General features: G+C 47.1%; 42 protein-coding genes. 29 read left to right on the top strand and 13 right to left on the bottom strand.

The window, feature by feature from the left end; translation table 11 throughout:
* The first annotated feature begins 163 nt into the window (after positions 1-163).
* Entirely contained in the window at positions 164-466 is a 303-nt protein-coding gene (locus ACXAFQ_RS09290; protein ID WP_474820535.1) for a helix-turn-helix domain-containing protein, read from the top strand.
* Between the two features lie 54 nt (positions 467-520).
* Here ACXAFQ_RS09290 and ACXAFQ_RS09285 read toward each other — a convergent pair whose 3' ends face one another.
* Positions 521-1,840 carry a mechanosensitive ion channel family protein gene (locus ACXAFQ_RS09285; protein ID WP_474820531.1) on the bottom strand — a complete coding sequence of 440 codons (1,320 nt, stop codon included), beginning with the start codon at positions 1,838-1,840 and terminating at the stop codon, positions 521-523.
* A gap of 245 nt (positions 1,841-2,085) precedes the next feature.
* Between ACXAFQ_RS09285 and ACXAFQ_RS09280 the strand changes: the two genes are divergently transcribed.
* On the top strand, positions 2,086-2,499 hold the full coding sequence (locus tag ACXAFQ_RS09280; protein WP_474820527.1) for a Dabb family protein: 414 nt from the start codon (positions 2,086-2,088) through the stop codon (positions 2,497-2,499).
* Between the two features lie 479 nt (positions 2,500-2,978).
* Here the strand turns inward: ACXAFQ_RS09280 and dld are convergent, their stop codons facing one another.
* The 3 genes from dld to cspE form a co-directional block, all read right to left on the bottom strand.
* Positions 2,979-4,712, bottom strand: coding sequence for a D-lactate dehydrogenase (gene dld, locus ACXAFQ_RS09275; protein WP_474820525.1), 1,734 nt, complete (start codon positions 4,710-4,712; stop codon positions 2,979-2,981).
* A gap of 56 nt (positions 4,713-4,768) precedes the next feature.
* The gene (locus ACXAFQ_RS09270) at positions 4,769-6,079 is read right to left on the bottom strand and encodes a DEAD/DEAH box helicase (protein WP_474820522.1); all 1,311 of its coding nucleotides are present in this window, start codon (positions 6,077-6,079) and stop codon (positions 4,769-4,771) included.
* A 97-nt stretch (positions 6,080-6,176) separates the two neighbouring features.
* Positions 6,177-6,386 (bottom strand): transcription antiterminator/RNA stability regulator CspE, encoded by a 210-nt coding sequence (gene cspE / locus ACXAFQ_RS09265; RefSeq protein WP_474820519.1) that lies wholly within the window; start codon positions 6,384-6,386, stop codon positions 6,177-6,179.
* A 399-nt stretch (positions 6,387-6,785) separates the two neighbouring features.
* On the opposite strand from cspE, the gene ACXAFQ_RS09260 reads away from it, so the two are divergent.
* Positions 6,786-8,867 (top strand): EAL domain-containing protein, encoded by a 2,082-nt coding sequence (locus ACXAFQ_RS09260; RefSeq protein ID WP_474820515.1) that lies wholly within the window; start codon positions 6,786-6,788, stop codon positions 8,865-8,867.
* Between the two features lie 36 nt (positions 8,868-8,903).
* Here ACXAFQ_RS09260 and ACXAFQ_RS09255 read toward each other — a convergent pair whose 3' ends face one another.
* The 3 genes from ACXAFQ_RS09255 to ACXAFQ_RS09245 form a co-directional block, all read right to left on the bottom strand.
* Complete coding sequence (locus ACXAFQ_RS09255) at positions 8,904-9,317, bottom strand: hypothetical protein (RefSeq protein WP_474820511.1); 414 nt, start codon at positions 9,315-9,317, stop codon at positions 8,904-8,906.
* On the bottom strand, positions 9,317-10,543 hold the full coding sequence (locus ACXAFQ_RS09250) for a hypothetical protein (RefSeq protein ID WP_474820507.1): 1,227 nt from the start codon (positions 10,541-10,543) through the stop codon (positions 9,317-9,319). The genes ACXAFQ_RS09255 and ACXAFQ_RS09250 overlap by 1 nt, the downstream gene beginning before the upstream one ends.
* A gap of 65 nt (positions 10,544-10,608) precedes the next feature.
* Entirely contained in the window at positions 10,609-11,649 is a 1,041-nt protein-coding gene (locus tag ACXAFQ_RS09245; RefSeq protein ID WP_474820503.1) for a PLP-dependent cysteine synthase family protein, read from the bottom strand.
* Positions 11,650-11,834: 185 nt separating this feature from the next.
* On the opposite strand from ACXAFQ_RS09245, the gene ACXAFQ_RS09240 reads away from it, so the two are divergent.
* Positions 11,835-12,077 carry a TIGR03643 family protein gene (locus ACXAFQ_RS09240; protein ID WP_474820500.1) on the top strand — a complete coding sequence of 81 codons (243 nt, stop codon included), beginning with the start codon at positions 11,835-11,837 and terminating at the stop codon, positions 12,075-12,077.
* Between the two features lie 65 nt (positions 12,078-12,142).
* On the opposite strand, the gene asd is transcribed toward ACXAFQ_RS09240, so the two are convergent.
* A complete protein-coding gene (gene asd, locus ACXAFQ_RS09235) occupies positions 12,143-13,264 on the bottom strand; it encodes an aspartate-semialdehyde dehydrogenase (protein ID WP_474820496.1) in 1,122 nt (373 codons plus the stop codon).
* Positions 13,265-14,001: 737 nt separating this feature from the next.
* On the opposite strand from asd, the gene ACXAFQ_RS09230 reads away from it, so the two are divergent.
* The 6 genes from ACXAFQ_RS09230 to cyoE all read left to right on the top strand — a co-directional run bounded on the left by ACXAFQ_RS09230 (position 14,002) and on the right by cyoE (position 19,407).
* On the top strand, positions 14,002-14,412 hold the full coding sequence (locus tag ACXAFQ_RS09230; RefSeq protein WP_474820493.1) for a hypothetical protein: 411 nt from the start codon (positions 14,002-14,004) through the stop codon (positions 14,410-14,412).
* A 183-nt stretch (positions 14,413-14,595) separates the two neighbouring features.
* Positions 14,596-15,534 (top strand): ubiquinol oxidase subunit II, encoded by a 939-nt coding sequence (gene cyoA, locus ACXAFQ_RS09225; protein ID WP_070126363.1) that lies wholly within the window; start codon positions 14,596-14,598, stop codon positions 15,532-15,534.
* Positions 15,535-15,536: 2 nt separating this feature from the next.
* Positions 15,537-17,525, top strand: coding sequence for a cytochrome o ubiquinol oxidase subunit I (gene cyoB / locus ACXAFQ_RS09220; RefSeq protein ID WP_474820489.1), 1,989 nt, complete (start codon positions 15,537-15,539; stop codon positions 17,523-17,525).
* Positions 17,522-18,124 (top strand): cytochrome o ubiquinol oxidase subunit III, encoded by a 603-nt coding sequence (cyoC, locus tag ACXAFQ_RS09215; RefSeq protein ID WP_474820487.1) that lies wholly within the window; start codon positions 17,522-17,524, stop codon positions 18,122-18,124. The genes cyoB and cyoC overlap by 4 nt, the downstream gene beginning before the upstream one ends.
* A complete protein-coding gene (cyoD, locus tag ACXAFQ_RS09210; protein ID WP_070126334.1) occupies positions 18,124-18,462 on the top strand; it encodes a cytochrome o ubiquinol oxidase subunit IV in 339 nt (112 codons plus the stop codon). Before cyoC ends, cyoD begins: the two co-directional genes overlap by 1 nt.
* 48 nt (positions 18,463-18,510) lie before the next feature.
* Positions 18,511-19,407: a heme o synthase gene (gene cyoE, locus ACXAFQ_RS09205; protein WP_070126333.1), complete on the top strand. Its 897-nt coding sequence runs from the start codon at positions 18,511-18,513 to the stop codon at positions 19,405-19,407.
* 62 nt (positions 19,408-19,469) lie between these two features.
* Here the strand turns inward: cyoE and ACXAFQ_RS09200 are convergent, their stop codons facing one another.
* From ACXAFQ_RS09200 to ACXAFQ_RS09185, 4 genes are all read right to left on the bottom strand, one after another.
* Complete coding sequence (locus ACXAFQ_RS09200) at positions 19,470-22,214, bottom strand: rhamnogalacturonan lyase (protein ID WP_474820480.1); 2,745 nt, start codon at positions 22,212-22,214, stop codon at positions 19,470-19,472.
* A gap of 289 nt (positions 22,215-22,503) precedes the next feature.
* On the bottom strand, positions 22,504-26,844 hold the full coding sequence (locus ACXAFQ_RS09195; protein ID WP_474820476.1) for an alpha-1,6-glucosidase domain-containing protein: 4,341 nt from the start codon (positions 26,842-26,844) through the stop codon (positions 22,504-22,506).
* A 62-nt stretch (positions 26,845-26,906) separates the two neighbouring features.
* Entirely contained in the window at positions 26,907-29,948 is a 3,042-nt protein-coding gene (locus ACXAFQ_RS09190) for a TonB-dependent receptor (RefSeq protein WP_474820472.1), read from the bottom strand.
* Positions 29,949-30,257: 309 nt separating this feature from the next.
* Entirely contained in the window at positions 30,258-31,136 is an 879-nt protein-coding gene (locus ACXAFQ_RS09185; protein ID WP_474820470.1) for an alpha/beta hydrolase, read from the bottom strand.
* A gap of 407 nt (positions 31,137-31,543) precedes the next feature.
* Between ACXAFQ_RS09185 and ACXAFQ_RS09180 the strand changes: the two genes are divergently transcribed.
* The 3 genes from ACXAFQ_RS09180 (at position 31,544) to ACXAFQ_RS09170 (ending at position 35,378) form a co-directional block, all read left to right on the top strand.
* Positions 31,544-32,134, top strand: coding sequence for a porin family protein (locus tag ACXAFQ_RS09180; protein ID WP_474820466.1), 591 nt, complete (start codon positions 31,544-31,546; stop codon positions 32,132-32,134).
* Between the two features lie 308 nt (positions 32,135-32,442).
* Complete coding sequence (locus ACXAFQ_RS09175; protein WP_474820462.1) at positions 32,443-34,641, top strand: VTT domain-containing protein; 2,199 nt, start codon at positions 32,443-32,445, stop codon at positions 34,639-34,641.
* Positions 34,629-35,378, top strand: coding sequence for an endonuclease/exonuclease/phosphatase family protein (locus ACXAFQ_RS09170; RefSeq protein ID WP_474820458.1), 750 nt, complete (start codon positions 34,629-34,631; stop codon positions 35,376-35,378). Before ACXAFQ_RS09175 ends, ACXAFQ_RS09170 begins: the two co-directional genes overlap by 13 nt.
* On the opposite strand, the gene ACXAFQ_RS09165 is transcribed toward ACXAFQ_RS09170, so the two are convergent.
* Positions 35,354-36,328 carry a LysR family transcriptional regulator gene (locus tag ACXAFQ_RS09165; protein ID WP_474820454.1) on the bottom strand — a complete coding sequence of 325 codons (975 nt, stop codon included), beginning with the start codon at positions 36,326-36,328 and terminating at the stop codon, positions 35,354-35,356. The two genes, ACXAFQ_RS09170 and ACXAFQ_RS09165, sit on opposite strands and share 25 nt — an antisense overlap.
* A gap of 464 nt (positions 36,329-36,792) precedes the next feature.
* On the opposite strand from ACXAFQ_RS09165, the gene ACXAFQ_RS09160 reads away from it, so the two are divergent.
* From ACXAFQ_RS09160 to ACXAFQ_RS09085, 16 genes are all read left to right on the top strand, one after another.
* The gene (locus ACXAFQ_RS09160) at positions 36,793-39,357 is read left to right on the top strand and encodes a TonB-dependent receptor plug domain-containing protein (RefSeq protein WP_474820450.1); all 2,565 of its coding nucleotides are present in this window, start codon (positions 36,793-36,795) and stop codon (positions 39,355-39,357) included.
* 572 nt (positions 39,358-39,929) lie between these two features.
* Positions 39,930-41,099, top strand: coding sequence for a methyl-accepting chemotaxis protein (locus ACXAFQ_RS09155; protein ID WP_474820448.1), 1,170 nt, complete (start codon positions 39,930-39,932; stop codon positions 41,097-41,099).
* 78 nt (positions 41,100-41,177) lie between these two features.
* Positions 41,178-41,543: a response regulator gene (locus tag ACXAFQ_RS09150; protein ID WP_474820441.1), complete on the top strand. Its 366-nt coding sequence runs from the start codon at positions 41,178-41,180 to the stop codon at positions 41,541-41,543.
* Between the two features lie 20 nt (positions 41,544-41,563).
* A complete protein-coding gene (locus ACXAFQ_RS09145) occupies positions 41,564-43,501 on the top strand; it encodes a chemotaxis protein CheA (RefSeq protein WP_474820438.1) in 1,938 nt (645 codons plus the stop codon).
* Positions 43,498-43,995, top strand: a complete 498-nt coding sequence (locus tag ACXAFQ_RS09140) for a chemotaxis protein CheW (protein WP_070126323.1) — start codon at positions 43,498-43,500, stop codon at positions 43,993-43,995. Before ACXAFQ_RS09145 ends, ACXAFQ_RS09140 begins: the two co-directional genes overlap by 4 nt.
* A 4-nt stretch (positions 43,996-43,999) precedes the next feature.
* Positions 44,000-46,921 (top strand): PAS domain-containing protein, encoded by a 2,922-nt coding sequence (locus ACXAFQ_RS09135; protein WP_474820433.1) that lies wholly within the window; start codon positions 44,000-44,002, stop codon positions 46,919-46,921.
* A 15-nt stretch (positions 46,922-46,936) separates the two neighbouring features.
* Complete coding sequence (locus tag ACXAFQ_RS09130; RefSeq protein ID WP_070126321.1) at positions 46,937-47,773, top strand: CheR family methyltransferase; 837 nt, start codon at positions 46,937-46,939, stop codon at positions 47,771-47,773.
* On the top strand, positions 47,766-48,380 hold the full coding sequence (gene cheD / locus ACXAFQ_RS09125; protein ID WP_070126320.1) for a chemoreceptor glutamine deamidase CheD: 615 nt from the start codon (positions 47,766-47,768) through the stop codon (positions 48,378-48,380). The genes ACXAFQ_RS09130 and cheD overlap by 8 nt, the downstream gene beginning before the upstream one ends.
* A gap of 10 nt (positions 48,381-48,390) precedes the next feature.
* Positions 48,391-49,437: a protein-glutamate methylesterase/protein-glutamine glutaminase gene (locus tag ACXAFQ_RS09120; protein WP_474820428.1), complete on the top strand. Its 1,047-nt coding sequence runs from the start codon at positions 48,391-48,393 to the stop codon at positions 49,435-49,437.
* 297 nt (positions 49,438-49,734) lie between these two features.
* On the top strand, positions 49,735-50,100 hold the full coding sequence (locus ACXAFQ_RS09115) for a response regulator (RefSeq protein ID WP_070126318.1): 366 nt from the start codon (positions 49,735-49,737) through the stop codon (positions 50,098-50,100).
* Positions 50,097-50,681, top strand: a complete 585-nt coding sequence (locus ACXAFQ_RS09110) for a chemotaxis protein CheC (protein WP_474820421.1) — start codon at positions 50,097-50,099, stop codon at positions 50,679-50,681. The genes ACXAFQ_RS09115 and ACXAFQ_RS09110 overlap by 4 nt, the downstream gene beginning before the upstream one ends.
* The gene (locus ACXAFQ_RS09105; protein ID WP_474820417.1) at positions 50,681-51,955 is read left to right on the top strand and encodes an ATP-binding protein; all 1,275 of its coding nucleotides are present in this window, start codon (positions 50,681-50,683) and stop codon (positions 51,953-51,955) included. The genes ACXAFQ_RS09110 and ACXAFQ_RS09105 overlap by 1 nt, the downstream gene beginning before the upstream one ends.
* A gap of 86 nt (positions 51,956-52,041) precedes the next feature.
* Positions 52,042-53,934, top strand: coding sequence for a tetratricopeptide repeat-containing diguanylate cyclase (locus ACXAFQ_RS09100; protein ID WP_474820413.1), 1,893 nt, complete (start codon positions 52,042-52,044; stop codon positions 53,932-53,934).
* Positions 53,935-53,939: 5 nt separating this feature from the next.
* Positions 53,940-56,312, top strand: coding sequence for a DNA polymerase II (locus ACXAFQ_RS09095; RefSeq protein ID WP_474820410.1), 2,373 nt, complete (start codon positions 53,940-53,942; stop codon positions 56,310-56,312).
* A gap of 161 nt (positions 56,313-56,473) precedes the next feature.
* Positions 56,474-56,692: a hypothetical protein gene (locus ACXAFQ_RS09090; RefSeq protein ID WP_474820407.1), complete on the top strand. Its 219-nt coding sequence runs from the start codon at positions 56,474-56,476 to the stop codon at positions 56,690-56,692.
* A 317-nt stretch (positions 56,693-57,009) separates the two neighbouring features.
* Complete coding sequence (locus ACXAFQ_RS09085) at positions 57,010-57,600, top strand: EF-hand domain-containing protein (protein WP_474820404.1); 591 nt, start codon at positions 57,010-57,012, stop codon at positions 57,598-57,600.
* Positions 57,601-57,671 lie beyond the last annotated feature (71 nt).

The raw sequence follows: 57,671 nt of genomic DNA, 5'->3' as shown, positions 1-57,671 counted from the left end.
AAACCTTGAAACTATACCCCGCTGGAGTACACTTTATCGTATAAAACAAGCGCCACTGAAAAGTTGGCTCTGAAAGAATTAGCAATGACTTTTCTAGATTTTACTCAGGCTGAAATTGATACGCTGATTGAAGATAGTGAACTATTTATCGTGAGAGGTGATTATGAGTGAAATTCTTAAGTCCGTGCATAAAACCGCTAAGGGTCTACGCAAATCTGGTGTAATAGATAAAACCACCATGCGCAAATTCGACGCTTTATGCTTAACAAGCGTCCAAGCGTTTACACCGGAGCAAGTTAGAAATCTGCGCTTGAAGTACAATCTATCTCAGCCTGTATTTGCGCAGTACTTTAATGTTAGTGACAAATTAGTCAAAAAATGGGAACAAGGGGATAGTACCCCGAGGGGGCCTGCCTTAAAAATGCTCTCCATTGCGGAGAAAAAAGGACTAGAAGTCATTGCATGAAGGTAAAAAAAGGGCCTGTGAAACTCACAGGCCCTTTACCAGTTCACTGAATCACTACGGCGTAGTGTTACTCAGTTTAATTGCATCTTCGTTGATTACTCGTACTTCCCGTTGCGGGAACGGAATTTCAATATCGTGTTCACGCAGGGTTTCGAATACCATCAGCAGTAAGTCGCCGCCTACCCGGTTTTGACCATCATCAACACCTTCCATCCAGAACTCGACGAACATGTTTACGCCGGAGTCTCCGAAGCTGTCAATTTCACAGTCGGGGCGATATTCCACCGCGACGTCATCACCGCTGATCACCTGAGGATGTTCAGATACCGCATCTTTAATGATTTCCACCATTGAGCGAATATCCGTTCTGTAGGCCACTGAGAAATCAATACGATAACGCTGCTTAGAGTCTTTGTGGGTCCAGTTAACCAATAGCGAATTAATGAACTTTTCGTTCGGAACCAGAATGTCTTTGCCGTCATAGGTTTCAAGCACGGCATAGCGCATTTTGAATTCACGAACGAAACCTTTACTGCCATCGTCTAATTCCACGTAATCACCCACCGTCAGTGAGCGATCAAGCAGAATGATGATACCCGAGATAAAGTTCGACGCGATGGACTGTAAGCCAAGACCAAGACCCACACCCACAGCACCACCAAATACCGCCAGTGCTGTAAGGTTAATACCCATGATATTCAGTAACAGCAGGAAGATAACGCAGAACAGCGCCACTTCGAAAAGCTTGGCAAATACCTCTTTGGTAGAAACATCCAGCTTCTTCTGATTACGGATAATGTCTTTACCCATATTGTTGGAAGCGCGGCCAAGCCAGAACAGCAAAATACCAAACACCAGAACGCGAAGAATGCCATACGCTGAAATATCAACGTTGCCCACTGAAAACGAAACAGTTTCCAGTGCGCCAATGACCTTCGGCAGTACATCAATGAGATGCAGAAAAACGATAGGCAGGCCAATCCAGCGCAGGAAAGCCGCAATTCCCTTGTTAACCACAAAGTTACTGATAACCGAGTTTAAGAACAGCATCACCGCGATGATCATGGCGATTTCAAGCAACCAGGCATCAAGCTGATATTGTTTACCCAGCACACTCGTTAGCTTCAGCAAGGTAATGGTGAAAACAGGAAATAGCGTTCCCCCCAGCCGGTATACAAACGTTTGTAGGGAGTGCGCCCCGGATTGAGGTTCGTTCCGGGTCATGGGAAACAAGTCCCGCACTTTCCGTGATGCCAACCAGCCAACCAGATAAATGATTAGCAGTGCACCTACCTGATACAGAAACGTGGGGCTGAGTATTTGCTCCAGCGCCTGCTGATAATAGTTTTGAATCGATGAAACAAGGTTTTCCATTAAAGCACCATATGGTTTTTCTTTACGCGGCTTTTTAACTGCATTTATATTTGTCGTAAAGCTTTATCTTTGTTTTTACGATAATAAAATTTTATCCCTACGACCATTTATGTCGATGAATCACCAGTTTGCCTCGTTAGTATTGCGAAATGTAGCGAAAAAAGCAGGCTAGGTGAAATTTTAGGCGTTTAAGCCCGTATCGCAGAGTACCTTTAAACGCCAGGAGCCAATAATAAGGAACAATGATGACCGATATTACACGCCGAAAATTAATGACAACGGGCGGTGCCCTGGCGGTTACTGCTGCGTTACCCGCCTCAGCCAGTGCCTCACCAGGCGGTCACAATACGCCGAAAGTGCATCATATGGTTTACTTCTGGCTTGCCAATCCTGAATCTCAAAGCGATCGAGACAAGCTTATTGCGGGGTTAAAAACACTGGAAGGCATTCCTCAAGTGCAGAAACTGTTCGTTGGCGTACCCGCATCCACCATGGTGCGTGATGTCATCGACAACAGTTTCCATGTATCTGAACTGATGATGTTCAACAGCACTGAAGATCAAGACGCCTACCAAACCCATCCATTACATTTGAAGTTTGTTGAAGAGTGTTCCGGGCTATGGGAGAAAGTGGTGGTGCATGATTCGCTGATGGTTTAACCCCGCTTAGCGGCCAGATAGGCAGACAAAAAAGGCGAACTAGATAGTTCGCCTTTTGTTTCTTTAAACTAGTTTTACCTTGTTTTGAATATAAACACTCAAGTTTTTAGTTTGCTAGATATCGCATCAAAGTTAGGTGATTGGATTCGTCAATGCTTGCATCTAAGACGTTTGTCATTGTCTATCTTTACTCTTTTTATACAAATGCCAACAGTAATACCAACCCAAAGGTGGAAAGAAGAAATTAGAGATTGTTGACAGTAGAAAAACGAGTAATAAATCAGCCATTCTATTTTTTGAAAAATATAAACTGAGAGAGATAACAAAAATATCTACAACTATCAAAAAATATATGTACGGAGAGGTATTAATATAGATCATGGTTAAATTCTACCTCTGTGTGCATGCCACGCCACTATCAGTTTGTCTGCATGTCCAAGATCCGTTGGATTTTCTACTCAGTAGAGCCATTAGGACAATTAATCATGCCCGCCACAGCAACCATCGCTATGCTCAACCCAGTTTTTCAACTTGGTAGTTTTACCAATGCCCGGGTTGAAGCTATTCGTCGGATCCAGTGAACGATAGAACGACTTCAATGCGTCTTTCGCGAAATACTCGTGACCCACGTTGTGCTCAGCAGGATATTCGGCGTTGCGAGCATCGAAGGTATCGAGGATCTGGTTTTTCAGCTTCTTCGCGTCTACCCCTTTTTTCAACACGTAGTTCTGGTGCATGACGTGACAAAACAGGTGACCATAGTAGAGTTTGGTGTCGATCTGCTCATCAATCTCTTTCGGCAACACTTCAAACCAGTCCGGATCGTTACGACGTAACGCCACATCGATGGTCATCATGGCGCCCACATCCTTACTGTTCATGATGTGATAACGGCCAATAGCGCCCCCCGCCACGAAGCGGTGAAGAATCGCTTTGTCGGCTTCATCTTCGGTACATTCGAAGAAGCTGCCTTCGTTGGTTTTAAAGAACTCGGTGAGATACGCGCGGGCTTCGTCTACCCCGTCGTTACTCATTTCCAGAATCCAGTGATGCTGATATTTATCGCGGTACACTTCCATGCGCGCCGGCAGATGCCCAGGAAATAGATAGCTCATGTATTGCATCACGCGATCAGACATTTTATTCGGCAAAAAGCCAAACTTGTCGGTAAATGCGTCGAACTTACGCTTGAACGCAAACAGTTTAGGAATAAACTTCGCGCCTAGTTTATTGATCACAATAAACATGTCTTTGCCGTATTTACGGGATACGTCATAACAGTCGCGGTGCAGATATTCGCCGGAATCTGGCAGATTCTTAAACGTAGACAGAATATCGCGGCGGATTTTAGTGAACATCGCAGAATCATTCGACCCTACGTAGAACACCTGCTTTTTATCAGGAATAGGAAACGTGTCCAGGCGCACAGCGAATACAGCCAGCTTTCCGGCACAGCCTGAGGCTTCGTGCAGGCGGCGACCATCGTTATTGAACCGTGACGGTGTGTCAGAATCTACATCCCGTACACGCTCATCATATTCGTTGTCTGATGCTCGCAGTTCTGGGAACTGCACGCTTTCTGCAGCATAATTTTGCTGTTCTAGATTAGCGAGTATTTCCTCCGGCGAATCGCCCAGCTCAATGCCGAGGTTATTCACCAGTGACAGATTGCCGCTCTCATCGATTTGCGCGAACAACGACAATTCAGTGTATGCCGGACCACGTTTTACCAGCGCGCCACCAGAGTTATTACAAATACCACCCACGATGGATGCACCGATACAGGATGAACCAATCACCGAATGGGGTTCACGACCATAGGGGGCCAATTTTTCTTCCAGACCAAACAGCGTGCTGCCCGCCAGACCAACAATCTGCTTACCTTCGTCGATAAGCTGAATTTGGTCGATACGCATGGTGCTGATGATCACTAGCGGCCTGTCGTAGTCTTTGCCGTCTGGCGTAGATCCACCGGTAAGACCGGTGTTTGCAGCTTGCATGATAACCGCAACATCGGCTTCAACACAAAGCTTCAGTACTTTCCAGATTTCAACCAAGGTTGCAGGTCGCACTACGGCGAGTGCTTCGCCTGAGCCAAACCGGAATCCTTTGGTGTAAGGTTGTTTTTTCTCGGTATCGGTTAGCAGATAGCTTTGTCCGACGACATCGCCCATAGAGGTAATCAAAGACTGGGTATCGATTTGTCCGCTCATAGAGATCTCTGGAAAGTGTTACTGACTAAATTTCAGGCCAAGCACTATACACTAATTTAGTTGGCGTGCGAACCAGTAGCCGCACGCTGCGGGCGTCTGCGAGCAGGTTTGCGACGTGCTGGTCTAGCATTGTCAGCGCGCTTTTCACCGCCCTCTTTCTTTAACCCAGGTTGTTTCGGTTTCTTTGGCTTTTTAGGTTTTTTCGGCGCAGAAAGCTGGGTTTCAGCCAATTTAGCTGACGGCTCAAACCCCTCCAGGGTTTCTCTTGGCAGTAGCTGTTGAATGAGTGTTTCCACGTCTTTCAGCTCCTGCAGCTCATCAGCGCTGACCAGTGACCATGCCTGACCGCTTGCACCGGCGCGCCCTGTACGGCCAATACGGTGAACATAATCGGCAGCGGTGTTCGGTAAATCCAAATTTACCACCACCGGAAGTTGGGCGATATCGATACCGCGAGCGGCAATATCGGTGGCAATCAGAGCTTTTACCGTACCGTCTTTAAATTCAGATAACGCCCGAGTACGCGCGCCCTGACTTTTATTGCCATGAATCGCTGCACTGGGTATACCGGCGCGAGTGAGCTTGTCGGCAATACGGTTTGCACCATGTTTCGTACGGGAGAAAACCAGCGTCTGCGACCATGCATTACGTTTTATTAGTGCAGTAAGCGCACCCACTTTCTGGGTTTTGTCCACATTCACGATTCGCTGCTGTACTTCTTCCACCGTCGTGTTCGGCGGCGTCACCGATATCTTAACCGGCGACTGCGTAATAGATTCTGCCAGTGCGGTAACTGTTGGGTTAAACGTAGCAGAGAACATCAGATTCTGACGTTTCTGCGGCAGCAGTTTCAGCACACGTTTAATGTCGTGAATAAAGCCCATGTCGAGCATACGATCGGCTTCATCCAGTACCAGTACTTCGAGCTGGTCAAATTTTACTGCGTTCTGCTGATACAGGTCGAGCAAACGGCCCGGTGTGGCCACCAGGATGTCGCTACCACCACGCAGTCGTTTCATTTGCGGGTTAATTCCTACACCACCAAATACCACGGTGGTTTTCAGATTCAGAAACTGATTAAAGTCACGAATATTGTCTTCAACCTGCGCCGCCAGTTCACGGGTGGGCGTTAGAATAAGTGCGCGTACGCTGTTTCCACGAGGCTTATTACTTGCTGCCAGTTTTTCCATAATGGGCAGGGCAAAGCCTGCGGTTTTACCAGTACCGGTCTGAGCGGCCGCCAGCACATCTTTACCAGACAAAATAACCGGAATCGCCTGCTCCTGAATGGGAGACGGAGTTGTATAACCGAGAGCGGTGACCGCTTTAAGTAACGGCGCGCTTAAACCCAGTTGGGAAAACTGCATGTAAACCTCAGAGAAAATAGATAGAGAAGAAGGGTATTACGGAAGAAAAACGGGAGCTCATAAGAGCTCCCGTAATTTTAATTAAGTGGTGACTTAATTAAAGTACAACAACGTCAGCAGCTTGCGGACCTTTGTTGCCTTGTTCAATGCTGAACTGTACAGACTGACCTTCAGTCAGAGTACGGAAACCGTCAGATTTGATCGCACGGAAGTGTACGAATACATCTTTGCCGCCGTCAGCCTGAGAAATAAAACCAAAACCTTTAGCTTCGTCAAACCACTTTACAGTACCAGTTGCTGTAGACATAAAATACTCCAGAAATTTAAAAATTGTGGGTAAAAAACCCATGATGCACAGAAGGGCTATCAGGTTTGGAACAAGCGTAGATCTGTAGATTTCTGGAAGTGATGCTTGGAAGACTTACAAAGAACTTAAAGATATAGCATTACAAATTGAATAGAACCTTCGAAAGGCAGAAAAGATGTTAGCAGTAGTTGTCGGGAATAGCCAGTTTATTTTTTAATCATTCTGCTAAAAACGCCGCTTTTGTTTGTTAGACATACAACAATTATCCGTAAGGATTAGCGCGGCTAAGTTTCTCAAAAAATTAACGATTAAAAAGTCACCCTTTCGGGCGAGTCCTGCACAAATGACTATACTGAAAAATATAAATAAAAAATAAAACGCGTTACCTCCGGAGTTAAATTGAAGAGTCTTCGTACAGAAATTGCGGCCATCACACTCATTTCGATTACTGTTATCAGCGCACTGGTTATGTGGGTCTCCATTCGCGTGTACGAAGGGTTGTACGAAGATTTTGTGTCTAAGGAACTGAACGCCCTTTCTGAAAACCTTGCTAACGATTTATTGCCGTTTATGTCGAGTTCTGAGGACACATTTTCTTTACTGAGCATTCTTCTGAAACTAGACGAATACGACAACGTGGAGTTTGCCAAGGTCTTTTCGCAGCAAGGCGAATTACTCACCGCTTATGTTGGCAGTGCGTCGGATGAACATACGGTGCAACAGTCCGAAAGTGGCCCGGCCTTTGATAGACAACTGTTTTCTTTGCAGCACGGCCTTTTTGTAGAAGAAAGCCATATTAGAGTGGTAAGAATAATCGGCGACCCTGCCCTTCCCCAGGGCAAGCTTGTCATCTCCTATTTGATAGAGCAGTCACTAAAAGCGAGTCAGCAACGCTTTATTTCGTCCATTGTGCCGTTCGTGATTTTCATTTTGCTTGCCGCCGTGTTTTGTGTGATTGAATTGCAACGGCGTAGCCTGCTTCCGCTTTTTGAACTAATAGATGAGATGCGACGCATAGAAGAAACCAAGGACTACGCGGTGGAAGTCAATGTTGAGGGCAAAACGGAGATTAAGGCCTTAACTCACGGTTTCAATAGCATGATGTCAGACATCAATAAGCAAGCCGAACTGAATCGACAGAAAAACAAACTGCTAACCCGGCAACAAGAACAAATGGAGAAGCTAGCGAATTTCGATACGCTCACCGGTTTGCCAAACCGTCAGTTCCTGATGAAGTGCCTGAGCATCGAATTATCACGGGCCAAGCGGGAAAACAGTAATGTTGCCCTTTTGTTCCTCGACCTCGACGGCTTCAAGATGGTTAATGATTCATTCGGTCACGATGTTGGCGATAAACTCCTGTGTAAAATTGCCGACTTGGTTAGTGAAAACCTACGCACGGACGATATTGTTGGCCGCTTAGGTGGCGATGAATTCGTGATTATTCTGTCTTCGGAAACCACATTTGAACAAGTTGAAGAGGTGGCGAATCGATTAGTATCAGTTATTAATGAAGAGCAGTTTGTTGATCAGTGGCGGCTCGAAACCGGGGCGAGTATTGGAGTGGCGTTGGCGAAAGACTGTGAATATAACCTCACCACATTGATGAGTAATGCAGACATTGCCATGTATCACTCAAAGAGAAATGGACGCGGACAATTCACGCTGTTCACCCGCATGATGCAGGACGACAACCATCGAATAATCCGCATTTCCACCAGCATTATTAGCGCGCTGGAAAACGATGAATTTTATCTGGTGTACCAACCTAAAGTGAATCAGTCCGGTCATATCGTCGCTTTCGAAGCACTAATTCGCTGGTACAACGCACACCTCGGTATTGTATCACCGGCAGAGTTCATTCCCATCGCCGAACAAAGCAACAAGGTATCGGCCATCACACAGTGGGTTGTGCAGCAAGTCTGCAACGATATCGATCAAATTCTTGGGCAATATGGTGAGTCCACATCAATATCGCTCAACTTGTCTGCCAATGACTTAAAAGATGACTCTGTCACCGGGTTTGTTCTGGAGAAAATCAAGCTGTTAGGTAAGCGCGCTAGTGCCATTGAGTTTGAAATTACCGAGTCGGCTTACCTTAAAAGCTTTCAGGCTGGTAATAAGTTCTTCGAAGATTTACGGACGTACGGATGCAAAATCGCACTGGATGATTTTGGTACAGGTTATTCATCCTTAAGCTACCTCACCGAGTTTAATATCGACACCCTTAAAATAGACCGCCAATTTGTTAGTCAGATAGGGGTTTCTCAGCGTTCAGAACTCATTACTGTGACTATTCTTGAAATGGCACGACACCTTAAGCTGACGGTTTGCGCTGAAGGCGTGGAAACACTTGAGCAGGCCTCCTTCCTTATTGAGCACGGATGCCAAACCTTACAAGGCTATTATTATGGAAAACCGGAACCAATCAGTACGCTTGCGGCAGATATTAATCTATTGCCCGAACTCACTTCGACCTAGTTCTGAAACTCGGATATCGCTCACTCTCACGAAAGTTTAACCCGATGTATAAAGCACAGTTAGATTTTCAGGTACTTTAGCATCGGCAGGTAAATAACCTACACTCCCCTCATTCTCGAGCAAAAATTGCTTCATAGCTTCAATAGTAGAAACCTGTACAGGTGCTTTATTTCTTCCACTAAAACGCATTTGTGCCCAGTAAGACTGAATACGGGATTCTGTTAAGCCGACGACCCTTGCATTAAAAATGAGACGCTCGTGAGACCCAGGTTTAAGTGTGACCGGTTCAAATTCCGACGACGCTCCACCCATAAATAAATTACGGATTTCGTGCTTTTCCATTTTCGCGGGGACCGACAGATTTGCAACCACAACGATTTCTTCCGATGCGGCTAAAGGTGACGAAGCAATCAACATAGAAAGAAGTAATGAGAAATTAATCAGCTTCATCAGAATACATACTCCACACCAATCTGATAAAGCACGGCTTTTCTGTCGAAATCTTCGGAACCTGACTTTAACTGAAACAGAGATGTTTTATCTGACTCGCCGTTGAGAAAAGAGACTTCCGCTTTAAAAGCCACTCCTGGGCTAAAATCCCAGCGGCCGGTTACCGTTACAGAATCCAGTACATCAGTGGGAAAACGAGCGGCCGCTTGATCGACCCCCAAAGAAAGCAAATCGAGAAATGGGTCAACGCCGCCAGGAATCGTATTATCAAGTTCAGTGAGAGTTTGATCAGCTTTTGCGTATGTCACTAGTAACTGATAGTCACCGAAGTATTTTCCGACGGTGACATAGTAATTTTGAATTCCCGCCAGAATGGGAATATCGGATTCCACATCGACGTATTCAGCCGTGGTAAACCAGTCAAGGCTATCGTAAGTTACTCCATACAAAATGGCATCAGTACTTCCGTTGATACTGAAATACTCTGCCAATGCGGGAAAACCAGCTAGTTGCAGGCCATCTCTTAAATCCCCCAGCCCAGTTGCGCCGGCCTTTACAGAAGCGACGTCAAAAGTTGCGACACGGAACTGCCAGCCATTGTAATTGGCTTCAATAATACCACCGTACATATCTTTGGCATTTACATGGAAGCTCTCACCATTAACAATAATATCGTCGGTAAATTCACCATAATATCCTTCTACATCGATATAAACGTCTTTAATGCTGAAGCGGTAACGTAGATTGACACCCTCATAGCGAGGAAAAAAAAGATAGCTGCCGTAGAGTTGTCTGGGTGCTGAAATCCAGGGATAAGCATAACCCACATCGAAAACGTCAGAATACTTAAGGTAAGGCGTACGCAGACGTCCTAACTTCAATTGCCAGTCGGGTGTCGGTTCATAACTCAGATACAACCATTCCAGACCAGATTGGAAATCACTGTTTGAGTGGAGTAGTAATTGTCCTGAAAGAGAGACTTTGTCGGTGACACTGTAATCTGCCTGAAACCCGACCAGGGATTTTTCAGTAAAAGTGAGCTCATCTTCATAGCCTTCAAAGTAGGCTTGATCAGTATCGAGGTAACCGGCAACGACCCGGGCAAAGCCAGAAAACTCAATGGAGGAATCTTCACTTGCCATGCTCTCGCATGGCGTCAGCATGGTTGTTATTGCCATGCTGACGAAAAAAATCGCCCTTCGCACTTTGCTTAACTCTCTGTTCATTCAATTATTCTAATAACCACTTATGAAAAAGAGTATTGCCTAAAGTGTAGATTTTGCCAGTCGGCTCAAGCAAATTTTGCTAATTGCTGTTCAAATTCAGTGATATCGCCGAAGGTTTGTTTAACCCACTCGGCATTGTGGTAAGTATCGATGTAGCGCTCTCCACTGTCACACATGAGCGTAACAATAGCGCCTTTTTCATTTTTCTTTTCCATTTCAGCGGCAACGTGTAACGCGCCCCATAAATTGGTGCCTGTGGAGGCGCCGGCATTTATGCCCGCAATGTTTGCCAGCCATCTCATGGTGGCAATACTCGCTCTGTCATCCACTTTTATCATGTCGTCAATCACATCGGGCTGGAACGAGGCTTCCACTTTAGGTCTGCCAATTCCCTCAATTTTACTACCACGGTCGCTGGTCAACGTTCTATCGCCGGTGCGATAACTGTCATAAAAAACGGAATGCTCGGGATCGACTACCACAAGTCGGGTGTTCAAACCGCGGTAACGAATAAACCGACCTATTGTGGCGGACGTCCCGCCCGTTCCGGCGCTCATCACCACGGTGTGCGGTTCTGGGTGAGGCTCGGCAGACATTTGTCCAAAGATGCTTTCCGCAATGTTGTTATTGCCCCGCCAGTCGGTAGCCCGCTCTGCGAACATGAACTGATCCATAAAATAGCCGTTGCATTCATCGGCTAACCGCTGAGCCTCGTCATGCATCTGAGTAGGACAATCAACAAAATGGCAACGTCCCCCAAAACGGGTGATCAGGTTAATTTTACTCTGTGCAGTAGATTTCGGCATAACGGCAATAAAAGGAATACCCAGCATGCGGGCAAAATACGCTTCGGAAACAGCGGTACTCCCCGATGAGGCTTCAACAATAGTGGAGCCCTGATTAATTTTGCCGTTGCAGAGCGCGTACAAAAATAGAGAGCGCGCCAATCTGTGCTTCAGACTACCTGTAGGGTGCGTACTTTCGTCTTTCAGATAAATATCGATGCCGTTTAATTTCAGGCCATGCAGTTTAATTAGATGTGTGTCTGCAGAACGCTGAAAATCAGCATTAATTTTTTGGATGGCGTCGGCAACCCAGGCTCTCATAGTAACTTCCCTTTGATCATTCTGGCGGCAGTATAAAGCCATCCTTGTTGGAATGCCCGCACTCTACCCCATATTCATTCCGTGCTGTCTCGTTAAAGCTTAAATTTTATTAAACCTTGCTCAGTGCTGCAGAAATCAGCAACGGCTTTTATTATGCTTTTGTTTTTTCGGCGCGGAAAAATGTGATGACAGAATCAGACATATCCAGAATCATTGAAATGGCGTGGGAGGACCGCACTCCATTTGAGGCTATTGAGCGATTGTACGGCCTGAATGAATCAGCGGTGGTTAAGCTGATGCGCAAAGAAATGAAGTCATCGTCGTTCAGAATGTGGCGTAAGCGAATGAGTGGAAGACAAACCAAACATCTGAAAATTCGCCCACCGGGCATTACCCGAGCGTATTGCCCTACCCAATACAAACGCTGAGTTTTGCCAATACAAACAAAAAAGGCGATGAAACCTCATCGCCTTTCGTTTATTTACATCCGCGTTTATTTGCCAAGCAGAATACGCAGCATACGACGCAAGGGTTCAGCTGCGCCCCATAACAGTTGATCGCCCACAGTGAACGCTGAAATGTATTCTGGCCCCATGGTCAGTTTACGAATACGACCAACCGGAATAGACAATGTGCCGGTTACTTTGGCTGGTGTCAGTTCCTGCATGGTGATATCGCGATCGTCCGGGATCACTTTTACCCAGTCGTTGTGCTTAGCCAGCAGCGCTTCGATTTCTTCAACGCTGATGTCCTTTTTAAGCTTCAGGGTAATTGCCTGACTGTGACAGCGCATGGCGCCAACGCGAACACATAAACCATCTACCGGCACAGGCGACGCTTCAGTGCCAAGGATCTTGTTGGCTTCCGCCTGCGCTTTCCACTCTTCACGACTCTGACCAGAAGGCAACTGCGTATCGATGTACGGAATAAGGCTGCCTGCCAGCGGCACACCAAACTGTTCGGTCGGGTTGTCGTCAGAACGGATAAATTCAGCAACCTTGCGATCAATGTCCAGGATCGCTGATGACGGATCTTCCACCAGCTCTTTTACATTGCCATGCACGGCGCCCATCTGACTTAACAGCTCGCGCATGTGCTTGGCACCAGAACCAGACGCCGCCTGATAGGTCATTGGCGTTGCCCATTCAACCAAATCGGCTTCAAACAGACCACCAAGCGCCATCAGCATCAAAGAAACGGTACAGTTACCACCCACATAGGTTTTAACACCATTTTCCAGGCCTTTATCGATTTCACCGCGGTTTACCGGGTCCAGTACGATAACGGCGTCATCTTTCATGCGCAGCGCAGACGCCGCATCAATCCAGTATCCTTGCCAGCCTGCTTCGCGCAGTTTCGGGTAAACGTCTTTGGTGTAGTCGCCACCCTGACAGGTAATGATAATGTCTTGCGCCGCCAACGCTTCAATATCGGAAGCATCTTCCAACACACCGCAATCTTTACCGGCAAAATCCGGCGCTGGCAGACCCTTTTGAGAGGTCGTGAAAAAGGTTGGCTCAATGAATGAGAAATCGTTTTCTTCCTGCATTCGTTGCATTAACACCGAGCCGACCATACCGCGCCAGCCAACTAAACCAACTTTGTTTTGAGACATTCTCGAACCCTTTTAAATTTCCTCTCCGATGCCTGTCCTGTAGCAAAACCTCTTTATGGGCTCTTTATGCGTTTGCTACATTCATCGGAAACCTGTTGTAAAGGCCGCAGTCTATAAAGAAAGTCTACGCTTTGCCAGAAGCTTTTTATTACCTGGCTCACAGATTCAGTTGAACGAGGGGTTGCGGCAGTACTTAGATGGCAATTAGACACCAATTCCGGAGGATTACATAACCGCTAAGCGAAGAAGGTCTTCGATCAAAACGATGGGAGAAAGCGTAGAACAAACACAAAACCTTTACTAGTGAGTGTTTTTTGAACAGTTTTGAGAGTTTCATTTGGAAGGGTTCAGAAGATTATCTGATTATTTAGACCATTTAACTTTTGTTTCACAGTTGTAAATCCCTTAACAAAAGTGAGGATTATAAGGGGAAGGGTTTTCGCAATTTGGTTAGCTTTTGCTACGGTACAATGGGACTTTAGTTGAAGCAATGGTCAAAAATCATCCACATTGACACTTTTTGATACAGATCAAAATTGTCACTTTTGAAAACAAAATGTTAATGGGTTTTATGCACTAGCTACCTGCACACTATTTCGTTACTGAATCTTCATTTTACCCCTCTTGAGTCGCACCGATTTTTTCTCTACTCTCCTACGCCCGAAGACCTAATTTTATGTGCGATGGAATTTTTCTGTCGACACTACGTCGGACCAAACGAGGACACATTTAACAGTATGGCCACCTCTACTTTCACCACAAACGCCTTGGCGGTTTTCGTAAACCGTACGGCAATCGACAGCACGAAATGTGTTGGCGTGGTGTTATGGTTGGCGACGCTGGTTCTCCTTTTCAACGTTACACTTATTATTAGCGGCATCATGGCTGACTCATCAGAGTTCGTCGGTGCCTTGCACGATAATCTAGTTGTTGAACCCCATTCCTTTGCAATGATGGACGAAGCGCTGTCGTTGTTCTTCTTTTCAGCAATCCTGCTTATTTGTTTGTTGGGCATTCCTGTTCGTCCCGGGGTATTCACCCGCGCGAGCATCGTGACGTCCCGACAAATGCTAAACGTCGTCAATGACGACTATCGACAGCCGTTTGTACAACAGTTCGGCAGTCGAGCACCACCTTCTGACAAGTGATTTCTGGTGATTACAGACGTGCCTGCGGGTACCTCTGTAATCAACGGCGCGCCACGTGTCACTACAATTGTTGATTCCTGTCGCGTTCGCTTGTTCGAAAAACTTCGATAGTCACTATCGGAAAATTACGCGTGTCGCCTCACAGCGGCAATAACGTTGAACCCGGGTTATAGGAAAATGCTTTTGTCTATTCGTAACCTTTCTAAACTAGCTCTTGCCACAATCGTGCTGTTACTGGCCGGTTGTAGCGGTGGCGTACTTGATCCGAAAGGACAGGTAGGTATTGAAGAAAAGAACCTGATTATTCTGTGTACGATTCTCATGCTTATCGTTGTTATTCCGGTAATTGTACTCACGCTGTATTTCGCCTGGAAATACCGCGCAAGCCGCGATTTTGAAGTCTACACACCAAAATGGGCTCACTCTACCAAGATTGAAGCCACTGTTTGGTCTATTCCAATTCTGATCATCATTGCTTTGGGTATTATCACGTGGCAATCAACCCACGCCTTAGACCCATACGCTCCGCTTGAAGATAAAGGCGAGCACATGACCGTTGAAGTGGTTTCACTCAACTGGAAATGGCTGTTCATTTATCCTGAGCAAGGCATTGCAACGGTAAACGAATTGGTGATTCCGGCTAACAAGCCAGTTTCATTCAAAATCACTTCTGAAGGCACAATGAACTCGTTCTTCATTCCTCAGTTGGGTAGCCAAATCTACTCAATGGCGGGCATGGAAACTCAGTTACACCTGATTGCTGATGAGCCGGGTACCTATAAAGGTATTTCTGCAAACTACAGCGGTGCAGGTTTCACTGGTATGAAGTTCGACACCATTGCAACGCCAACTGAAGCTGACTTTGATGCCTGGGTTCAGAAAGTGAAATCAGAAGGCGGTTCACTGACTTCTGAGAACTTTACGCAATTAGCTGAAGATAGTGAAAACCACCCTGTCACTTATTACAGCACGGTCAGCGACGGTCTGTTCCACGAAATCATCATGAAGTACATGAAAGATCATGGCTCTATGGATTTCTATGGTAAGCCAGCTAATGCTGCTACAGGCGTAAAAGCCGAAGCGATGCAGCACAAAGGCCATCACATGGGGGTTGAAGAGTAAGTATGTCTTTTTTAGGTAAATTATCTATTGAGGCTGTACCGTACCACGAGCCAATCGTAATGGTTACGCTTGGGGTAGTTGCAGTACTCGGTCTGGTGATCGCAGGTCTGATCACCAAATACAAAGCATGGGGCCCGCTGTGGCGCGACTGGATCACGTCCATCGACCACAAACGCCTGGGTATCATGTATATCCTGCTTGCACTTATCATGCTTATGCGTGGCTTTGCCGACGCCATCATGATGCGTACGCAGCTTGCAGCGGCAACAAACGGCGCAGAAGGTTATCTGCCGCCAGAACACTATGACCAAATCTTCACCGCGCACGGTGTTATCATGATCATCTTTATGGCAATGCCATTTATGGTGGGTCTGATGAACATCATCGTTCCGCTGCAGATTGGTGCACGTGACGTTGCCTTCCCGTTCCTGAACAACCTGAGCTTCTGGCTGACGGCTGGTGGTGCAATTCTTATCAACCTGTCTTTAGGTGTGGGTGAGTTTGCGAAAACCGGTTGGGTTGCTTATCCGCCACTGGCGGGTCTGGAGTATTCACCGGGTGTCGGGGTTGATTACTATATATGGGCCTTGCAGATATCGGGGCTCGGGACGCTCTTGACCGGGGTTAACTTCCTGGTAACTGTATTCAAGATGCGTGCGCCGGGCATGAAACTGATGCAAATGCCTATCTTCACCTGGACATGTACCTGGGGTAACATCCTGATTGCTGCGTCATTCCCTATTCTGACTGCAGTACTGGCGATGCTTACGCTTGACCGTTATCTTGATTTCCACTTCTTCACCAATGATTTAGGTGGGAACTCGATGATGTACATCAACTTGTTCTGGGCATGGGGTCACCCTGAAGTTTACATTCTGGTTCTGCCAGCATTTGGTATCTTCTCGGAAATCATTTCTACCTTCACTGCGAAGCGTCTGTTTGGCTATAAGTCAATGGTTTACGCGTCGGGTGCAATTGCAATCCTGGGCTTCATTGTTTGGTTACACCACTTCTTCACAATGGGTTCCAGCGCAAACGTTAACGCCTTCTTCGGTATCATGACGATGGTTATCGCCGTACCGACCGGGGTTAAACTGTTTAACTGGCTGTTCACTATGTACCGTGGCCGTCTGACTATCACAACACCTGTGTTGTGGACGTTAGGCTTCATGGTTACCTTCACCATTGGTGGTATGACAGGCGTACTGCTTGCTATCCCAGGTGCTGACTATGTACTGCACAACAGCTTGTTCCTGATTGCTCACTTCCACAACACCATCATCGGTGGTGCGGTATTCGGTTACCTGGCAGGTTTTGCTTACTGGTTCCCGAAAGCGATGGGCTTCAAACTGGATGAGAAAACCGGTAAAGCGGCATTCTGGTGCTGGCAGATTGGTTTCATGGTAGCGTTCATGCCACTGTACGTACTGGGCTTCTTAGGAATGACCCGTCGTCTGAACCACACTGACAACCCGGACTGGAACATCTGGCTGTACATTGCTGCGGGTGGTGCATTCATCATCGCTGCAGGTATCTTCTTCCAGTTACTGCAACTGTTCATCAGCTTTAAGAACAAAGAAGCACTTAAAGATACTACGGGTGATCCGTGGAATGGTCACACGCTAGAGTGGTCAACTGCGTCTCCGCCTCAGTACTACAACTTCGCTGTTATTCCTCACATCAAAGACATTGATGCATGGACTGACATGAAAGAACGTGGCGAAGCGTATCAGAAGCCTGAAAAATATGCCCCAATCCACATGCCTAAGAACACCTCTGCTGGTTTCTTCATGAGCATGAGCTTTACGGTAATGTGTTTTGCACTTATCTGGCACATCTGGTGGCTGGCCGCTGTTGGTTTCATCGCCGGTATCGCAGTATTCATCAAGCGCTGTTACACCAGCGACGTAGATTACTACGTACAGGTTGATGAAGTAGAGAAAATCGAAGCAGAGCATTTATCTGCTAATGCTAAAGGAGTGAACGCATGAGCTCAGTAGCTACTGATATGCATCACGATCACGACCACGAGCATCACGAGAGTAATAGCGTTTTCGGCTTCTGGGTTTACCTGATGACCGACTGTCTGTTATTTGCCTCGTTCTTCGCAACCTACGCAGTGTTGTTTATGAACACTGCCGGTGGCGTGTCTGGTAAAGACATCTTTGAACTGGACTTCGTTGCAGTTGAAACCGCGGCACTACTGTTAAGTAGTATTACTTTCGGTTTTGCCATGATTGCAGCACACAAGCAAAACAAAGGCGGCACACTGTTATGGTTGGCTGTGACCTGGGTTTTCGGTGCCGTGTTCATCGGAATGGAAATCTATGAATTCCATCACCTGATCGTAAACGGCCATGGCCCTGATACCAGTGCCTTCCTCACCGCGTTCTTCTCGCTGGTAGGTCTGCACGGTCTGCACGTAACTTCAGGTCTGATTTGGATGACCATCATGATCATCGAAGTGATGCGTCGTGGTCTGAAAGATCAAACAGTTACGCGCCTGAGCTGCTTAAGCCTGTTCTGGCACTTCCTGGACATCGTCTGGATTTGCGTATTCACCGTTGTTTATCTGATGGGAGCACTGTAATGAGTCAGCACGATTCTCACGCTGTTAGCCATGCAAACGACCATGGTGATGTGAAATCCTATGTGATTGGGTTTGTTCTGTCGGTCATCCTGACAGTCATCCCTTTCTGGATGGTTATGGAAGGCGACTTCTCTAAAGGCACCACTATTTGGAGTATCGTTACTTTAGGTCTGGTACAGATTTGGGTTCATCTCAAATACTTCCTGCACCTGAACTTCGTTACCGAAGATGGCCGTGCAAGCACGTTCTCGTTCCTGTTCAGTGCCCTGATTATCTTCATGGTAGTCGGTCTGTCTGTCTGGATCATTTACGAGTCTAACGCGATGATGATGTACTAGCCTGCTGGCTGGTACATTTTCTGAGCGTACGCGAGGTAAACTGGAAATATGAAACCTGTATTTCGTCGATATTTAACCGTGACTAAGCCCGGCATTATTATGGGCAACCTAATCTCTGTCGCCGGTGGTTTTCTGCTGGCATCTCGGGGTGATGTTGACTTTATGCTGATGGCGGCAACGCTGATTGGCTTATCACTGGTTGTTGCATCCGGATGTGCAATTAATAACTGCATTGACAGGGATATTGATGCCAAGATGCAACGTACCCGCTCCCGGGTTACCGTGACCGGGGAAATGTCGCTGAAAGCCGCATTCTGGCATGGCATTGTGCTGGGTGTGATGGGTTTTGCTCTGCTGGTGGCGTACACCAACGCCACTGCGGTGTTTTTCGCTGCACTGGGTTATGTGGTGTATGTGGGCGTTTATAGCCTGTATATGAAACGTAACTCTGTGTACGGCACACTGGTTGGTAGCTTGTCTGGTGCGGTTCCCCCGGTTGTGGGTTACTGCGCGGTAAGTGGCCAGTTCGATGCTGCCGCTGCCATTCTGCTGGTGATGTTTAGTTTGTGGCAAATGCCCCACTCTTACGCCATCGCTATTTTCCGTTTCAAAGATTATGAAGCGGCGAATATTCCGGTACTGCCGGTTGCAGAAGGTATCGAAAAAGCCAAACTGCATATCGTGCTTTACATTGCGGTATACGCGATTGTGACCATGATGCTGTCGATTGCAGGATACACAGGTATTGGTTTCCTGGCCGTCGCCTGTACCACCAGCTTCTGGTGGCTGCTGATGGCACTGCGTGGTTATCGCCCTGATATCGACATGACACGCTGGGCGCGTCAGGTGTTCGGCTTCTCCATACTGAACATCACGATCCTCAGCATTGCCATGGCGGTAGACTACCACGATGTAGCACCTAAACTGTTCGCCTTAGCGCTATAGACTAGTAAATACGAAAAAGGGCCGCTCAATTGAGCGGCCCTTTTGTTTGTGAAAAGAGAATATTAATAGGTTACCGGTGACTCAGGATCGGTATTGAAAGTCGTGCCATCCGCCATGGTTAGCTTGAACATGTACCAGTAAGTTGTTCCCTCCACTAGTCCCGTAGAATCGGTAAGTTCACCAGCTTGTGGGGCATCGAATACGACTCTTCCTCGACCTGGCAATCTGGCTGAGGTATTACGGTAAATTTCTACCCGATTGATTCCTTGAGGGAAGTCTTCAAGACTCCATGTTAGATGAATACCACCTTCAACTCGCTCAGCAGTCAGATTGGTCAGTGGTACCAGGAAGCGCTCTGCGAAGATAGCATCAGACAGAATAACCTCGCCCTCAGCATCCTCAAACTGCAACCAGTAGTAATGCGCACTGCCTGCTGACGCTTCCGGATCTGTCCATTCTGTTTCACCGTTTTCTAACCGTGCAACCTGTTCACTGGTAGTGAAATCAGCAACCCCCGAATCATCGACAGCACTACGAAACACATTCACCGCCGCCACGTCGAGATTGCGAACATGCCAAGACAGTGTCACCGGCGACTCGCTGCTCAGGTGCCAAGTGCGGACTTCCGGCACTTCGGTTTTGCTAAGTTTACCAATCGCTTCTAGAGTGAGAAGCTCTAGGCTCCCTCTGCGCTTACCCTTCACGCTTGCCTCAGCGGTATAGTAATAGGTCACGTCTGGCTCAACATTGGTATCCGTAAAGTAATTTTTCTGTCCCGGTAACCGGATAACAAACTCGGCATCACCGTGGTCTGCTTGAGTAGAACGATAGATCTTTATTTCATAAATCTTTTCTACTGGATTATAAAAACGAAGCTTAATTGCTGATTCGCTAGCATGAGCAGCCATTCGCATCTCGGGGTTTACCGACAGTACTTCACTGCCGTAGTCAGGAATATCCGTGGTGTCACTGCCCAGATAAAAAGCTGGGTGTGGTGGTTGATTATAGCCCACATTCTGCCAAGCAATGGCGACACGGTACTGAGGCTCTTGCATCAACGTAGGAATTCGATATGTTGTTGGTTCCGTGGTTGAGAATATCTTCAGTTCAGTGCTGTCGTTGCTGCGCCACATCACTTCTTCACGCCAGTCACCAAATATATCTGCAGATAACGACGGTGTGGCTTTAGTGCCATTATTGGAACCCACGTCGTATAAACCGCCATCGAGCATTGTGTGGGTTGTAAGCAGTTCAGGGTCCCACTTCGAAATCGTGATGTTATCCAACAGTTCTCGACTTAAATCGCCATCCCACCAACTTGCAAAGTTAATTGGCCCAGGGCGGACGTCACTTATTACAGTACCATCTGCGGCCACGAGCCCACCTCTTGTACCGTAATTTTCCATTCCAGGATAATTCGGAACAATATCAGCGCTAAGTCCACGCCCTACATCTGCTCCGTTACTGGGGCGGTGCCAAAGTATTTCTCCCGTTGCCGCGTCATGCAGTTCAACGCCGAACTCGATGCCGCCTTTGGTATAGGCTGCTGCGGACTCATGTACCATAAAAATTTCTTGGCCGGGCCGGTTCGGATCTATATCGCTCATGTGCAGTGCATCGCCATGGCCTAGCTCCGTGCTGTAAAGCAAAGTTCCATCGTGATCAATAGTGGCCGCACCGAACACGATTTCATCCATACCATCATTGTCCACGTCGCCTATGGACAAGCTGTGTGCGCCTTGTCCAAATGCCAACGCTGAATCTCCGCCATCATCACTATCGAACACCCAGCGGGACTGAAATTTGCCGTTTTCCCAGTCAAATGCCGCAATTACCGCACGGGTATAATAACCACGGGAAAAGAGCATACTCGGGTGCTCGCCGTCTAGATAGCCCACTCCTGCTAGAAAGCGATCTACACGGTTACCGTAGTTATCGCCCCAATCTGACACCGTGCCCCGTTGCGGAATATAATCAATTGTATCGAGCGCCTCACCAGTGAGGCCATCGAACATGGTCAGGTATTCTGGCCCGTCGAGGATCATACCGCCGTCATTACGCCAGTCGGCCTCAGCATCACCAATGACAGCGCCAGTACCATCAGTTGTGCCGTCAGCTGTTTTCATCGCAATTTCGGCTCTGCCATCACCATCGAAATCATAGGCAAGAAACTGGGTGTAATGTGCGCCGGAGCGAATATTCTGACCCAGATCGATTCGCCAGAGTTGCTCGCCATCCAGAGTGTAAGCATCGAGCATCGTTTTACCGGTGAAGCTCGGTAAGTTGTCATTGCTGTTGCTCGGATACCATTTGATAATAATTTCGTAGCGACCATCGCCAGTAAGATCCGCGACGCTAGCATCGTTAGCACTATAGGTATAAGTGCTGCCTACCACCCAATCATCCTGAGGCTTATTCAGTGGAATACTTAAGTAAGGAGCATCCCATACTGGTACCTCGTCTGTACGATTCAGCCCGGTCCCTCCTCGTCCTTCGTGCACACCTACACTGTAGACATGGTTTGATGAGCCTGTTTCGTCAATATAGAAAGTTTCGCCATCGAGTTTGTGATGATTCAGTTTTCGACCATTACGATAAACGTTAAAAGAAACTGACTTTGGATCGTCGACCAACAGCCGCCAGCTGATAATATTCCCGCCTTCAGTTGGTATAGCAACTACACCTCGGTCAAGCTTTTCAACTCGCTTCCCTTGCACTGAATTGATAGTTTCCTGTGCACCGATAAAACCAGAACAAAGCATGAGAGTGCTTGCTATAAGTGCCCCATGTTTCTTACCTGCTACCATAAATCCACCCTGGATAAGATTGTTTAAAATACAGAGAGCCAGTATTGAATAGCCCTCTCCGCAAGCAACTGCTGTCTGCTAACGTCAAGCAATCTAGGAAACAAAATTTTAACATTCAATTAAAAGTCTATTTTCTTCATCTTAGTTTTAAATATGAATTCAAAAGGCTTAAAGATGCGGCTAGAAAAAATCCCAATATAAAAAAATCCGGTACCCTCTCTCGGGTACCGGATTTTTCAGAATTGACAGAAAAGTCAATCGGTACTTAGCAACACAAAACTAGGCTAACTCAAAGTGGTGTTACCGTTATCACAGGCTTACTGCCATCTGGCCCTGACACCGTGAAGCGGTAGGTGCCGGCTTCAGCATTAATCATCAGGTTGTTATTACTGACCCCTAGCACTTTGGGAACATCTACCATCACTTCGTTTGAGGCTTCGCCATCTGGATTACCGAAGTTCACCGTGCTCCAGTCTTCTGAGGCGACCTTAAACTCCGTTGCACCACCGCTAAGCACGATATCCGCCGTATAGGTGCCATCGCCCTGCCACGTCAGTGCGTTGTCGGTGCCCCATGAATTCATGCCGCCACGAATAAATACTGGCGTTGCGCCAAAGAATTGCTCTTCGAAAACACCAATGGTAGGTATTTCACCATTTCGCGCTGACAGCACAAACACATAGCTGTTGTTCGCCTCAATGGTCAGCACCAGATTTTCGTTAGTCGCGGCAAGGAACTGCGTTGTACCCACGTTAACGGCAGTATCTGACTCGTTATTTGTCATTCCGCCCAGATTAACCGTAGACCAGTCTTCCGACGCAATCTTGAACTGATAGGTGCCCGGCTCCAGCGTAGTAGCAAAAGTGTATACTTTATCGCCCTGGTAGCTAAAGGCATCGTCCGTTCCCCAGCCATTCATATCGCCACGCAGATAAACGGTGGTTGGTGCAAATGGCTCGTCATAGTTGACAGTCAGGATCGGGGCGCTGATATCTGAAGCATCCACACGGAATTCATACAGTGCCGTTTCTGCTGGCGTAAAGCTCAGGTTGGTATTGCTTACGCCCAGTACCATGTCATCGCCAAGAGCGACAATACCATCAGAACCGTCCGCAGCACCAAAGTTTACTGTATCCCAGTCTTCTGATGCCATTTTGAACCCGTAAGTGGTGCCGGCAGTTAGCGTTGCCGTAACCGTATACACGCCGTCGCCCTGATAAGTAAACGGTGACTCTGTGCCCCACTCGTTCATGTCACCTCGTAAATAGGCAACAGTATCACCGAACGGTACAATATCCGGCGCACCGGCAGTGGCGTAAGCCGACAAGCCATAGCCTTGCGCCCCCATCTGCGGTTTTACGAATACCGCAGTGGTCAGTGCGGGCACGGTAAAGGTACCGTTGCCTTCGTCATCGCCGGTCCCTTCCGTGAACATGGCGGTACGTACCGTATTGTCTACTGAGTTCATCAGCACGTTGTGTAATTCAAAACCGGTTGCCGTAGCGACAGTAATGGATTTATCTTCGTAGCCGGTGTTTACCACCACCATAATGGCATCGACGGCGGGATCAATATCAGCCAGTGGTGTTTCACTTGTTTCGTTGTAACCATCATCAATGCTCATGGCCACCAGCCCCACTTGCTGACGGGCTCCGATGTTATGGAAACCCACACGCTGAATAATGTCGTCCATGGTGGTCAGGCGGAATAACTTACTGCCAGAGCGGATCATCAGGTATTCATCGAACACCGTGGAAGCAAATTCAATTTCTCCCATGCTGGCAGCACGCTCAGCGTCGTAGATAAACGCACTCATTTCATCCCAGCGCGCGGAATTATCTACTGCCAGCGGTAAGCCGATATTCCAGTTGTTGGTATTGAAGGTGAAGTCCACATAGTTGAACCAGTCGCCGGCATCGTAACTGTTGCGATCCATAGACTTAGAGCGCAGGAAGTCCCCCCCCATTTGCAGAAACGGAATACCTTGTGACATCAGCGGTAAGGTAATACCGATGTTCTGTGCACGAACACGCTGCTCAAGCGTTAAGTCCATTGGTAGTGAGTAGTTAAACTGATCCCACAGGGTTTCGTTATCGTGTTTAGACACATAGTTGATAACGTCGGCTGGGTCCTGACCGTAACCACCCAGACTACTGGTTGTGGTAGCAGAGCCACCGGAAGTTTTCAGCACATAGTCGGTGAGTGTGCCGGCCATGCCCATTTTGAGACGATCCTGTGCACTCAGCGCTTCGTCACTTTCAGGGTTAAACAGATGACCGTAACGGATAGCGTCGCGGATGCGGTCGTTATAAGTACCGATTTGGGTGCCGCCCATATTGATCTGGTTGGCCTGCTCGTAACCTCTGTCTTCTTTCAGCCAGCCTTCGCCGTAGAAATAGTTATCTTCGTCAATTGTCTGAACAGCATCACGCAAACGCACCATGGTATCAACCGTGGCCTGACTCATGATGTCAAAGCGGAAGGAATCAAACTTATACTGCTCGGTCCACAACAGCAGCGAATCCAGCATCAGCTTTTCCATCATCGCCTGACGGGGCTCGGTATCTTCACAGCATGTTTCCTGTACCATTGCGCCGGTTTCCACGTCGTAACGGTGATAATAGCCCGGTACCATTTTATCCAGCACTGAACGCGGATACACACCTGAAGCATTGGTGTGGTTATACACCACATCCAGCACGACCCGCAGACCTATCTCATGCAAGGCCATATTCATTGCCCGCATTTCAACGATACGCTGAACACCCTCGGCGTCAGACGCGTAGCTGCCTTCAGGCACATTGAAGTGATACGGATCGTAACCCCAGTTGAAAGAATCGAAGCCACGCATTTGATCAATAAGCGCCTGGGCTTTACCACCTTCAGAGGCCGGATCGTAGCTTTCCAGCAGATCCTTAATCACCGCCCCTTCCGGTTCCTCTTCGCAAATGGTTGCGTTGCGGTTAAGGCGACACAGATCGCCAATCGTATCGTTAATATTCACCACATTCGCTGGGTTCTCATCCACGCTGGCAATGTCGTTGGCAGGCAGCATATGGAAGTGGGTCATACCGGCATTAGCCAGCTTCTGCAAGTGCGTAACCGGTGCAGTACCTTCTTCCGTGAATGCCAGATATTTGCCCCGGTTCGCTTCAGAGGTAGATTCATCAAGTATACTGAAGTCGCGGATGTGACCTTCGTAAATCACCGCATCTTCCGGATCGGCAATCGTTGGAATCGATTGGGTATCCCAGCCGTCTGGTTTGAGATCGTCATCTGACAGATTTACAAAGCGTGAGAATCGGCTGTTGGTAGAAAGTGAAACCGAATAGGGGTCGGTGACTTCCAGGTTTTCCAGCTCGCCAGTAACAGGGTGATACACCGTAACCTCGAATCGATACAAGGTACGGTCCAGCGACATATCGCCGTCGTAGCGCCAGATTCCGGTATTCTCATCCAGCGTCATCGGATATGTATTCTGCAGTGACTTGCTGTCTGAGTAGCTCAGCAGATTAACCTGCTGTGCGGTAGGTGCCCACACCACAGCAGAAATGCCGGTGTCGGTATAAACCGGTCCTAGCGAGGCCTCGTTGGCATCGTCATCGCCGCTGGTGTAAAGCACATCCAGTACGTTAGCTAACTGAATACCCGTTGCAGCAACCAATTTGCCTTCATCGTTGTAGCCGCCGATTGCAGTCTGGGTTTTCAGTACCGCTTTCGCCGCAGCTTCATCCCAGTCGCCTTGCCATGCTTGCATGGATTGCAGGTGAGGTGCCAGCGCGATTTGCTCATCGGTGAGGGTGGTTTCAGTCAGCGTCAGCACTGCACCGTTAAGGCCATCTTCCAGGGTAGATTCAAGTCCTGCCGTTTCGCTGTAATGCAATTCAACGGTTTCTACACCTTCTGGCGCGTTCCACAGAATGGTGTTCACATCCAGCCAATGTGCTCCGAGACCTTCAACATCGACGGGTTGTTCACCTAAAGAAATAATCGGAAATTCGAAAATGATTGCTTCACCAGACAGGGTAAAGTTCATGCGGGTAAACGTTTCGTCGTCTTGAACCAGCGAGCCTGCGTAGTTGCTTCCTCCCATTTCCTTTCCGGCATCATCGGTGCCTTTATGGATAATGAAGTTATGACAGGTGCCATAATTTTCTTTTAGCTCAAGTACCCAGTAGGCGCCATAATTCGGATCGATGCCAGTTGGCTGACGGCCATTGGCCCAGTCGGTATCTGCATCGGCATAGGCATCACAGGTTTCATCATTCCAGGTATGCAGACGCCAGCCGTCATAAGCCGGGTCGTTGGGAATGTTATCGGCATCCACAGAGCCGCGGTTGTAGTAAAGCACCGCCTGATATTCACCGGGAAAGAATGCCGGTGCAGGTAACGTAGGATCAGCCCCCACTACGCAAGCATTATTGGCTTCGTTCGGTACTGTTGGCGGGTCGCACTCGATGGGAGGCGGCGCGACGCACTGTGTGCCCGTTGAATCCGGGATCAACGGCGAGTCGCAGGTAAGCAGGTTATTGCTACCCGATTCGATGTCCGAGCCGCCACAACCGGTTAATACAAAAAGTGTCAGTATGCAGGCCAGCAGCCCACAAGCCTGTTTGGTAAGTCTGGTCATATCTGATGTCCATTTACGTCTTTTCGCTTTGGCGCTATTCAGTTTGTTCATGATTGTTGTTCTCACAGTGAATAGGTCAGTCCGAGGTAATACTGGGTACCGAAGAATTGCAGTGTGCCTGTTTGCTCCGGTGTCGAGAAATAGCTGCGGGTAGGTTCGTCGGTAAGGTTGTTTACCTGAAACAGCATGCTCAAATTGTCGTTAATCTCGTAAGAGGCCTGATAGTCAATCACCAGTTCATCGTCGAAGTTTACGGTTTGATCATTTACCGCTACCTGCTGCGATACGAAGGCATCACGATAGCGGGCAGAAACCCGGGTTTCGAAACCTTCGTACTCCCAGAACAGCGTCGCCGTTACCACGTTTTCAGAGAGTCCAGGCAATTGGCTGGCAAACACGCCTTCACTCAATGTGCGCTGAATCTCACTTTCTGTGAACGAATAGCTAGCACTCATACCTAACCCAGACCACATGCCAGGTAACATGCTATAGATTTCGGTGTAGGCTATTTCGACACCACGAATATAGCCGCCTTCCGCATTGTTAATTGCCGTCTCGTAACGGCCATTTTCGGTTGGCACGGTCACGAACAACGGATCACCGGCCGCATCCAGTGCCAGCTCTGGCTCCTGCCCGCTAAATTCACTTTCCAGGTAAACGGGTACCTGCACCGAGTCTGGTACGGTGAATCCATTTCCTTCAAAGTCGTAAGGTTCAACGGCGATATTCTCGATGAATGACTCAATGTTCTTAAAGAAGCCGGCTACCACCAGCGCGCCATCGGTCTCGTCGAAGTAATACTCGTAAGACAAGTCATATTGGGTCGCGTAAAACGGTTCAAGATAAGGGCTGTTGCGTGCTGAACCGTTTACCCGGGCGGTAGGTTGAGACAAGGTCACTTCCCCTGAATCTCTGTCCATCGTCGCGGTAATGGTTTCCACGGTAGTAGAAGCATTGGCTGCAAAACGGTTGATTGGCGCACGCCCCATCACTTTCGCAGCAGCTACCCGTAACTGGGAATTGTCAGTCAGCTTGAAATTTAAGTTTATCGACGGCAATACATCGGTAAATTCATGGGTCAGAATGGTTGGGCGATAGAAGTTATTGATCAGCCCCAACTCATCTGTAATGTTTTGCGCGCCGGCGGTAGGATCGCTGACTTCCTCACTCACACCGGTCTCGGGGTCGGTAACCAGGCGTGTTGCGCGCTGAAGCGTGGTGGAAGCTTGTTTAGTACGGACATAGCGTACACCCACATTTCCGGTCATGGGTATGCCAAACAATTCCGTGTCCAGGTTCGCCATTAAATATGCTGCGTTTACAGTTTCGAATACTTCACCACTTTCCTGTATCGTCCAGGCCGACGCAGCGTTTGTGCCATCGCCATTAATCACGCCCGCGGCGCCAGGCCCCCAAGTTTGTGCGGGTTGCGGAATACCGTCAGGAAACCAGGCGTTCAGCGCCGAATTTAAATCGATAGAAAGGTAGCTTGGGAAATACGAAAAGGCGCCAGACCAGTCCACCACTTCAGACATGCCTTCCGTTATGTTCAGTGGCGGCTGACTTACCGAGAATCCGCCATCATTTCCGAATTCGAATATAGCGCGATCATTGCTGAATTCACGATCAGAATAGCGATAACCAAACTCGATACCGGATACGACAGGCAGGTCGAGAAAGTATTGGAAATCTGCTCGGTAAGCATCCAAATCATCCTCGTTTTCATACGGATAAATACCGTATTTACTGATCATCGCCCGATTTAAGTCGGTAAACGCATCAGTTTGATTGAACGCGAGATCTGGCAGGTTGAGTCCATTCAGCAAATAACTGATTTGCACGTTTTCATCGAAGGTGGGATTGGCGGCATTCGCGTCTTCCGCGACCAGAGACCAAAGTAGACCATTTCGAAAATCACTTTCAGCGGTGGATTTAGACACGTCAAACTGGGCACTCAGGTTATCCGTTATCTGCCAGTCAGCTTTAATACCGAAACTTGCCACCTGGTCGAAGTCCTGATTATCATCGTTCACCAGCTCTACCCGGGTGAAACTGCTATCAGAGCGGGTAAATGTGCCTCCGATCACACTATTATTTACCACCACAGGGTTAATAATATTGGCGTTGATGCCGCCGAGCTTCACCCTGAAACCACGGGCGAACGCTTCAGAATCAAACTTAGACAAAAAGGCATCAGCTTTCAGTTTAAAATTGTCGGTTGGCGCCCACTCTACTGAAGCCATGTAACCGTTCCGGGTTTCCTCCCCACCCTTATGCTGCATTTCAAACCCTTCGGAAATGTATTCGCACTCAGGGCAGTCAGTACCGGCGGCATCGTTGTCACCTTCGATACCATCAACGTCGACAGCGCCGTTGTAGGCAAAACCAATAAATTGCGTTGAAACGCTGGGCTGAAACAAACGTGCATAACCTAACGATACCCCTACGGTGTCATCCATAAACTTCCCCTGATAGGAAAAGCTAATGCGATGACCATATTCTTCTGCATCAGGGATCTCGCTGGCCCTGTCATTGAACATGCCACGAACGTTCGCATTAAACGTGTGAGTCTGTTCATTAGCCAGCGCACTCGCGGTTTGCAGTTCTACAGTACCGGCAACGCCGCCTTCTATCAGCGAGGCTTTCGGCGATTTATACACCGCAGCTGAATTAATTAATTCTGAAGGGTACTGGTCAAATTCAATGGCGCGACTACCACTGGTAGAAACTTGCTCACGGCCATTTAATGTTGAGAAAACAAAGTCGCCAGACAAACCGCGAATGTTAATTTCAGCAGCCTGACCACCGGTTCGTACTGCCGAAATACCTGGCAAGCGAGTCAGCGCATCGGCCATTGACACGTCGGGTAATCCCCCTAAGTCATCGGCAGAAATCTGTTCGGTGACCGTATCACTAAACCGTTTCTGATTGAGGGACTGGATCAGACTCGAGCTAAAACCGCGTACTTCAATACGCTCAATGGTTTCATCGTCATTGGCTGTTTCGGACTCTTCAGCCTGCTGAGCGTGCAACGCAGAACTGGAGAGGATGAGACCGCTGGCCAATAGGCCGAGGGTAATTATGTTAGGTTTAAATATTTTCATGCTGGGCGTTCCAATAGTTATTTTTTACCCGGAAACCAGCGAACATTTCCGGACACTACTTTTTATTCCAGCTTAAATCTTATCCTTGTGGTGAAATTTAGAGCAACATCATGCATACGTATTCATAACTTAAATTTTACATTTTTAACTTCTTGATTTGTGCGTCTTATAATCGTAAAAATTGGCGAATGGGTTGGTATCAACCGGGAATTAACCGATTGGATGAGGGTTCTGAAAAGCAAATAGAAGGTGTCGGTTAACAACTTAACCGACTTAATATTTTAAAACACTGGATGTTCTGAGCGTAGTTTAAGAGTTTTTCTCATCGAAAATGCCATACGCTTTCATCCAGGAAAGCATAGCTTCAAACCAGTCGATGGGATGACGCATTCCAAAGCCATGGCCGCCGTCTGGTAAGAGTAACATTTGCACCGGAACACGTTTGTTAATCAATGCTCGGTGATAATTAAGTGCGTTGGTTACTGGCACCGCTTTATCATCGTTAGCGTGAACAATGAAAGCGGGAGGCGTATTAGTCGTTACATTCATCTCAGCAGAGAAGCGTTGAATCATTCCTTTATCGTAGTTGTCCCCTAGCAGTGAGGTTCTTGAACCTTCATGGGTAACGCCGTCAGTCATTGAAACAAGCGGGTAAATCAGAATTTGAAAATCCGGACGCAATCCCTTTCGGCTATGAACCGCCTGTACCGGTTTCTTGAAATGTGTTGCAACGGTAGATGCCAGATGTCCACCGGCTGAAAATCCCATAACGCCAATTCGTTCATTATTCAGCCCCCATTTTTCCGCATTCTTGCGAATTAGCGTCATAGCCTGCTGTGCATCTTGCAATGGTCCGGTTGACGGATTTTCCATGTTGGCCGCAAGAGGCATGCGATACTTTAAAACAAATGCGGTTATACCAACTTCAGCAAAACGCTCAGCAACCTTAAAGCCTTCCTTGTCGATAGCAAGATGCTGGTAACCGCCGCCCGGCATGATTAACACCGCCGTACCATTACGCGCCTGAGGCTGCGGTGCAACCATTGTCAATTCAGGTTTGTCCACCGCCACGACAGACTGATCGCCCACCGTTTGCCTGCCAACATATTCAGAAGCTGTGTGACTAATTTCTCCGGGGATCCCCGTTGGATATAAATCGATTTCAGTGCGGGTCCAATTATCAGCCAACGCGAAGTCTCCATTCAGGAAAAGGAACAATATAAAAAAGCAGAGTCGTTTCATGGGCAGGTCGTCCGTGATTAGGCAAATGGGCATTCTGCATCATCTGGACTAGAAAAATAAAGCAATGGCAGATTTGTTTCAAATACGAAAGCACGTTCCCTGTAATAGATACAATCTGGTTTGAAGCAGTTTCATTAGAAATACCGCAAGTGTTCGCAAAGTGAACAAAAATCTTGTTTTAAGGTTAAAACCGTTCATTTTACATACACCAATGTATGGCACAGTACTTGATACTGTTTAAGCGATACTGGATTGCGCTTTTTGCCTTAACGACACTCTCTGATCCTTCTTATTTTTTTCCGGGATCATTACAGCGCATTCCTTCTGCTACATTCATTTTGAGGACATAGATAATGAAAATTTCATTGAAAGCAATCGCGGGTATCGCTGCACTCACTTCTCTGGCTACTTTCGGCTCTCAGGCACAATCTTTGGATACGCCCTGGCAAGACGACGCCGGCTTTTATGTTGGCGGTAACTACGGTTATCTGAACGTAGATGGCCACGATGATTTCGACGATGACAATGATGTATGGCAGGGTTTAGTTGGCTATCGATTTAACCGCTACATCGCTGTTGAAGGCTCTTACATTGATTTTGGTGACTATGGTAACAACCTGTCACGGGCAGACTCAGACGGTTACACGGCAGCCGTAAAGGGTATCTTGCCAATTACCAATCGCTTCTCTGTTTATGCTAAGGCAGGGCAACTGTGGTGGGAATCAGACTACAACGTCGGTGGCGTTTCTGGCAGCTATGATGACGAAAGCCTCTTCATTGGCGCAGGTCTTTCCTACAATATTACCAAGAACCTCCTGGTAAATGCTGAATACACCGTTTATGACGCTGATTTAGATGCCGGAGAGTTGGCTGATAATTTCAGTGATACCGATTTCGACACAGATCTGAATCAGGCAAGTGTCGGTGTTGAGTACCGTTTCTAATAGTAGAATCAAGCAGGCCAGCATCGCTGGCCTGTTTTCGTTTTAACCGCAATTAACCTTCCCACACTTTTCCCGCTTTTTACTAATCAGCCTAATACAATTTCAGTAAGCAAATTCTACAAACGCTGCAGAAAAGTTTCCCTGCCTGCGGGATCGAACCGCGCTGCACACTTTCACGAAAAGAATTTAGTCACTAAAATTCAGAGACTTACACTTCTTTTGCGTGTTCTCGAAACTGGAACATATTCTGCAACCTTCCACTCATTTGTAATTGAAACACTCATTCCGGGTTGGCATGAGGAGGAACAATGTCAGCAACTAACTCTATATTCAAGCAGGGAGAAAACTGCTGGGCAACCAGTCAGGCGAGCTTTGCGACTCCATTGATTGACTGTGGTAATTACTACAAAGCCCTTCACTCTGCCATTTTGAAGGCGAAACACAGCATCTTTATTGTCGGCTGGGATATCGATAGCCGCATTCGATTACTGCGTGGCGAAGATGAAGCAAATTCAGAAGCGCCTTCGGTAGTAAGCGACTTGCTCGCATGGAAGGCTGAGCAGAACCCGGACATGAAAATTTATCTATTGCGCTGGGATTCATCGCTGGCGTTTTTTGCGCAACGTGAAATGTGGGCAAAAGAAGTCTGGGACGAGAAAACGCCCGACAACGTGCTTACGGAATTAGATGACACCATCCCCATGGGAGGCAGTCAGCATCAGAAAATCATCGTCATAGATGACGAATTGGTTTTTTCTGGTGGTATGGACATTTCCACCAATCGCTGGGACACCCGCGACCATCCCATTGAAAGTGAAGAACGTAACGGACCTGATGGCCCTTATACGCCTCTTCACGATGTTCAAATTGTCTCTGCTGGGCCTGTGGTTGCGCGGTTTAGCGAATTAGTGCGCTGGCGTTGGCTACGTGTTGCAGAAGAAAAACCCATTACTATTCGTGAAGATGCGAAAACGGATATCGACGCGCCCCTGCCCGAAGCATGGCCAGAAGATTATGAGCCATGGTTCCGTAAAGTCGACTGTGCGCTTGCCCGTACCATTCCTTTTATGGACGAGGTAGAGCCTGTTCAGGAAGTACGCCACATGCTGCTGGATCTAATCTCCGAAGCAGAGCGCATTATTTTTATCGAAAACCAGTTCACTTCGCGGCAAGAAATTGCGGAAGCGTTGAACCGTCGCATGAAAGAAAAGCCAGATTTACACGTCGTGATCGTGAGTTCTTACGAGCCTAAGGGTAAGTTTGAATGCGAGGCGTTTTGGGCTGGCCGTATTGAATTTAAGAAAATCTTAGAGAAAGGTGTCGATCCTGAACGTGTGGTGATGACCTATTCTTCAATCACAGACGAACACGGCCAACATGCAACCAAACGTATCCACTCGAAAGTGATGACTATCGATGATCGCTACGCAGTGATTGGGTCGTCAAACATCAGTAACCGTTCAATGTCATTGGATACCGAAATTGATATGGTACTGTTTGGAAACAATGAAGAGAACCGCCGTGAAGTGGCTCGTATCCGCAACGATCTATTGGCTGAACATACCGGTCGTACGGTTAATCAGGTTGCAGCGCTCATGGAAGAACCTAACCCAGTAAGGGCCTTAATGGAGGGCCAACTTGCTCATGGTTATGTGCTTACGCAGGTTCACGATGAAATCTTCACTGATCAGGAAACCGGGCAAAATTTCTTTTCTCGTTTATCCGATCCGGAAGAACCGCTCGTTCCCCCTCTTCCAACATTGGGCGGTGAAGCCATGCCAATACGTAATCCTCGTCGTCGTACAATTATGATTGGCATCGGCGTGATGGTGATTGCCGCGTTAGCTGCGGCCTTGGTCATCGCTAGCCACTTCATTCCGTGGCTGTCTACCGACAATATCAACGCTTTTCTAGAAGAAAGTCGAGGCACCTACTTCGCATTGCCTACCGTACTGATGGTGTACGTAGTCGGCGGATTCTTCTTCTTCCCTGTTACCGTTATGTCCTTGGCGGTTTCAGCCATATTTGGTCCTATTTGGGGGCCGCTGTATGGCATCCTCGGTGCGCTCCTCAGTTCAGCCAGCATGTTCGGTGTTGGTAAAGTAGCCGGTAACGCTGGTCTGCGGAAAATCGGCGGCCCCAAAGTTGAAGCGGTAGATGCCAAGCTGAAAACCAGTGGCATTGTCGGGGTTGCAGCCATCCGCATGCTGCCAATCGCACCGTTTAGTCTAGTGAATTTAGTCGCTGGCATATCATCCATCGGTTTGATGCAATTTTTGGTAGGTACTTTCCTTGGTATGTTCCCCCCAATGATTGCTAAAGGTTTGGTGGGGGATTCCATCACACAAATTTTCCGCAACCCGTCTCCAGAGACCATCAGCTACCTGGTCGGCGGTATCGTTTTGTGGGGCCTGATGATTTGGGGGTCACAAAAACTGGCAAAGTCTTATCAGGCTCGTAAGCAGCAGCAAGTAGATAAAACTAAGGGTGAAGAATGTGTCGCATAGTTACCTATAACATTCATAGCGGTGTAGGAAGAGATAATAAGCATGACTATCGCAGAATAGGAAGTTACCTGGCTGAGATTGGCGCAGATATCGTATTGCTTCAGGAAATGGATACTCGTCCTGAGCATCGGGATATCAGCACAGATGTACGAGATATATGTGCAAGCCAAGTATTTGAGTTAGTTCCCTCACCAGCCATTGAACTGGAAAGCGGGTGGTACGGTAACGCCGTACTCACGCGTTTCCCGGTTATTAGTAACGAAACGCTGGATGTAAGCATGGATGGTTTTCAACCGCGGAATGTTCAGGCCGTTGAGCTGCTGACACCGTCTGGCCCGCTTACTGTCATTAACACGCATAAAGGGCTAAAAAAACAGGAGCGTCGCTCGCAGTTCGCCAAGCTTCACGAATATATTGAAAAACGTATTACAGACCGCCCAGTGCCATTGGTGCTCGCCGGTGATTTTAACGAATGGCAGTTTTTCACCAAGGCATTCCGGGCCATTGACGAAGTGCTGATCCAGCATAAAGTGGGCGCTACCTTTCCAAGTAATTTCCCTATTTTTTCTCTTGATAGAGTATGGACATCGCCTAATATAAAAACCCGAAGGGTGAAGCGACTTAAGAATCAACAAACTCGCCTGCTCTCAGACCACTTGCCCGTTTGTATTGATATCAGACTACCTGAGCAGGAGATATCACCAGAAACCGCTCAGGCACAAGCAATGGCAGGCTGACGGCATTTTAAGTCTCCCCGCCAATGCTGAAGTTTCTGCTCCATTGCCGTCACCCGTCTAATGACTTCCTGCATCTTCAAGTTCGCATCGGTTAATGACGCACTCCGATTTGTTGCCATTGTTACGGTTCGACGCATTTCCGGCTCTTCAATTTTTAGCGCTTTCACTAGCCCGCTTTCTTCCAAGTGAAAAATGGCTGACGTGGGCAATATCATTGCCCCTTCGCCTTGCAACAGCTGACGTAAGCCTGTCATTAAATGGCCGGAATAGGCGGTATTGTGACACAACGCCACGCCGGTAATTTTCTCATACTCATGAATCAGTTTACCCAGTGCATCTCTTTCTCCCGGCGTGAGAAGCTCAAATTGGCTTAATTCCCAAAACTTAATTGCATCGCGATGCTTAAGCTTCTGGTAAGTATCAGATTGCTCATTGATACCCACCACCAAATGCATGTATTCCTCAATGAGTGGCTCACAAACCATCAACTTAGGATCAACATCCTGTTCATAGGTAATCGCGATATCTACTTGATTTGATTCCAACCAGCTCTTTACCGAATACGACGGGCCGGTGCTGATATCCAATTTAAGTTTACTGGCTGACCGCTTTACTTCAGAAAGTAGCGACATCGACAACACATTGCTCATAGACGCCAACATACCTACCCTAATAACACCGGATTGCTCAGCAATCAGATGTTGTAATTCGGCTTTTGCGGCGTTGATGTCGTCCACCAGCCGCCGGGCATGGGTTGCAAACAACTCCCCCGCTTCAGTTAACGATACCCCTTTAAAACTTCGACGTAACAGGGAAACACCCATTTCGCGTTCGAGGTTTGCCAGTTGCTGGCTAATGGCAGGCTGCGCAATATCCAGTTCTCTCGCAGCAGCCGCTATACTTCCTTTTTGTAGTGTGGTCAGAAAATACTGTAATTGCTTAGAATTCATGACGTGCCTATTTACACCTGACTAAGAACAAATCGCCTTGCCATCTCCTATTTGTTTAACTCCATGTTAGACAAAAAGTGACCATGCATATTTACTTATAGTTCAGCAACTTACATGCCACCAATCGAGATATAGACAGATATAAATTGTTAACTTTTCGTTACTAGTGTCGCTCTGAAAATTTTTTTCAAAACCAGCGATCATTAATTAGCCGCTGTTTTATATAAGATTTTTAGTTAGCTCAATATTTTTACGATAGCCCTCAATATTCTTTTTTCTTCCTAGAAGTAGTCGCGATTTTTTAGTCTGGTTTTACACAGCAGTAAGCAGCATCACATCGCTGTCTGCAACTGGTTGCATCCAAATGGTGCTGCTGTGAGCCAAGGTTGGGCGCGATGACCGACTCCCGGAACGGCGCCCTAAAACAGAAAAGTAATCAGGCAATAAAATCTGGGAACACACACATGAAAATAAAAAGACTAAGTGCGTCAATTTATGCCGGATTAACCGGTATGACGTTAGCGATGGCAATGGCGCCATCGGTTTATGCGCAAGAAACAGAAACTCCTGATGCGGCAACTGATGCCAACGTGGAGAAAATCGCGGTTGTTGGTGCACGTGGTGCTCCGCGTTCGGTAACCAGTTCTCCAGTTCCTGTAGACGTACTTACCGCTGAAGATATGGAAGGCGTAGCATTCTCCGATATGAACGATGTTATGAAAACACTCGTTCCATCTTATTCACTTTCTCGTCAGCCTATTTCCGATGGTGGTACCTTTATTCGTCCGGCAACACTGCGTGGCCTGCCTACGGATAAAACACTGGTACTGGTAAACTCAAAGCGTCGCCATCGTGCCGCGCTGGTAGAAATTGGTGGCTCTGGTACGCAGGGACCAGATCTTGCGACTATACCAACAGCTGCAATTGGCTCAGTTGAAGTACTTCGTGACGGTGCCGCAGCACAATACGGTTCGGATGCAATAGCCGGTGTTATCAACTTTCAGTTGAAGAACAATGACGAAGGCGGTTCATTGTCTGCAGAGTGGGGCCAATACTACGAAGGCGACGGTGATCAATTCGTTATTAGTGGTAACAAAGGTTTTGCGTTAGGTGACAATGGTTTCTTGAGTATTTCTGCTGAAATTACTGATGCTGATGCGACCTACCGCGGTGAGCAATATTGCGAAGAGTGGTTTTGTGTAACCGATCAATCTGATGAATATATTGAAGACGCATTAGCAAGCGCGAATGCCATACATGGGTCAGATGAGGTGCAGCCTTGGGGTCAACCTAATAACAGTGGTCAACGGTTCTTCTTTAACTCAGGCTATACGATTACTGACGAAGTCGAGTTATATGCGTTCGGTAATTATTCTAAAACTGAAGGTGATGGTTCTTTCTACTACCGTTATCCGGGCAACGGCACCATCGAAGATATTCGTCTTGAAGACGGTACAGTTTGGAGCCCATTGGAATTCTTCCCCGGCGGCTTTACGCCTCGTTTCTTTGGTGACATGACCGACTACTCATTTGTTGGCGGTGTTAAAGGCATGACCGGTAACTGGACTTACGATGTAAGTGGTCGTATTGGTTCGAGTGAAATCGACTACACCCTATCTAACACAGTTAACCCGTCAATGGGTAACGAGTCGCCCACTTCCTTCAAGCCGGGTTCACTGACTAACGAAGAAAAGCAATTACAAGCTGACTTCACCTATGATCTTGAAAACTACATTCTCGCTTTCGGTTTAAGCTACCTGGATGAATCGTATGATATCTCTGGCGGTGAAGAAGACTCTTACTTCGCGGGTCCTTATGCAGGTCCCGATCCATGGGGATTCTGTAACGGCGATGTTCCTACAGACCTGGGCGCTACCGTAGCAGGGCTTGATTGTGCCGACGAAAATGACCCTGTTTATACTGTTGTTGGTGTGGGTTCAAACGGCTTCCCTGGATACTCACCAGAGTTCTCAGGTGAATACACTCGGGATTCTTACGCTGTATACGCCGATGTTTCTGGCGACATTACAGATGAGATTTTTGCCCAAGCAGCATTACGCTATGAAGATTATTCTGACTTCGGTTCGGAACTGGTTTATAAAGTTGCCGCGATTTATCAGATCACTGATGAAATTGCAGTACGTTCATCGTACGGTACTGGTTTCCGTGCCCCAACCCCGGGTCAGCAAGGTACCACCAACGTTTCAACACGCCTGCCTAATGGCCTGCCAGTAGCGACGGGCCTGTTCCCGGCCAGTAGTGACGTTGCACAGGCCTTGGGTGCAAGCCCGCTTGCGCCTGAAAAATCAACCAACTTTACGCTAGGTTTAACCGCTGAATACGGTGACTTCACGCTAACAGTCGATTACTACAACATTGAACTGGAAGATCGCCTGAACTCCGTTTCAACGTTGGATGTATCTAGCGACCCGGATGCTGAAGATCCTTCCGATTATGAGCGCTACCTTGCGCTAGATAATGCTGGCGTAGCGGGTGCCGCTTCAATTGGTGGTGTGTTCTTCTTCCAGAACGCGTTTGATACCACTACCGAAGGTGTGGATGTTGTTGCAACGTACAACATGGAGTCGGACATTGGTGCAACCACCATCATGGGTTCACTGAACTACAACACCAGTACTATCGATGCTGATCCAGAAGGCTTCTTTAACGCGTCTGATAGATTCGACTTCGAAAACAGCATGCCTGAAACCCGCGCTGTGGTGTCGGTTAAGCATAACTATGAAGACTGGCTCCTTGTGGCGCGTATGAACTACTACGGTGAATACGAAAACATGGCTGATGGCGGCACATTTATCCAGACTTACGGTGCAGAAGTACAGTTCGATCTGGAAGCGACGTACCATATTAGCGAGAGCTTGTCGTTAAGTGCCGGTGCACGGAATATCTTTGATGAATATCCAGACCCAGACACCACGGGTGACGAGTGCTGTGGTTCGATCTACCGCGCTAGCTCTATTGTCGATTGGCAAGGTGGCTACTACTACACCAAGTTAAATTACACATTCTAATCGCTAATATCGATGTGAATTGACAGCAAGGCCGACGTTTGTCGGCCTTATTTTTTGCTCAAAAGAATAAATTTAAACGCCATTACAAAACCAAAAACGCGCAAAACATGCAGTGCCATGTAGAAAATTTGGGGTCAGTATGATGTCTTTACACTATGCTCAACTCAAAAAAACCACGTATACATACGTTCTAAATGTATGTAATTGCCATACCTAATATCAAAAACCTAAATCAATCAGCAAAAACAATTGTTAGTGCCCACTCTCAACATACCCTCCGCCCTGCAATAACTTTCAACACCCACCAGAAAATCTACATTCGACCAAGAACGTTTAAGCCACAACACTCTAAACGCCCCTGACGAATAAGAAATTTTTTTCTTCATTTCTTTCAATACTGAAATTCTTGTCTATAACTAAATTAACGCACTACTGACGACAAATCAGACAACTTCGAAATGTCGGCAATTGACGGAATATCTGTGCACATGAATTCAAATAACCTGAATTGTGCCAGTAACGTGCAGCAGTAGAACCTTCAAAAAAGCATTTAGATGAGTAGCAGACTAAATATGGGCGAACTTACAAATACACCACGCATAACAATTATTGGAGCCATAGTCAGTCTCGTTGTGGGACTCGTTCTGGTTTCTGTTGGTCTGACTTATCTGGCCGTTGTCATTGCCGCAGCGGGGGTGTTTTTATCTTCAAGATTACCGGCATCCGACCCCGCTACTGCATCAGAAACTTTTGAAGCTAGCGTCGCGGAACCTGTATTTTCCTCCTCCGCTGATGATTCAGATCTGTCGAGTGCGGCAGATCGCATGTCGGGCATACTCACCGAGTGCGAAAAAAACCTGGGTGACATTTTAAATACCCAGAACGATGCCGTTACCACACTCACCGAAGCATTTTTAAACTTACAGCGCCTGGTAGGTGAACAAAACGGCTGTATTACCCGCCTTATCCAAGCCGACTCTGACAGTGGCGAAATGTACTCAAACCGTATGCGCACCTTTGCTGATGAAACAGAAAAATCCCTTGACAAATTTCTTGCCTCCACTGAGCAAATTTCTGAAGGCACCACGACTATTTTAGAAAAAGTAAACCGCATCTACGACACCATGCCTACGGTATTAAAAGCCCTGGGTGATATCGACGATATTTCGGCTCAAACCAACTTACTGGCATTGAACGCAGCCATTGAAGCGGCACGTGCTGGCGAGGCCGGACGCGGATTTGCGGTGGTAGCAGATGAAGTACGCGCGCTATCTAATCGTTCAACGCAGTTCAGTGGCGTCATCAAGAAGCAGATGGAAAACATTGGTGTGCAAATCGATGAACTCACCCAGGATGTGAGAACCCTCGCCGCGCAGGACACCAGTTACATCATTACTGCCAAACGCGACATTCAGGGCGAGCTCGACGCCATTATCGTTAAAGCCGAGAGCGATGCCGAAACCACCACCACGTTAGAAGGTATTTCGGGGCAACTTGATGCTGCTATTGGATCAGCAATTCGCGGCATGCAGTTTGGCGACATAAACGGTCAGAATCTGACCTACTCTGAAGAAATGCTTTCTATAGTAAACGAACAACTGCCATTGCTTGGGCAGCGGAATACAGGTCAGGTTAATAAAAATCTGGACGACTTCCAAAGCAGCATGAAGAACCGCGCCAACCTTGACCACAACCCAGTGTCAGCAAGTAGCGTAGATGCAGGTGATATCGAGTTGTTTTAACGCCAGTGCGACTTTACCAAGTCGAAATATTTGTCCGCGCACGAGAAGGTGCGAAACGTTAGGAACGCCGGGAGTATTATGAGTAAGAACATTCTCATTGTTGATGACTCACCATCAATTCGTCAGATGGTCGAATTAACACTTAAAACAGCCAGCTATGCAGTCACCACTGCTGTAGACGGGCAGGATGCACTGGACCAGTGCAAGAGCAAACGCTTCGATTTTGTATTGACGGATCAGAATATGCCCCGCATGGACGGCCTTACTCTGATCAAAAACCTGCGTGGCATGTCAGCATACGGGCGTACCCCAATTATTGTTCTGACCACCGAAGCGGGCGACGACATGAAAGCGAAAGGGAAAGCCGCTGGAGCAACAGGATGGATGGTTAAGCCTTTTGACCCGGCGAAGTTACTGGCTGTGGTAGGTAAAGTCCTCGGTTAGTTGGTACAGGAAACGTCAATATGTCTATCGATATAGAACAATTCCACGCGGTCTTCTTTGATGAAAGTCAGGAGCACCTGGATGACATGGAGCAGCTTCTCATGGAGCTGGATGTTGAAGATCCTGATCTTGAACAACTCAATAGCATCTTCAGAGCAGCCCACTCGATTAAAGGCGGTAGCGGAATTTTCGGCTTTGACGCACTGACGGGCCTTACCCATGTCATGGAAAACCTCCTAGACAAAGCCCGTAAGCAAACAATTTCTCTCAGTGTGCCTACCGTCGATTTGTTCCTTGAAACCGTCGACCTGCTAAAAACAATCCTCGACGCTTACAAAACAGAAAGCGAACTGCCCACATCAGAAATTGAGAGTGGTGTGGCGGCATTAGAAAAAGCCCTTGCCGAAGCTGATGGTCAAGCTGCTCCCAGTGAAGACGAAGCACAAGACGAGACGCAGACAGAAAGCGCCTCAGCAGATGACGATATTGACGGCTTCGGCTTTTTTGATGATGAACCTGAAGCAGCCAGTGAGGATCAACCTGCTCCTGCTGCTGAAGCTGCATCAAAAGACGACGACATTGACGGATTTGGCTTTTTCGATGACGAACCCGCGCCACCTGCAACGGCGGAAGAAAAAGCAGGATATGGCTTCTTTAAACCACTAGAAGCGGTTAACGAAGATGCTAAAGCAGCACAGGAAGACGCTGCGAAAGCTGCCGAAAAGGCAAAAGCTAAGGCCCCTAAAGCCAAAAAACCTGTAGCTAAACAAGCAGAAGCGTCTTCTATTCGTGTCGATACCTTAAAAATTGATGCCATGGTTAACCTCGTAGGTGAGCTCGTCATTACTCAATCAATGCTTTCAATGATTGGTGATGAAGTAAGCGGCGCGGTTGGCCAGAAATTACAGACCGCCATCGTAGAATTGCAGCGCAATACCCGAGAAATTCAGGAATCGGCGATGTCGATGCGTATGCTGCCAGTGAATATGACCTTTAACCGTTTCCCACGGGTTGTGAGAGATTTATCTAGCAAACTGGGTAAACAAGTCGACCTTATTATTGAAGGTGGCAACACTGAAATTGATAAGAGCATGATTGAAAAACTGGTCGACCCGCTCACTCACTTGGTGAGAAACAGTATTGACCATGGTGTAGAAAAACCTGACGTAAGAAAAGCCTCCGGTAAGCTTGAGAAAGGTACGGTTATTCTGCGAGCGGCACAACGCGGCAGCTCGATTGTTATCAGTATTATTGATGACGGCGCAGGTTTAAGCCGCGAACGGATTTTGGCGAAAGCGACTGAAAACGGCCTTCCCGTTTCTCCAGACATGCCTGACAGCGAAGTATGGCTACTGATTTTCCAACCTGGCTTCTCCACTGCCGCTGAAGTGACAGATGTATCAGGACGCGGTGTTGGCATGGACGTGGTAAGACGAAATATTGAAGCCATTGGTGGTCGTATCGAAATTGAATCCACCAAAGGTTATGGCTCAGCTTTCCATATCCACTTACCTCTCACACTGGCCATCGTCGATGGTATTTGTGCCGCGGTGGGTAATCAAACCTTCGTGATCCCGCTGGTGAATATCATCGAATCATTGCAGCCACTGCCTGAACAGCTCAAGTTAATTGGCAACGAAAACCTGCTCTGGATTCGAGAACAATACTGGCCACTCATTGCCATTCACGAAATGATGCACGTAGACAACGCTATCGATAACCCAACAGAAGGCATAGTGGTGCTACTCGAAAGCAGTAAGCGACGTTTTGCCATTCAAGTTGACGCCTTGCTCGGCCAACAGCAAGTGGTAATTAAGAGTCTTGAGCAGCATTATCGCAAGGTTCCCGGCATTTCAGGGGCAACCATTATGGGCGATGGTCGTGTTGCCATGATCCTTGATGCTGACGCCATTGCCGATCTTTGTCGTCCGGTTTATGAGGAGGAGAAAGCATCATGAGTAACGGCCGTGACCACATGCAGGCAAAAGATGTTCAGGAATATCTGAGCTTTATTCTCAGCGACGAGCATTACGCCCTCGACATCACATCGGTAAAAGAGATCCGTGGCTATGAAAAGGTCACTCCCATCGCCAACGCCCCGGCGTTTATTAAGGGAGTACTGAATCTTCGTGGTGATATTGTTCCTATTATCGATTTACGCATCAAATTTAATATTCCGAACCCCACCTACAACGAGTTCACGATTGTCATCATGTTACATGTTCACAATCGTGTGATTGGTATTGTGGTAGACGGTGTATCTGACGTCGTGCGACTTACCGAAGACGAAGTTCGGCCGCCCCCTGATTTTGGCGTTATTTTTGACAGTCGGTTCTTAAAAGGGCTGGCTACCGTTGATGATCGCATGATCATTTTAGTAAATATTGAGCAGCTTATTTCAAGTGGAGAACTTGGTTTGGTAGATAAGACGCTTGCGAAAGAAGAGGTCTGACTCCATGGGTATGTTTGATTGGATTAACACTGAAGCATCACGGGAACACCGGATTCAGTTGCTACGTAAATCCCAGGCTGTAGATGCATCGACTTGCTGCATCATGATGGCTGATGCCGACCGCACCATTATTTATGCCAACAATGCGGTAAAAAAACTGCTTAAAGATAATGAAGCAGAGTTACAAAAAGCTCTGCCCCATTTCTCAGCAGATAATCTTATTGGCGAGAGCATTGATCAGTTCCACAAAAATCCGATGCACCAGAAGAATATTCTGGCCGAATTAAAAAAACCAATGACGTCGAGCATTCTGGTGGGCAAAGTCAATTTTAAGCTTACGCTTACCCCGATGAAAGACGAAGAAGGTGAGTCCATCGGCACCATGGTGGAATGGGTAGATCAAACCGAACTGCTGCTTAAAAGCGGTATGCTTGACGCATTGCATCGCGCCCAGGCTTTAGCCGAATACACGCCAGAAGGTGAACTGATAGATGTGAACGAGAACTTCCTCAAACTCACAGGTTTTACCCGGCAAGAAGCTATTGGCAAACATCAAAGCGCGTTTGTGAAACCCGAATCCGTGCAAAATAACGACTACAGAGACTTCTGGGACAAACTTCGCCGCGGTGAACTCGACTCTGGTGAATATCAGCGTTTCGGTAAGGACAGTAAAGAATTCTGGATCCAAGCTTCCTACAACCCCATTTTCGATACGGCGGGCAAAGTGAGCAAAGTGGTTGAATTTGCCACTGAAATCACCAAAGAAAAACTGAAAAATGCCGATTACTCCGGTCAGATAGAAGCCATTAGTAAGTCTCAGGCAGTTGTTGAATATGACACTACCGGCAACATTCTCTGGGCGAATGATAACTTCCTGGTTGCGCTTGCATACAATCTCGACGAAGTGAAAGGCCAGAATCACAGCATGTTCCTCGAACCGTCCGAGAAAATTAGCCAGTCTTACGGTAATTTCTGGAACGAGCTTCGTGCGGGCAGTTTTAAATCGGGTGAATACAAACATGTCGCCAAAGGTGGAAACGAGATTTGGCTCCAAGCCTCGTATAACCCTATTTTGGATATGAACGGCAAGGTTTTCAAAGTAGTCAGTTACGCCAACGTCATCACCGAACAGAAGCTGAAAAATGCGTATTTTGAAGGTCAAATTCAGGCAATTGGTAAGTCGCAGGCTGTTATTGAATTCAATGTCGACGGCATTATTCAGTGGGCGAACGATAACTTCCTGAATACCGTTGGGTACACACTCGATGAAATCAAAGATAAACATCACCGTATGTTTGTTGACAAAGAAACCCGCGGTTCAGAAGAGTACAGTGAGTTTTGGGCGTCACTCAAACGCGGCAAGTTCTTTTCTGGTGAGTTTAAGCGAATAAACAAAGCCGGTGAGGAAGTGTGGATTCAGGCGTCTTACAATCCTATTTTGGATATGGACGGCAACGTTTTCAAAATTGTGAAATACGCATCAAACATTACTGAAGAGAAACTGAGAACCGCGTATTTTGAAGGCCAGATTGAAGCCATTGGTAAGTCTCAGGCTGTTATCGAGTTTGATATGGACGGCATGATTCTGGATGCTAACGAAAACTTCCTCAACACTGTGGGCTATACGCTGCCGGAAATTAAAGGTAAGCACCACAGCATGTTTGTTGATCAGGAGATCCGCAACAGCAACGATTATCGTTCTTTCTGGGATCAACTGAAACACGGTGTTTATCAAGCCGGCGAATTCCGTCGCATCGGCAAGAGTGGCAATGAAATCTGGATACAAGCTTCCTATAACCCCATTTTAAACCAGAATGGTAAACCGTTCCGCGTGGTGAAATACGCGTCGGATATTACCGCACGTACCACTGCTGTTTACGACATCAAACAAGTGATGACGCAACTGGCGAAAGGCGACCTCACATGCGAAATCGAACACGAATTTGAAGGTGAATTTAAGGTACTTGGCGAGTCTATAAACCAATTCATCAAAGATATGCGCGTGACTATTTCGCGAATCAATCACGCCGTAGAAATGATACGTGGCGCCTCGGGCGAAATCGCCAGCGGTAACGCCGACCTTTCCAGTCGCACCGAGCAACAGGCTTCCAGTCTGGAGGAAACCGCCTCTTCTATGGAAGAACTCACCGGCACTGTGCGCCTGAATGCGGAAAACGCGGAGCAAGCCAACAGCCTTGCTTCACAGGCATCAACCATTGCGGTGAATGGTGGCAACATGATTCAGCGTGTTGTGGAAACCATGGCCAGCATTAACGACTCTGCACAAAAAATATCTGACATCATCGGTGTCATTGACGGCATTGCCTTCCAAACCAATATTCTTGCGTTAAACGCTGCGGTAGAAGCTGCACGAGCCGGTGAACAAGGTCGCGGCTTTGCGGTTGTCGCATCGGAAGTAAGAACACTGGCGCAACGCTCTGCTGAAGCTGCCAAAGACATCAAAGAGTTGATTTCCGATTCTGTAGATAAAATTGGTAGCGGTAATTTGCTGGTTAAACAAAGCGGCGACACCATGGGTGAAGTAGTAACGTCGATAAAACGGGTCAACGATATTATGTCAGAAATTGCTGCGGCTTCTTCTGAACAATCCAATGGTATCCAGGAGATCAGCAAAGCAGTCACCCAAATGGATGAAATGACGCAGCAGAATGCAGCCTTGGTTGAACAGGCCGCCGCTGCTGCTGAAAGCATGCGCCAGCAAGCATCTTCGCTGTCAGACCGTGTGGCAACCTTCAAACTAAGTGCAGCCGATATGGTGATGGAAGATGACACCATTGCGGCATTGCCATCACAGTCTTCACGACGCTCTAGCTCAACAGTCAGCACAAGCAAATCCCCTGCAGCAAAGATCAAAGAAGTTACTGCGCCGGCACCGGATGATTCTGAGGAATGGGAAAGTTTCTAAAGGAGAACGGGCGGTATGAAAGAAGACGCCCAGAAAGAATTTGCGTTCAGCAAAGAGGACTTCGAACGGGTAAGGCGCACTCTCTATCAAAAGGCAGGGATTAACCTTACCGACACGAAAGACTCACTGGTATACAGCAGACTCGCCCGCAGGTTGCGGGCCCTGTCTCTGAATAGTTTCGATGACTACCTGACTTACCTGAAGCGCACACCGGAAGAAGATGAGAATTTTATTAATGCCCTTACAACCAATCTCACTTCGTTTTTCCGTGAGTCGCATCACTTCGAGGCACTAGCAGAATACCTGCGCTCGCATCCTGGTGAACGGACCATTTGGTGCGCTGCCAGTAGTACCGGCGAAGAACCCTATTCTATCGCGATGACGGTGGCAGAGGTGTTTGAAAGTTTTGATACACCGATATCGATCATCGCGTCAGATATAGACAGTAATGTGTTGGCGAAAGCACAAGCGGGTGTGTACAACGCCGATGCAATAAGCAAATTGTCGGCGGTGCAGTGTAGAAAATTTTTGCATCGGGGGAAGGGGCAAAACAAAGGGAAAGTGAGGGTTGTCCCTGAGCTTCGAAGAATGGTTACGTTCCGTCGATTGAACCTGATGGATGTTACCTGGCCTATTCGGGCGCCGATTGATGTGATTTTTTGCAGGAACGTAATGATTTATTTCGATAAACCGACACAGCATAACATCCTGAAACGCATGATCGCGCTGCAACCCGACGACGGCCTTTACTTCGCGGGGCATTCGGAGAACTTTAATAAGGCGACAGACCTGGTTATCCCTGTCGGAAAAACGATTTACAAGCCGGCAAGGAAAGGCAAAAAGTATGGCTGAAACCTATCAGGATGGTGAAGCACACACGGCCAATATGTATTACGACCCCCGATTCGTGCGTCAGGCCGTAAAAATTTTGCCCGGTGAGTACTTCTCAACGTCGAATGATACCCTGATGGTGACCGTACTAGGTTCCTGCGTTTCGGCATGTTTAATGGACTTACATAATGGCATTGCGGGGATGAATCACTTCCTGCTACCCAGTGATAAAGGCAGTGAAGGCGAGTTCTCGGCAGGCTCCCGATACGGTGTGTACGCCATGGAACTGCTCATCAACCAGATGATGAAACAAGGTGCCGACAAACGACATCTCCAAGCAAAAGTATTTGGAGGAGGCAATGTTGTAGCGGGTATCTCAGTCACTAACGTAGGCAAAATGAATTCCGAGTTTGTTACAGGGTTCTTGCGTCGGGAAAATATCCCCATCGTTGCCAGTGATCTGCTCGACAATTACGCCCGCAAAATTTATTTCTTTCCCGATTCAGGACAGGTATTGGTAAAGCGGATAAGGAAATTCAATAACTCGACGATTATGGACCGCGAAAGTGCTTACCGTATCAAATTGAAACAGGGGACTGACCACACTGACTTTGAAGCTTTCGATTAGGTGAGCCAAGATGATAAAAGTATTAGTAGTAGATGACTCAGCATTGATCCGCAATTTGCTGGGAGAAATAATCAAAAACGAAAATGACATGCAACTCGTTGGCGCCGCCCCCGATGCTTATGTGGCCAAGAAAATGGTCAAGGATTTCTCGCCAGATGTCATTACCCTCGATATTGAAATGCCCAAAGTGGATGGGCTACGGTTCCTCGACGTTTTGATGAAGGCCCGCCCTACTCCCGTCGTCATGATCTCCACGCTGACAGAAGCGGGGGCAGATGCCACCATTCGCTCACTGGAATTAGGCGCAGTAGACTTTATCCCCAAACCCAAGTTAGGTGTTGTTCAGGGTATTGAAGATTACCGTGAATTAATCCTTTCGAAAATCCGCATGGCGGCGCGTTCAAAAGTGCGCCAGCAGAAACCAACTCAAGCGGCCAAATGTACAACGAAACTGAGCTATTCCAGTACCGAAAAGATTATTGCTATTGGTGCTTCTACCGGCGGAACCGAAGCAATCAAAGCGGTTGTAAGTGCCCTACCGGCTAACAGCCCCGCGGTGGTTATAACGCAGCATATGCCGCCAGGTTTTACTAAAACCTACGCTAAGCGGCTAGATGCGTGCAGTCAGCTTAAAGTGGTTGAAGCGAAAGGTGATGAGCGCTTGCTTCCAGGACATGGTTATTTAGCCCCTGGAGATAAACACATGGAAATAATAAGAAGTGGTGCCGATTATCGAATCCGGCTTAGCGATGGCCCCCGGGTGAGCGGGCATAAACCGTCGGTCGATGTGATGTTTACGTCACTGGTGGAAGCGGCTGGCAGCAACGTGGTAGCAAGTTTATTAACCGGCATGGGGAAAGATGGTGCAGATGGCTTACTGGCCTTGAAACAAAAAGGCGCGTTTACCATTTGTCAGAATGAAGAAACTTGTGTGGTGTATGGCATGCCAAAAGTCGCAGTGGGCCTCGGCGCAGCAGAAAAAGTGCTGCCACTAGAAGCTATTGCGCAAGCGTTCATAAACCAACTAGAAAAAATGCAGGCCGGCAGTCGCTTGTAATGCACAGAGATATTCAGACAAGCAATTTAGAAACGTATAGTCGCCCATATCCCATTATGGTCGGCTATGCGCAGACATTGAAATCTATCTGTATATTAACGATTAGCGTATTTTTTAACGCAAAGTAGAACACTGAGTATACGCCTAAAGAATAAGGCGCAAATGTCACTAAAGACCTATACTGAATTTAATGATTTAAACGAAACACAGGTTGTGAAATTTTCTTAGCTCCTGAACTTGCAGGATTGAAAATATCGCAAATACTCAAGATAGGTTCGAAATTGTCCGGAGGTAAACATGGCAGTTCCGCTACTCGTAGCCGACGATTCTCGTCTTTCAAGACGAAGTGTGATCAAAGCGCTTCCACCTGAACTGGAGTTTTCGGTCACAGAGGCTGCCAATGGCAGAGAAGCAATTGAGCTTCTGGAAAATACGTCTTTCAAACTTTTGTTACTTGATTTAACCATGCCTGAGGTGGACGGCGTCGGCGTGCTTGAATACCTGTCGGGAAAATCTGACCGCCCGGACGTCATTGTTATTAGCGCCGATTTTCAACCAGAAAAGCAGCGCATAGTCATGGAGCTAGGCGCGAAGAAATTTATCAGAAAGCCGCTTGATAATGAAGAATTGGCGATGACGTTGTTTGAGCTGGGGTACCTATGAGCAACACAATTTCTCTCAATGAAGATCAGCGCGATGCCCTGCAGGAATTGATGAACATTTCTATGGGCCAGGCCGCAAACTCTCTCGCCCACTTAATAGAAACCAAAATCGGTATCTCAATCCCGAAAATTTCTGCGGTGACACCGTCTGAATTATTCTCGCTCATCAACCGTAGCGAAAATGCCTACTACACCCGTCAATCCTTTCTTGGTGACATTCAGGGTGAAGTGATGGCGGTAGTTTCAGAAAGCGGCCTTACCGAGGTTGCCAGCTTACTGGAATATGAGGCTCCTCTCAGCAAGAGTGATGTTGAAGAAACCATTTTAGAACTGTCGAATATTCTTGCAGGTGCTTGTCTTGCAGGTCTTTCCAACCAGCTGGAACTGGCGACAAACTTAAATATGCCTACACTGTTTTCGCCGAACAAGGCTTCTTTTGTGGAGCTAAACTGGCAACATAGTCTGGTGATGGAGGTACAGTTTGATATTGAGCTGTCGTCCTTTTCGATGCGCGTGGTGTTCTGCCTCGATCGGACGTCGTTGATAAAACTCACTGATACGATAGATGAATTACTCGGTTAATGTTTCAACAGCTTGTAGGTAAACTTCCCGTTGGTATTTGTATCGTTGACGAGAACTACAACATCGTGTTCCTCAATGATTTCTTTATTGATCGCATGGAAAGCGATCATCGGTCCGATTATACAGACAAACCGATCGCCGAACTTTTTCCCGAACAGGCTAAATTTCTGCGCCGTAGGATAAAGTCGGTATTTGTACTTCAGCACCCCAGCTTCAGCTATTGGGAGCAACGCCCGCATATATTTCCGTTTAAAAGCAGCCGTCCCATCACCGGTGAAGAAACGCAAATGTATCAGAACATGGAAATTGTGCCGATAACGTCCCCCGAACATGGAAAACTCGCCTGTATTTTTCTTCAGGATGTTACCGCGCAAGCTAGCTATTTCATCGCTCAACAAGAACTGTCTCTTGCATTGAAACGGGAGCATGAAGAGCAACTTAAACTGATCAAAAAGCTAGATTCAGCCCAAAGCCAATTAATTCAGGCCGAAAAAATGGCATCTACAGGGCAACTTGCCGCCGGTATTGCCCATGAAATTAACAACCCCATCGGTTTCGTAACCGCTAACCTCAATACATTAAAAGACTACGCCGAGAGCCTGATCAGTATTTGTGAAAGCGTAGCTGATAAAGCTGCGCAGACCGACGAAAAGTGCCAGATTTTTATCAATGACTTGCTGGAATCAAACCATTTTGAACTGCTGAAAGAAGACATGACTCCTCTACTAGATGAGTCCAGAGAAGGGCTGGAGCGTGTTCGGGATATCGTTGAAAACCTAAAACGCTTTGCCATTGAGGAGTCATCAGGGTGGCAATTGTTGGATCTGAGCGAAACCATGTCGCAAATGATTGAGCTCGTCAGTGTGCAGTACAAAATTCCCACCTACAAACTCAGCTGCCAGCCTGAATGCGTTAAGATCTTTTGTGAGCCAGGCGGACTTAAACAAGCGCTGATGAACATGCTAATTAATGCTGCGCAATCTATCGATAAAAAAGGCATCGTGAAAGTAAACGTCATCGGTAATGAACAAAGTGTTCAAATTAAAATTATCGACAGCGGTAGCGGTATTGAAGAGCATATTATTAAGAAAGTTTTCGACCCTTTCTTCACCACCAAGCCAGAAGGATTAGGACAAGGCTTGGGTTTATCCGTTGCTTATACTGCCATAGAAAAACATCAGGGGACTATTTCCGTGAGCAGTAAACCGGGGGTCGGCTCGGTGTTCGAGGTAAATTTACCTGTCATTGATCCTGAAGAAGAATCAATCGTTTAAAATCCATTGCCTGTCGTGCTAAATATTTCTTGATATATTCATATCGGGCTATGATAGCTTGTCTTTATTCATCGACTGGAGTTTCGATGTTGTATTCCAGATTTGTGTCCCTGTTTTTTTGTAGCTGCATTATTCTCATTGTAATCTTTGCGCCTTCCGCACTTGCACTTGGCACGACCTGGAGTGCGGAAACAGAGGAGATGCTGGCACAAATCCGAAACAACCCTGTGGAAGTGCTGGAAAACCTCGATTCCAACGCGACAGAACGCCAAACTCCCGAAGCCCTGGCGACGCGATATTATTTAATCAGCCAGGCCAACGGTGCGCTGGCCCTGCATGAACAGGCCCTATCAGCTGCTGAAACTGGCCTCAGCCTAAAGCTTGATACCGAATCATCCCTCTATCATTATTTGCGATTAGCGCAGGCCAAGGCATTGAACGGCTTAGGACGTTCACAAGCCGCTGTAAATCAGGCTAGAGCATCACTGCAATGGGCGCGTAAGAATAACGATCAGCGTCTTCTCAATTACGCTATTAGCGTGAATGGCTATTTGAGTATTACGCTGACGCAGTACAGTGAAGCTCAGGCATTTTTCCAGGAAGGTTACCAACGTCTCGAAAAACCACTTGGTATGTTCAGTCGTGCTGACTTTGCCAGTATGCTTGCACTGGTTTACTTATATATTGAAGAGCCTGAACAGGCCGAGCAATTCTATCGAGAAGCCGAAACTTGGTACCGTGAACACGATGTAAAGCTGGAACTCGCCAACACACTGTTCGGCTTAGGTAAAACAACACTCGCTACCGGCAGCAGTGAAAAAGGCATTGCATTGTTAGAAGAATCTGCCCGCATAGCCCTTTCCATACGTGATTTGCAAGGTGCAGCTTTCAGTTACGAAGCCGTCGCATCTGAGCTTATCGATTTAGGCAGGTCTGATGAGGCCATGTCTTACCTTGATGAAGCACTCGTGTTATTCACTCAGGGGGCAAACCCCTTTATGCAAATTAAGGTGCTTATTGAAGAAGCACATATCGCCCTGCAAAGAGCGCAGCCCGAAATTGCGCAACAATTTCTCGACAGAGCATCATCATTAGCTGTAGGAGACTCATTTCTACCGCAACGCATTGCCATTGCTGATAGCCGAGCCCGTGCCTATGCGTCGCAAGGGAATCATCAATCAGCCTATGCGGTTTTACTGCAAAACCGTCAAAACCGGGCAACGCTGCAAAAAGAGATAAACTCACGTCGTATTCTAGAGCTACAGGCGCAGTTTGATTTAGAACAGCAGCGAGCAAAAAACGCGTTATTAGAAGAGCAAAACCTCAGGCAACAAAACCAATTAATTAACGAAAACCGAATTCAACAATTTACCATTGCGGTTATCGCTCTGTTGTTTGTAGTTTGCATTCTGCTTACCTGGCTTTATTTTAACAGTAAGCGGCAAAAACATCGTTTAGAGCAGTTAGCGAACTTCGATAGTCTTACCGGGCTCATGACACGCAGAAAAACCATGGAAGACGCTGAGCAACAATATCAACTCGCCCACCGTCATGGTAATCATCTTACTGCAGCCGTTATCGACCTGGATTTTTTCAAGCAAATAAACGATAAGTTTGGCCATCAAGTTGGTGACGATGTACTTAGAGAGTTCGGCGATTGTGCGCAGAAGCATTTCCGTAAAACCGACGTGTTAGGCCGAATTGGTGGCGAGGAATTTCTATTCCTATTTCCTCATACCGATACCGAAGCATCGATTGATATGCTCAAGCGTTTTGCTGATAAAATCAGAAAACTGCCCTCGCGCCTGGAAATCCCCTCATTATCTGTAACGCTGTCAGTGGGCATTGTCGATGCTCAGCACTATCGAAGTCTTACCCAGGTAATTGCCGAAGCCGATGAAGCCCTTTATGAAGCGAAACGCACCGGCCGAGATAAAATCGTGACAGGCAAAAAGGCCAGCACTGAAACCTCATCCTGAACAACATGGCACTACACACAACGCGAACAGAAACAGGATACGGTTTCGTATTAACCCGACGTACTGTACGGCAAGGTAATGTAGAACGTATTGAATTGTGGGTTGCCACTGAAACGGGCCCACTACGGTTGTTGTCAGAACCACAGAGCAACGTTTGCTTTGTGAGTAACGACCATGTTGACCATATTAAACAAATCGCTTTACAGCAAAACCTTAACGTTACCTATGAAACAGTTTCTGTTAAAACACTGGAACAAAAACCCGTTACGTTAATTCGCAGTAACCTCGATCTCACCCAAAGTAAACTTCGCCGCGCAGCAGAAGCTCAGTTTATTCCACTTTACGAAGGTGACATCAAATCTGTCGATCGCTTTTTAATGGAGCGGTTTGCCTACGGTAGCATCAGCTTCCAGGGTACACGCCATGGAAGTACTATCGAAGATGCAAAAGTAAAAGGCGCGCCCTTTCGCACTACTTTGAATGCTATCTCCTTCGATATTGAGTGCGATGAGCATCACTGTTTGTATTCCATTGCAATCGCCTCTGAAAAACTTAACTGTGTCTTTCTCAACACCGCAGAAACCGCTACAGTCAAAAAAATTGACCCGCGATTTGATGTAATTAACTTAACGGATGAAAAATCAGTGTTGGAGGTATTTTCCAATGCGATACAAGATATCGACCCCGATGTAATTCTTGGTTGGAACGTTAAACAGTTTGATTTGGCCGTGTTAAACAGTATGGCGAAAAGACTGGGGGTCTCACTTCGTTTAGGCCGAGGGAATGAACCTCTGAGTATCAGAGAGTGGGATAACGGTGCCCAGGTGATCGCAGAGATCCCCGGACGCTGTATTATTGATGGCATTGAAGCGCTTAAAACCATGACTTATCAATTTGAGCGTTTCACCCTTGATCACGTAGCTCATGCACTGCTTGGAGAAGGTAAGCTCATAGAGAGTGACGATAGACTAGAAGAAATTAAGTATCTCTATCGTGATGAGCCAGAGCAATTGGTGGCATACAATTATCAGGATTGCGTACTGGTTAATCGCATTGCGCAACAAACCGGGTTTATCGACTTCCTAATGCTACGCAGCACGCTGACTGGTCTCGATATGAGCCGACCAGGTGGCTCAGTTGCCGCGTTCATTAATGTGTATTTGCCAAAGTTGCACCGCGCTGGTTACGTGTGCGGGGTACGGCCAGAAAACGGCGGATTGGCCAGCCCGGGTGGATACGTGATGTCATCGAAGCCGGGACTGTATGACAATGTACTGGTACTCGACTTTAAAAGCCTGTACCCCTCAATAATTCGCACTTTTCTTATCGACCCGTTAGGGCTCGCCGAAGGCTTGTTACACCCGGAAAATGCCATAGAGGGCTTTCGCGGCGCGCGTTTCTCCAGACAGAAGAACTTCTTGCCAGACATTATTGCTAATCTATGGCGACAGCGTGATGAAGCTAAACGCCAAAAAGATGCAGCCCGTTCCCAGGCAATAAAAATTTTGATGAATTCCTTTTATGGTGTTCTGGGGAGTGGCGGATGTCCTTTTTACGATCCGCGTTTAGCCAGCTCTATAACATTACGTGGGCATGAGATCATGCAAACCACAGCAAAATGGATTGAAGACGAAGGCTACGAGGTAATTTACGGTGATACCGATTCAACCTTCGTATTTATAGGCGATAACCACAACAGCGACGCAGCTCGAAAAATAGGCTTACAACTACAGACTCTTATCAACACAAAATGGCAGCAACGTTTAGAGGCGGAGTTTAATCTACCCTGTCATCTGGAAATTGAATTTGAGACGCACTTTAGACGCTTCTTTATGCCCACTATCCGTGGTTCAGTAGAAGGCAGTAAGAAACGCTATGCAGGGCTCATTGATAGAGATGGCGAGGAGACGGTTGTATTCAAAGGGTTAGAAAATGTCCGTTCAGACTGGACGGCATTAGCCCGAAAATTTCAGGAAGATCTCTACACCCGCATATTCGCTGATGAGCCTGTGAAAACCTACATTAGGGATCTACTTGCTGCAATTAGAGCAGGACAAAAAGATGAGCAACTGGTTTATGCAAGACGCCTCAGAAAGCCCCTATCGAGCTACACACGAAGTCAGCCGCCGCATGTAAAAGCAGCCAGGCAGGCCGATGAAATTAACTTAGCAACAGGAAAGAAACTACGTTATCAACATCGAACAACCGTTCGCTATATGATGACATTAGGTGGCCCACAAACCGTGGAGTCAGTGAACCAGCCGTTGGACTATGAGCACTATGTGGAAAAGCAAATCCGCCCAATAGCCGACAGCATACTTCCCGCCGTAGGACTGCGCTTCGAAGATATCGATAACCAGCAACTCGGTCTTTTCTGATCCTCCCTGTATGCGCAACGCAACAGACCGTATTTAGCCGACACTTTCAGCACTTCAACCGCAGAACAATTTTAACCACACCAACTTTAAGCTATAACGTCTCTTACAAACACTAGCGTATGTATGTAACTATTTAGTATTAGATTTGTTCAGGAGGATATGTGCATAACAAAAACGCATTAGCGAAGACAAGTGAACTGAGTTTTATCGTCAAACACTTTACCCTTCTGGCATTCGCATTCTTTGCCAGCATCCTTTTCAAGGGTATGGGTTTTATCAGCACCACACAAATTCCTTTGACCATTTTACTCGCATTTATTTCTTTAGAGTGGGTGTACTACCAGCACAAAAGTTTACAAGGTCACAAACTGAATCAATAATCACTCTAAATCATTTTTCTATATTTAATATTAAGAACTGAAGATGTTTCAACGCACACTCAACTCTTAAATATTTGATGTCACAGAGCGGTTGTTTCGCTCTAACATCTCTGATTTTTTCTTTATTTAAGCAGAGCTGGTTAAACCTTGTATGCGCTGTGTAGCATCTACATTTTCTGAGGATACTTTTCCTAGCGCTTACCCCACACATTAGTAAGAAATCAAAAAATCCTATTAAAGGTAGTAAGTTAGCTATCGGCATAAAAACTGTATCCAGTAAATATGAACAAATAATTTATAATTACTGGAGTTTGATCATGAAGAAACTACTGATTACTGCTGCTATTGCCTCGATTTCTACTGCTTCTCTTGCCAGTGACGCACCATCCAAGATAGCTAAGACGTTCAGTCAGCTGGACACAAATAATGATGGTAAGCTGATGTCCGCTGAAATCAAGACGACGCAACTGGCTGATAAAATGATGGCTATCGATAAAAACAGTGACAAATCGATTACCCAGGCTGAATTTGATTCTTTCTTAATTAGTAACCCGGATATGTTTACCAATAAAGTATTCGATAAGATGGAAGCAGACCGCAAGATGGATGGTCTCAACGAGCCAATGGAAACCACGACCTATACTGAAGACTTGGTTGATACGCGTAATATAGATGCTACTGCCGTTCCGCCTAAGAAAATGGTAATGAAACAACCAGGGACTAAATCAGAAATAGTCGCTTCTGCTGAGTTTGAACTGTTGGATGCAAATCAGGATGGTATGCTGACAAAAGCAGAAGCAATGCAAAGTAAAATGGATTTGGACTTCTCTGATATGGACTCTGATGACAATGAGAAGATAACGCAGCAGGAATATTCAGATTACATCGAAGAGTTGACTGAAGAGTAACTTTTTGTCGACCAAACAACATACAGAAACAAAAAAAGCCCGCTCGAATGGGCGGGCTTTTTTTCGAATTT

This window comes from Alteromonas sp. ABH2_165 (assembly GCF_056159945.1).
Note: the sequence above shows the minus strand (reverse complement) of the source record. Positions and strands in the feature narration are given on the sequence as shown.

Excerpts from the sequence above, each read along its gene's own strand:
- ACXAFQ_RS09255 (WP_474820511.1), bottom strand. The coding sequence starts at position 9,317 with ATGAAGCTGATTAATTTCTCATTACTTCTTTCTATGTTGATTGCTTCG.
- ACXAFQ_RS09195 (WP_474820476.1), bottom strand. The coding sequence starts at position 26,844 with ATGACCAGACTTACCAAACAGGCTTGTGGGCTGCTGGCCTGCATACTG.
- ACXAFQ_RS09250 (WP_474820507.1), bottom strand. The coding sequence starts at position 10,543 with ATGAACAGAGAGTTAAGCAAAGTGCGAAGGGCGATTTTTTTCGTCAGC.
- ACXAFQ_RS09135 (WP_474820433.1), top strand. The coding sequence starts at position 44,000 with ATGGGTATGTTTGATTGGATTAACACTGAAGCATCACGGGAACACCGG.
- ACXAFQ_RS09170 (WP_474820458.1), top strand. The coding sequence starts at position 34,629 with ATGTGTCGCATAGTTACCTATAACATTCATAGCGGTGTAGGAAGAGAT.
- ACXAFQ_RS09145 (WP_474820438.1), top strand. The coding sequence starts at position 41,564 with ATGTCTATCGATATAGAACAATTCCACGCGGTCTTCTTTGATGAAAGT.
- cyoD (WP_070126334.1), top strand. The coding sequence starts at position 18,124 with ATGAGTCAGCACGATTCTCACGCTGTTAGCCATGCAAACGACCATGGT.
- ACXAFQ_RS09140 (WP_070126323.1), top strand. The coding sequence starts at position 43,498 with ATGAGTAACGGCCGTGACCACATGCAGGCAAAAGATGTTCAGGAATAT.
- ACXAFQ_RS09130 (WP_070126321.1), top strand. The coding sequence starts at position 46,937 with ATGAAAGAAGACGCCCAGAAAGAATTTGCGTTCAGCAAAGAGGACTTC.
- ACXAFQ_RS09105 (WP_474820417.1), top strand. The coding sequence starts at position 50,681 with ATGTTTCAACAGCTTGTAGGTAAACTTCCCGTTGGTATTTGTATCGTT.
- ACXAFQ_RS09190 (WP_474820472.1), bottom strand. The coding sequence starts at position 29,948 with ATGAAAATATTTAAACCTAACATAATTACCCTCGGCCTATTGGCCAGC.
- cyoC (WP_474820487.1), top strand. The coding sequence starts at position 17,522 with ATGAGCTCAGTAGCTACTGATATGCATCACGATCACGACCACGAGCAT.
- ACXAFQ_RS09095 (WP_474820410.1), top strand. The coding sequence starts at position 53,940 with ATGGCACTACACACAACGCGAACAGAAACAGGATACGGTTTCGTATTA.
- ACXAFQ_RS09270 (WP_474820522.1), bottom strand. The coding sequence starts at position 6,079 with ATGCAGTTTTCCCAACTGGGTTTAAGCGCGCCGTTACTTAAAGCGGTC.
- dld (WP_474820525.1), bottom strand. The coding sequence starts at position 4,712 with ATGAGCGGACAAATCGATACCCAGTCTTTGATTACCTCTATGGGCGAT.
- cyoE (WP_070126333.1), top strand. The coding sequence starts at position 18,511 with ATGAAACCTGTATTTCGTCGATATTTAACCGTGACTAAGCCCGGCATT.
- cspE (WP_474820519.1), bottom strand. The coding sequence starts at position 6,386 with ATGTCTACAGCAACTGGTACTGTAAAGTGGTTTGACGAAGCTAAAGGT.
- asd (WP_474820496.1), bottom strand. The coding sequence starts at position 13,264 with ATGTCTCAAAACAAAGTTGGTTTAGTTGGCTGGCGCGGTATGGTCGGC.
- cyoB (WP_474820489.1), top strand. The coding sequence starts at position 15,537 with ATGTCTTTTTTAGGTAAATTATCTATTGAGGCTGTACCGTACCACGAG.
- ACXAFQ_RS09230 (WP_474820493.1), top strand. The coding sequence starts at position 14,002 with ATGGCCACCTCTACTTTCACCACAAACGCCTTGGCGGTTTTCGTAAAC.
- ACXAFQ_RS09150 (WP_474820441.1), top strand. The coding sequence starts at position 41,178 with ATGAGTAAGAACATTCTCATTGTTGATGACTCACCATCAATTCGTCAG.
- cheD (WP_070126320.1), top strand. The coding sequence starts at position 47,766 with ATGGCTGAAACCTATCAGGATGGTGAAGCACACACGGCCAATATGTAT.
- ACXAFQ_RS09115 (WP_070126318.1), top strand. The coding sequence starts at position 49,735 with ATGGCAGTTCCGCTACTCGTAGCCGACGATTCTCGTCTTTCAAGACGA.
- ACXAFQ_RS09240 (WP_474820500.1), top strand. The coding sequence starts at position 11,835 with ATGACAGAATCAGACATATCCAGAATCATTGAAATGGCGTGGGAGGAC.
- ACXAFQ_RS09290 (WP_474820535.1), top strand. The coding sequence starts at position 164 with ATGAGTGAAATTCTTAAGTCCGTGCATAAAACCGCTAAGGGTCTACGC.
- ACXAFQ_RS09280 (WP_474820527.1), top strand. The coding sequence starts at position 2,086 with ATGACCGATATTACACGCCGAAAATTAATGACAACGGGCGGTGCCCTG.
- ACXAFQ_RS09175 (WP_474820462.1), top strand. The coding sequence starts at position 32,443 with ATGTCAGCAACTAACTCTATATTCAAGCAGGGAGAAAACTGCTGGGCA.
- ACXAFQ_RS09110 (WP_474820421.1), top strand. The coding sequence starts at position 50,097 with ATGAGCAACACAATTTCTCTCAATGAAGATCAGCGCGATGCCCTGCAG.
- ACXAFQ_RS09245 (WP_474820503.1), bottom strand. The coding sequence starts at position 11,649 with ATGAGAGCCTGGGTTGCCGACGCCATCCAAAAAATTAATGCTGATTTT.
- ACXAFQ_RS09100 (WP_474820413.1), top strand. The coding sequence starts at position 52,042 with ATGTTGTATTCCAGATTTGTGTCCCTGTTTTTTTGTAGCTGCATTATT.
- ACXAFQ_RS09180 (WP_474820466.1), top strand. The coding sequence starts at position 31,544 with ATGAAAATTTCATTGAAAGCAATCGCGGGTATCGCTGCACTCACTTCT.
- ACXAFQ_RS09200 (WP_474820480.1), bottom strand. The coding sequence starts at position 22,214 with ATGGTAGCAGGTAAGAAACATGGGGCACTTATAGCAAGCACTCTCATG.
- ACXAFQ_RS09165 (WP_474820454.1), bottom strand. The coding sequence starts at position 36,328 with ATGAATTCTAAGCAATTACAGTATTTTCTGACCACACTACAAAAAGGA.
- ACXAFQ_RS09120 (WP_474820428.1), top strand. The coding sequence starts at position 48,391 with ATGATAAAAGTATTAGTAGTAGATGACTCAGCATTGATCCGCAATTTG.
- ACXAFQ_RS09285 (WP_474820531.1), bottom strand. The coding sequence starts at position 1,840 with ATGGAAAACCTTGTTTCATCGATTCAAAACTATTATCAGCAGGCGCTG.
- ACXAFQ_RS09155 (WP_474820448.1), top strand. The coding sequence starts at position 39,930 with ATGGGCGAACTTACAAATACACCACGCATAACAATTATTGGAGCCATA.
- ACXAFQ_RS09160 (WP_474820450.1), top strand. The coding sequence starts at position 36,793 with ATGAAAATAAAAAGACTAAGTGCGTCAATTTATGCCGGATTAACCGGT.
- ACXAFQ_RS09085 (WP_474820404.1), top strand. The coding sequence starts at position 57,010 with ATGAAGAAACTACTGATTACTGCTGCTATTGCCTCGATTTCTACTGCT.